The organism is Aeromonas sp. ASNIH2 (genome assembly GCF_002934795.1).
Taxonomy (GTDB): Bacteria; Pseudomonadota; Gammaproteobacteria; order Enterobacterales; family Aeromonadaceae; genus Aeromonas; species Aeromonas caviae.
On sequence record NZ_CP026406.1, the window covers coordinates 2870162 to 2920000 of the forward strand.

Annotated in this window: 47 protein-coding genes and 3 pseudogenes (2 of these 50 only partly in view); 36 read left to right on the plus strand and 14 right to left on the minus strand. The window is 59.8% G+C overall.

What is annotated here, in order from left to right; genetic code table 11:
- The 10 genes and pseudogenes from murJ to C3F36_RS13740 all read left to right on the plus strand — a co-directional run.
- Nucleotides 1-1326 carry the 3' portion of a murein biosynthesis integral membrane protein MurJ gene (murJ, locus tag C3F36_RS13695; RefSeq protein WP_104451887.1) on the plus strand. The gene continues 237 nt to the left of window position 1, outside the view, so the window shows 1326 of its 1563 coding nt (coding positions 238-1563); its start codon lies off the left edge, out of view; the stop codon is at nt 1324-1326.
- A gap of 210 nt (nt 1327-1536) precedes the next feature.
- Nucleotides 1537-2511, plus strand: a complete 975-nt coding sequence (gene ribF, locus C3F36_RS13700; RefSeq protein ID WP_010673098.1) for a bifunctional riboflavin kinase/FAD synthetase — start codon at nt 1537-1539, stop codon at nt 2509-2511.
- The gene (gene ileS / locus C3F36_RS13705; RefSeq protein WP_104455242.1) at nt 2511-5372 is read left to right on the plus strand and encodes an isoleucine--tRNA ligase; all 2862 of its coding nucleotides are present in this window, start codon (nt 2511-2513) and stop codon (nt 5370-5372) included. The genes ribF and ileS overlap by 1 nt, the downstream gene beginning before the upstream one ends.
- Nucleotides 5372-5875: a signal peptidase II gene (gene lspA / locus C3F36_RS13710; RefSeq protein ID WP_039039988.1), complete on the plus strand. Its 504-nt coding sequence runs from the start codon at nt 5372-5374 to the stop codon at nt 5873-5875. Before ileS ends, lspA begins: the two co-directional genes overlap by 1 nt.
- Nucleotides 5872-6324, plus strand: coding sequence for an FKBP-type peptidyl-prolyl cis-trans isomerase (gene fkpB / locus C3F36_RS13715; protein ID WP_041210958.1), 453 nt, complete (start codon nt 5872-5874; stop codon nt 6322-6324). Before lspA ends, fkpB begins: the two co-directional genes overlap by 4 nt.
- A complete protein-coding gene (gene ispH, locus C3F36_RS13720; protein ID WP_104455243.1) occupies nt 6324-7259 on the plus strand; it encodes a 4-hydroxy-3-methylbut-2-enyl diphosphate reductase in 936 nt (311 codons plus the stop codon). The genes fkpB and ispH overlap by 1 nt, the downstream gene beginning before the upstream one ends.
- A gap of 110 nt (nt 7260-7369) precedes the next feature.
- A complete protein-coding gene (gene tppA / locus C3F36_RS13725) occupies nt 7370-7777 on the plus strand; it encodes a type IVa pilus pseudopilin TppA (RefSeq protein ID WP_010673103.1) in 408 nt (135 codons plus the stop codon).
- A gap of 3 nt (nt 7778-7780) precedes the next feature.
- Nucleotides 7781-8344, plus strand: coding sequence for a type IV pilus modification protein PilV (pilV, locus tag C3F36_RS13730; RefSeq protein ID WP_029313786.1), 564 nt, complete (start codon nt 7781-7783; stop codon nt 8342-8344).
- Nucleotides 8341-9342, plus strand: a complete 1002-nt coding sequence (locus C3F36_RS13735; protein ID WP_104455244.1) for a PilW family protein — start codon at nt 8341-8343, stop codon at nt 9340-9342. Before pilV ends, C3F36_RS13735 begins: the two co-directional genes overlap by 4 nt.
- Nucleotides 9339-9692 (plus strand): annotated as a pseudogene (locus tag C3F36_RS13740) (pilus assembly PilX family protein); the annotation flags it as partial. The gene C3F36_RS13735 and the pseudogene C3F36_RS13740, both read left to right, overlap by 4 nt.
- Here C3F36_RS13740 and C3F36_RS13745 read toward each other — a convergent pair.
- A complete protein-coding gene (locus C3F36_RS13745; protein WP_043851557.1) occupies nt 9689-10639 on the minus strand; it encodes an IS1595-like element ISKpn3 family transposase in 951 nt (316 codons plus the stop codon). The pseudogene C3F36_RS13740 and the gene C3F36_RS13745 overlap by 4 nt on opposite strands.
- A gap of 68 nt (nt 10640-10707) precedes the next feature.
- On the opposite strand from C3F36_RS13745, the pseudogene C3F36_RS24175 reads away from it, so the two are divergent.
- From C3F36_RS24175 to C3F36_RS13755, 3 genes and pseudogenes are all read left to right on the plus strand, one after another.
- Nucleotides 10708-10821 (plus strand): annotated as a pseudogene (locus C3F36_RS24175) (type IVa pilus pseudopilin TppD); the annotation flags it as partial.
- A gap of 11 nt (nt 10822-10832) precedes the next feature.
- Nucleotides 10833-14408 (plus strand): pilus assembly protein, encoded by a 3576-nt coding sequence (locus C3F36_RS13750; protein WP_442778392.1) that lies wholly within the window; start codon nt 10833-10835, stop codon nt 14406-14408.
- Nucleotides 14405-14689: a TapY2 family type IVa secretion system protein gene (locus C3F36_RS13755; RefSeq protein ID WP_041210962.1), complete on the plus strand. Its 285-nt coding sequence runs from the start codon at nt 14405-14407 to the stop codon at nt 14687-14689. Before C3F36_RS13750 ends, C3F36_RS13755 begins: the two co-directional genes overlap by 4 nt.
- A 13-nt stretch (nt 14690-14702) precedes the next feature.
- Here the strand turns inward: C3F36_RS13755 and C3F36_RS13760 are convergent, their stop codons facing one another.
- A complete protein-coding gene (locus C3F36_RS13760; RefSeq protein WP_010673109.1) occupies nt 14703-15206 on the minus strand; it encodes a GspH/FimT family pseudopilin in 504 nt (167 codons plus the stop codon).
- Nucleotides 15207-15343: 137 nt separating this feature from the next.
- Here C3F36_RS13760 and C3F36_RS13765 point away from each other — a divergent pair, with 137 nt between their 5' ends.
- The 4 genes from C3F36_RS13765 to luxS are packed head-to-tail and all read left to right on the plus strand — an operon-like array spanning nt 15344 to nt 18491.
- Nucleotides 15344-16966 carry an NAD+ synthase gene (locus C3F36_RS13765; protein ID WP_104455246.1) on the plus strand — a complete coding sequence of 541 codons (1623 nt, stop codon included), beginning with the start codon at nt 15344-15346 and terminating at the stop codon, nt 16964-16966.
- Between the two features lie 9 nt (nt 16967-16975).
- On the plus strand, nt 16976-17314 hold the full coding sequence (gene glnB / locus C3F36_RS13770) for a nitrogen regulatory protein P-II (protein ID WP_005308848.1): 339 nt from the start codon (nt 16976-16978) through the stop codon (nt 17312-17314).
- 46 nt (nt 17315-17360) lie between these two features.
- Entirely contained in the window at nt 17361-17963 is a 603-nt protein-coding gene (locus tag C3F36_RS13775) for a transglycosylase SLT domain-containing protein (RefSeq protein ID WP_042014883.1), read from the plus strand.
- Between the two features lie 18 nt (nt 17964-17981).
- Entirely contained in the window at nt 17982-18491 is a 510-nt protein-coding gene (gene luxS / locus C3F36_RS13780; protein WP_010673112.1) for an S-ribosylhomocysteine lyase, read from the plus strand.
- Nucleotides 18492-18552: 61 nt separating this feature from the next.
- Here the strand turns inward: luxS and C3F36_RS13785 are convergent, their stop codons facing one another.
- On the minus strand, nt 18553-19575 hold the full coding sequence (locus C3F36_RS13785; protein ID WP_199769597.1) for a GGDEF domain-containing protein: 1023 nt from the start codon (nt 19573-19575) through the stop codon (nt 18553-18555).
- 133 nt (nt 19576-19708) lie between these two features.
- Here C3F36_RS13785 and rnr point away from each other — a divergent pair, with 133 nt between their 5' ends.
- The 4 genes from rnr to C3F36_RS13805 all read left to right on the plus strand — a co-directional run bounded on the left by rnr (nt 19709) and on the right by C3F36_RS13805 (nt 24032).
- On the plus strand, nt 19709-22102 hold the full coding sequence (gene rnr / locus C3F36_RS13790; protein ID WP_103260839.1) for a ribonuclease R: 2394 nt from the start codon (nt 19709-19711) through the stop codon (nt 22100-22102).
- Nucleotides 22099-22848, plus strand: coding sequence for a 23S rRNA (guanosine(2251)-2'-O)-methyltransferase RlmB (gene rlmB, locus C3F36_RS13795; RefSeq protein ID WP_041214488.1), 750 nt, complete (start codon nt 22099-22101; stop codon nt 22846-22848). Before rnr ends, rlmB begins: the two co-directional genes overlap by 4 nt.
- A gap of 7 nt (nt 22849-22855) precedes the next feature.
- A complete protein-coding gene (locus C3F36_RS13800) occupies nt 22856-23425 on the plus strand; it encodes a Crp/Fnr family transcriptional regulator (RefSeq protein ID WP_103260838.1) in 570 nt (189 codons plus the stop codon).
- Between the two features lie 151 nt (nt 23426-23576).
- Nucleotides 23577-24032 (plus strand): GNAT family N-acetyltransferase, encoded by a 456-nt coding sequence (locus C3F36_RS13805; RefSeq protein ID WP_049636452.1) that lies wholly within the window; start codon nt 23577-23579, stop codon nt 24030-24032.
- A gap of 187 nt (nt 24033-24219) precedes the next feature.
- On the opposite strand, the gene C3F36_RS13810 is transcribed toward C3F36_RS13805, so the two are convergent.
- Both C3F36_RS13810 and C3F36_RS13815 read right to left on the minus strand, forming a co-directional pair.
- Complete coding sequence (locus tag C3F36_RS13810; RefSeq protein ID WP_104455247.1) at nt 24220-25068, minus strand: hypothetical protein; 849 nt, start codon at nt 25066-25068, stop codon at nt 24220-24222.
- A gap of 100 nt (nt 25069-25168) precedes the next feature.
- Nucleotides 25169-26392, minus strand: a complete 1224-nt coding sequence (locus tag C3F36_RS13815; protein WP_104455248.1) for an Nramp family divalent metal transporter — start codon at nt 26390-26392, stop codon at nt 25169-25171.
- Between the two features lie 236 nt (nt 26393-26628).
- Between C3F36_RS13815 and rpsF the strand changes: the two genes are divergently transcribed.
- The 4 genes from rpsF (at nt 26629) to C3F36_RS13835 (ending at nt 28622) form a co-directional block, all read left to right on the plus strand.
- Nucleotides 26629-27015: a 30S ribosomal protein S6 gene (gene rpsF, locus C3F36_RS13820; RefSeq protein WP_005331771.1), complete on the plus strand. Its 387-nt coding sequence runs from the start codon at nt 26629-26631 to the stop codon at nt 27013-27015.
- A 32-nt stretch (nt 27016-27047) separates the two neighbouring features.
- Entirely contained in the window at nt 27048-27278 is a 231-nt protein-coding gene (rpsR, locus tag C3F36_RS13825) for a 30S ribosomal protein S18 (RefSeq protein ID WP_005313392.1), read from the plus strand.
- A 52-nt stretch (nt 27279-27330) separates the two neighbouring features.
- A complete protein-coding gene (rplI, locus tag C3F36_RS13830) occupies nt 27331-27777 on the plus strand; it encodes a 50S ribosomal protein L9 (RefSeq protein WP_010673120.1) in 447 nt (148 codons plus the stop codon).
- A gap of 101 nt (nt 27778-27878) precedes the next feature.
- Nucleotides 27879-28622, plus strand: coding sequence for a ferredoxin--NADP reductase (locus tag C3F36_RS13835; protein WP_104455249.1), 744 nt, complete (start codon nt 27879-27881; stop codon nt 28620-28622).
- A gap of 54 nt (nt 28623-28676) precedes the next feature.
- Here C3F36_RS13835 and C3F36_RS13840 read toward each other — a convergent pair whose 3' ends face one another.
- Both C3F36_RS13840 and C3F36_RS13845 read right to left on the minus strand, forming a co-directional pair.
- A complete protein-coding gene (locus C3F36_RS13840; protein WP_104455250.1) occupies nt 28677-29021 on the minus strand; it encodes a hypothetical protein in 345 nt (114 codons plus the stop codon).
- Nucleotides 29022-29046: 25 nt separating this feature from the next.
- On the minus strand, nt 29047-29325 hold the full coding sequence (locus C3F36_RS13845; protein ID WP_052814585.1) for a hypothetical protein: 279 nt from the start codon (nt 29323-29325) through the stop codon (nt 29047-29049).
- Between the two features lie 246 nt (nt 29326-29571).
- Between C3F36_RS13845 and C3F36_RS13850 the strand changes: the two genes are divergently transcribed.
- The gene (locus C3F36_RS13850; protein ID WP_049636447.1) at nt 29572-30567 is read left to right on the plus strand and encodes a hypothetical protein; all 996 of its coding nucleotides are present in this window, start codon (nt 29572-29574) and stop codon (nt 30565-30567) included.
- A 6-nt stretch (nt 30568-30573) separates the two neighbouring features.
- Here the strand turns inward: C3F36_RS13850 and fos are convergent, their stop codons facing one another.
- On the minus strand, nt 30574-30975 hold the full coding sequence (fos, locus tag C3F36_RS13855; RefSeq protein ID WP_039040005.1) for a fosfomycin resistance glutathione transferase: 402 nt from the start codon (nt 30973-30975) through the stop codon (nt 30574-30576).
- A gap of 29 nt (nt 30976-31004) precedes the next feature.
- Nucleotides 31005-31172, minus strand: a complete 168-nt coding sequence (locus tag C3F36_RS13860; RefSeq protein ID WP_005308905.1) for a hypothetical protein — start codon at nt 31170-31172, stop codon at nt 31005-31007.
- Nucleotides 31173-31228: 56 nt separating this feature from the next.
- Between C3F36_RS13860 and C3F36_RS13865 the strand changes: the two genes are divergently transcribed.
- From C3F36_RS13865 to gshA, 4 genes are read left to right on the plus strand one after another with little or no spacing between them, the layout of a single operon-like run.
- Nucleotides 31229-32203 (plus strand): NADP-dependent oxidoreductase, encoded by a 975-nt coding sequence (locus C3F36_RS13865; protein WP_191967193.1) that lies wholly within the window; start codon nt 31229-31231, stop codon nt 32201-32203.
- A complete protein-coding gene (locus tag C3F36_RS13870; protein ID WP_103858664.1) occupies nt 32200-32637 on the plus strand; it encodes a YqaA family protein in 438 nt (145 codons plus the stop codon). The genes C3F36_RS13865 and C3F36_RS13870 overlap by 4 nt, the downstream gene beginning before the upstream one ends.
- Nucleotides 32638-32662: 25 nt before the next feature.
- Complete coding sequence (locus C3F36_RS13875; RefSeq protein ID WP_104455252.1) at nt 32663-35476, plus strand: M16 family metallopeptidase; 2814 nt, start codon at nt 32663-32665, stop codon at nt 35474-35476.
- Nucleotides 35477-35534: 58 nt separating this feature from the next.
- A complete protein-coding gene (gene gshA / locus C3F36_RS13880) occupies nt 35535-37133 on the plus strand; it encodes a glutamate--cysteine ligase (RefSeq protein ID WP_039040008.1) in 1599 nt (532 codons plus the stop codon).
- A gap of 118 nt (nt 37134-37251) precedes the next feature.
- Here gshA and C3F36_RS13885 read toward each other — a convergent pair whose 3' ends face one another.
- Entirely contained in the window at nt 37252-38571 is a 1320-nt protein-coding gene (locus tag C3F36_RS13885; RefSeq protein ID WP_041210978.1) for an anaerobic C4-dicarboxylate transporter, read from the minus strand.
- Between the two features lie 130 nt (nt 38572-38701).
- The gene (gene aspA, locus C3F36_RS13890; RefSeq protein WP_010673133.1) at nt 38702-40144 is read right to left on the minus strand and encodes an aspartate ammonia-lyase; all 1443 of its coding nucleotides are present in this window, start codon (nt 40142-40144) and stop codon (nt 38702-38704) included.
- A 449-nt stretch (nt 40145-40593) separates the two neighbouring features.
- On the opposite strand from aspA, the pseudogene C3F36_RS13895 reads away from it, so the two are divergent.
- Nucleotides 40594-41073, plus strand: a pseudogene (locus C3F36_RS13895) (FxsA family protein).
- A gap of 22 nt (nt 41074-41095) precedes the next feature.
- On the opposite strand, the gene C3F36_RS13900 reads toward C3F36_RS13895, so the two are convergent.
- A complete protein-coding gene (locus C3F36_RS13900) occupies nt 41096-42430 on the minus strand; it encodes an MATE family efflux transporter (protein ID WP_233759754.1) in 1335 nt (444 codons plus the stop codon).
- A gap of 242 nt (nt 42431-42672) precedes the next feature.
- Here C3F36_RS13900 and C3F36_RS13905 point away from each other — a divergent pair, with 242 nt between their 5' ends.
- The 5 genes from C3F36_RS13905 to C3F36_RS13925 all read left to right on the plus strand — a co-directional run bounded on the left by C3F36_RS13905 (nt 42673) and on the right by C3F36_RS13925 (nt 47440).
- Complete coding sequence (locus C3F36_RS13905) at nt 42673-42966, plus strand: co-chaperone GroES (protein ID WP_005309514.1); 294 nt, start codon at nt 42673-42675, stop codon at nt 42964-42966.
- Between the two features lie 43 nt (nt 42967-43009).
- The gene (gene groL, locus C3F36_RS13910) at nt 43010-44644 is read left to right on the plus strand and encodes a chaperonin GroEL (protein WP_010673136.1); all 1635 of its coding nucleotides are present in this window, start codon (nt 43010-43012) and stop codon (nt 44642-44644) included.
- A 94-nt stretch (nt 44645-44738) separates the two neighbouring features.
- Nucleotides 44739-45236, plus strand: coding sequence for a molybdopterin-binding oxidoreductase (locus tag C3F36_RS13915; protein ID WP_029313815.1), 498 nt, complete (start codon nt 44739-44741; stop codon nt 45234-45236).
- A gap of 25 nt (nt 45237-45261) precedes the next feature.
- Nucleotides 45262-47193 (plus strand): putative bifunctional diguanylate cyclase/phosphodiesterase, encoded by a 1932-nt coding sequence (locus tag C3F36_RS13920; protein WP_039040011.1) that lies wholly within the window; start codon nt 45262-45264, stop codon nt 47191-47193.
- A gap of 58 nt (nt 47194-47251) precedes the next feature.
- Nucleotides 47252-47440 (plus strand): hypothetical protein, encoded by a 189-nt coding sequence (locus C3F36_RS13925; protein ID WP_010673139.1) that lies wholly within the window; start codon nt 47252-47254, stop codon nt 47438-47440.
- A 64-nt stretch (nt 47441-47504) separates the two neighbouring features.
- Here C3F36_RS13925 and rluA read toward each other — a convergent pair whose 3' ends face one another.
- The gene (gene rluA / locus C3F36_RS13930) at nt 47505-48161 is read right to left on the minus strand and encodes a bifunctional tRNA pseudouridine(32) synthase/23S rRNA pseudouridine(746) synthase RluA (protein WP_041214498.1); all 657 of its coding nucleotides are present in this window, start codon (nt 48159-48161) and stop codon (nt 47505-47507) included.
- Nucleotides 48162-48293: 132 nt separating this feature from the next.
- A protein-coding gene (rapA, locus tag C3F36_RS13935) for an RNA polymerase-associated protein RapA (RefSeq protein WP_104455254.1) crosses the window boundary here: on the minus strand, nt 48294-49839 show its 3' portion. The gene runs 1322 nt beyond the window's last position; only the last 1546 of its 2868 coding nucleotides appear in the window; the start codon falls outside the window, past its right edge; its stop codon occupies nt 48294-48296.

A 49839-nucleotide genomic window follows, 5' to 3' on the forward strand; every position in this document is an offset into this window, starting at 1 on the left:
CAGGCGGTTCGGGAGCTGCTGGCGGCGGTGGCGGGCACCCTGGGTGGCATCGTCACCGTGGTCACCCTGCTCGGGGTGCTGGGTTCCGGTGTCCTGACGGCTCTCTTTGGCTGGGGCTGGTTCTGGGATTGGCTGCATGGCGGACCGGCGGCGGAGAAGTTCGAGCTGGCCAGTCTGATGCTCAAGATCACCTTCCCCTACCTCTGGTTCATCACCTTCACCGCCATGGCGGGGGCCATTCTCAATACCTTTGGCCGTTTTGCCGTGTCCTCCTTCACGCCGGTATTCCTCAACATCACCATGATTGCGGCGGCCTGGTGGATCGCGCCCTTGATGGAGCGCCCCGAAATCTCCCTGGCGATCGGTGTCTTCCTCGGCGGTCTGGTCCAGTTTTTGTTCCAGTATCCTTTTCTGCGCCAGCTCAACATGCTGGTCTGGCCCAAGTGGGGTTGGCACCATCCCGGGGTGGTTAAGATCCGTACCCTGATGATCCCGGCCCTGTTCGGCGTCTCGGTCAGCCAGATCAACCTGCTGATCAACACCATGCTGGCGTCGTTCCTGGCTACCGGTGCCATCAGCTATCTCTATTACTCGGACAGGTTGCTGGAGTTTCCCCTCGGTCTCTTTGCGGTGGCCATCAGCACGGTGATCCTGCCTGCCCTGGCCAGAAAACACGTGGATGCGGATCCGGCTGATTTCTCTCGCACCATGGATTGGGGGGTACGCATGGTGATGCTGCTCGGCTTGCCAGCCATGGTCGGCATCGCCGTGCTGCGCGAGCCCATACTGCGGGTACTTTTCATGCGCGGTGAGTTCGGTCTGCACGAGGTGAGCATGTCCAGTGCGAGCCTGCTGGCCTCCACCACGGGGCTGCTCTCCTTGATGCTCATCAAGGTGCTGGCCCCCGGTTATTACGCCCGCCAGGATACCAGGACGCCGGTGCGTATCGGCATCATGGCCATGGTTGCCAACATGGTGTGCAACCTCATCTTCATCTATCCGCTCGGCTACGTGGGGCTGGCTCTCGCCACCGCCTGTTCCGGCACCCTGAACGCCGCACTGCTGTTCAAGGGGCTCTATCAGCAGGATGTCTATCGCCCTTCCCGCAACACCGGGCTGTTCTGCCTCAAGCTCTTGGCGGCAACGGTCTTGATGGGGGGGCTTCTGGCCTATTTGTCACCGGATCTCGCCCAGTGGGGCGCCTGGAGCATGGGCAAGGCCAGCCTGGAGTTGACCCTGCTGCTCTGCCTGGGCGGAGCACTGTATGGCATTGTCCTCTTGGCATTGGGGATCCGGCCACGGCACCTGAGAGCCGATCAGCAATAAGGAGCCAGCTGCAAGGGAGGGGGACAGTACAGGGGAGATGGGGGAGCGGTCTCAGGGGCTGTCGAGTTGGCCCGCCAACGAGGTGCGATGCTCCTGGCCGAGTCCTAGAAGTGGGCGGGATGGCTAAATCGGCTCAACGGCAGGGCTGACCCTGCCTGCTGCCTGATATATAATCCGCCGATTTCCATGGCAGCAACGCACAAGGCACTGATGGAGCTTATTCGCGGCATTCACAATATCAAGCCCCGTCACCGGGGCTGTGTACTGACCATAGGCAACTTCGATGGGGTTCATCAGGGGCACCACGCGGTGTTGGCCCGTTTGCAGGAGAAGGCCGCCCAACTTGGCCTGCCCGCCTGCGTCATGTTGTTCGAACCCCAGCCGCTGGAGCTGTTTGCGGGCAGTGCCGCGCCCGCCCGCCTCAGCCGTTGGCGGGAGAAGTACGAAGCCCTCAAGGGAATGCAGATCGATCGCATGCTCTGCGTGCGTTTCACCCATCGTTTTGCCGAGCAGGCGGCCAGCACCTTCATCGAGCAACTGCTGGTGGAGAAACTCGGTGTGCACTATCTGGTGGTCGGCGACGATTTTCGCTTCGGCAAGGGGCGGGAAGGGGACTTCCACCTGCTGGAGGAGGCCGGTCGGCGCTTCGGGTTCGAGGTGATCAGCACCCAGAGTTTCCAGCTTTCCCGCCAGCGGGTCAGCAGTACGCTGGTGCGCGAGGCCCTGAAAGCGGGCCGCATGGCGGAGGTGGAGTTGATGCTCGGTCGCCCCTATGCCATCAGCGGCCGGGTGGCCCATGGCGACAAGCTGGGGCGCACCATAGGTTTTCCCACCGCGAATCTGGCCCTCAAACGCCAGGTTGTCCCGGTCGGTGGCGTGTTTGCGGTGGAAGTGATATGTTCCGGCAAGACTTTCCCCGGTGTCGCCAATGTGGGTGTACGTCCGACCTTGAGCGGTACACAAGCCAGATTGGAAGTACATCTATTTGATTTTTCTGGTGATCTATATGGTCAGCAGGTCAAGGTGCTGCTTCGCCACAAGCTGCGCGAAGAGCAGAAATTTGACTCTTTCACCGCCTTGAAAGAGCAGATCGAACGAGATGCCCTGGCGGCCCGAGCCTGGTTCGGGCTGCCACAATTTCATTTACCCAGCACTCTTTTAGAAAAGAAGGGAACCCAGGACTGATGAGCGACTATAAACACACCCTGAATCTGCCGGAAACCGAGTTTCCGATGCGTGGCGATCTGGCCAAACGCGAACCCAACATGTTGAAACGTTGGTACGATCAGGATCTTTACGGCGCCATTCGCCGCGCCAAAGCGGGCAAGCCTTCTTTCATTCTGCACGATGGCCCCCCCTATGCGAACGGCAGCATTCACATCGGTCACTCGGTCAACAAGATCCTCAAAGACATCATCATCAAGTCCAAAGGCCTCTCTGGCTTCGATTCCCCCTATGTACCGGGCTGGGATTGCCACGGTCTGCCCATCGAGCTGAAAGTGGAAGGCATGGTCGGCAAGCCGGGCGAGAAGGTTTCCGCCGCCGAGTTCCGCGCCGAGTGCCGCAAATACGCCAAAACCCAGATCGAAGCGCAGAAGACCGACTTCATCCGTCTGGGTGTGCTGGGTGACTGGGAACACCCCTACCTGACCATGGATTTTGGGACCGAAGCCAACATCATCCGTTCCATGGCCAAGATCGTTGAAAACGGCCACCTGCACAAAGGCTCCAAGCCGGTGCACTGGTGTACCGATTGCGGCTCCGCGCTGGCTGAAGCGGAAGTGGAGTACTACGACAAGAACTCCCCCTCCATCGACGTGCGCTTCAAGGCCGTCGACGAGGCTGCCGTTGCCGCCAAGTTTGATTGCGCCGAAGGCCACACCGGCAAGGGCGCGCTCTCTGCCGTGATCTGGACGACCACTCCGTGGACCCTGCCGGCCAACCGCGCCATCGCCATGAATGCCGATCTCGACTACGCGCTGGTGCAGGTAGAGGGCGACAATCCCGAGCGTCTGATCCTGGCCGCTGAGCTGGTGAAGGACGTGATGGATCGCGCCGGCATCGAGCACTTCCACAACCTGGGCTATGCCAAGGGTGCCGCACTCGAGCTGCTGCGCTTCAACCACCCCTTCTACAGCTTCGACGTACCTGTGGTGCTGGGTGACCACGTGACCCTGGACGCCGGTACTGGCGCGGTCCACACCGCCCCTGGTCACGGTCAGGAAGACTTCGTGGTCGGTCAGAAGTATGGTCTGGAAGTGGCCAACCCGGTTGGCAGCAACGGCGTCTATCTGCCGGATACCGAACTGTTTGCCGGCCAGCATGTGTTCAAGGCCAATGCGGCCGTGGTCGAGGTGCTGACCGAGCGCGGTGCCCTGCTGCACCACAAGGTATTCAACCACTCTTACCCGCACTGCTGGCGTCACAAGACCCCGATCATCTTCCGTGCCACCCCCCAGTGGTTCATCAGCATGGAGCAGAAGGGTCTGCGCAAGCGTGCTCTGGAAGAGATCGAGCGTATCGAGACTCAGGGCATTGCCGAACACGGCCAGAGCGGCTGGGTCCCGGCCTGGGGCAAGAATCGCATCCAGGCGATGGTCGAGAACCGTCCCGACTGGTGTATCTCCCGTCAGCGTACCTGGGGCGTGCCCATCTCCCTGTTCGTTCACAAGGATACCCAGGCGCTGCACCCGGATTCCGTGCGCCTGATGGAAGAGGTGGCCAAGCGGGTCGAGCAGTCCGGCATCCAGGCCTGGTGGGATCTGGACAAGGCCGAGCTACTGGGCGTCGATGCCGACAACTACGAGAAGGTACCCGACACCCTGGACGTCTGGTTTGACTCCGGCTCTACCCATGCCTCCGTGGTCGATGCCCGTCCCGAGTTCAACGGCAAGCCGGCCGACATGTATCTGGAAGGCTCTGACCAGCACCGTGGCTGGTTCATGTCATCCTTGATGATCGGCGTGGCGATGAAAGACAAGGCTCCCTACAACCAGGTGCTGACTCACGGCTTCACCGTGGATGGTCAGGGCCGCAAGATGTCCAAGTCCATCGGCAACGTGGTAAGCCCTCAGGACGTGATGAACAAGCTGGGTGCCGACATCCTGCGTCTGTGGGTAGCGAGCACTGACTACACCGGTGAGATGACCGTCTCCGACGAGATCCTCAAGCGCTCCGCCGACGCCTATCGTCGTATCCGCAACACTGCCCGCTTCCTGCTGGCCAACCTGAACGGTTTCAATCCGGCGACCGACATGGTGGCGCCTGCCGACATGGTGGTGGTGGATCGCTGGGCAGTGGGCCGTGCCAAAGCGGTACAGGCCGAGATCGTGGCCGCGTTCGACGAGTACAACTTCCACGGCGTGACCCAGAAGCTGATGCAGTTCTGCTCCATCGAGATGGGTTCCTTCTATCTGGACGTCATCAAGGATCGTCAGTACACCGCCAAGGCCGACAGCCTGGCCCGTCGCTCCTGCCAGACCGCCCTCTATCACATTGCCGAAGCCATGGTGCGCTGGATGGCGCCCATCATGAGCTTCACCGCCGACGAGATCTGGGCCCTGCTGCCGGGTGAGCGCGGTGAGTTCGTGTTCACCGAGGAGTGGTACGACGGCCTGTTCGGGCTTGAAGCGGGCGAAGTGCTGAACGACGAGTTCTGGGCCGAGATCCTCACCGTGCGCGGTGAAGTGAACAAGGCGCTGGAAGTGGCCCGTGGCGAGAAGCGCATCGGCGGTTCTCTGCAGGCCGAGCTGACCCTGTTCGCCAAGCCTGAGTTGGCCGCGCGTCTGAACGCATTGGCCGATGAGCTGCGCTTCGTGCTGCTCACCTCCAAGGCCAAGGTCGTCAGCGTCGATGTCGCACCGGCAGAGGCCGTGGCGACCGAGTGCGATGACCTGTGGCTCTGCGTGGCCCAGTCTGCCGCCGCCAAGTGCGACCGCTGCTGGCACCATGTGGAAGACGTGGGCACCATTGCGGGTCATGAAGAGATCTGTGGCCGCTGCGTCACCAACGTCGAGGGTGACGGCGAAACGCGTCAATTTGCCTGATGAACATGACTCAACATAAAAGCGGCCTGCGTTGGCTGTGGCTGGCGGTGCTGGCCTTCGTACTGGACCAGGCGAGCAAGCTCGCCGTGGTCAAGCTGCTGCCGTTTGGCTACCCGGGGGTGGAGATCACCCCCTTCTTCAACCTGGTCCATGTCTACAACAAGGGAGCGGCTTTCAGCTTCCTGGCAGATCAGGGAGGCTGGCAGCGCTGGTTCTTTGCGGTGCTGGCGTTCGCCATCTGCGGCCTGCTGATCCACTGGCTGCGCAAGCAGTCGGTCACCCAGCGCTGGAGCGGTATCGCCTACAGCCTGATCATCGGCGGGGCGCTCGGCAACGTGTTTGACCGGCTGGTGCTGGGCCATGTGGTCGACTTCCTCGACTTTTACTGGCAGCGCGCCCACTGGCCGGCGTTCAATCTGGCTGACAGCTTCATCTTCATCGGTGCCGCCATGATCGTGCTGGACGGCTTCCGTGGTGAGAAAAAACAGGACGCGACCTTATGAGCCAGCTGATTGCTGCGGACAGCAGCGTGCTGTTCCATTTCTCTATCAAACTGGAAGATGGCTCGGTGGCGGACAGCACGGCGCTGCACGGCAAGCCTGCCCGTCTGCGGATGGGAGACGGCAGCCTGACGCCGAGCTTCGAGCAATGCCTGCTGGGGCTGCGCGAAGGGGAGAGCAAGAGCTTTACCCTGGCGCCGGAAGAGGCGTTCGGCCTTTCCAATCCCGACAACATCTACCATCTCGATCGCGCCAAGTTCGGTAACGAAGTTGAGCCCAAGGTGGGTACCATCATCCTGTTCGATCAGCCCAACGGCAGCGAACTGCCCGGGATCATCCGGGCGGTGGAAGGGATGTCGGTCACGGTCGATTTCAACCACCCCCTGGCCGGTCACACCGTCACCTTCGAGGTGGAGATCCTGGGGGTTGATGACGAGGAGAAGGTGCACTGATGGATATTCTGCTGGCTAACCCCCGTGGCTTCTGTGCCGGTGTCGACCGGGCCATCAGCATCGTCGAGAGCGCGCTGGAGAAGTTCGGTGCCCCCATCTATGTCCGTCACGAGGTGGTGCACAACCGCTACGTGGTGAACAAGCTCAAGGAGGCGGGTGCCGTTTTCGTCGAAGAGCTGGACGAGGTGCCGGATGACAGCATCGTCATCTTCTCTGCTCACGGTGTCGCCAAGGTCGTGCGCGAGATGGCCAAATCCCGCGCCCTCAAGGTGTTCGATGCCACCTGTCCGCTGGTGACCAAGGTGCACATGGAGGTCCATCGTGCCAGCCGCAAGGGTTCCGAAGCCGTGCTCATCGGCCATGCCGGCCACCCCGAGGTGATCGGCACCATGGGACAGTACGAGAACAGTGAGGGGGGCATGTATCTGGTGGAGACACAGGAAGACGTGGCCAGGCTCAAGGTGAAGAACCCGGATGACCTCTGCTTCGTTACCCAGACGACACTCAGCGTGGACGAGACCTCGGATGTCATCGATGCCTTGCGTGCGCACTTCCCCAAGATCCAGGGGCCGCGCAAGGATGACATCTGCTACGCCACCCAGAACCGCCAGGATGCGGTGCGGGAGATGGCCGGGCTGGTGGATGCCATGCTGGTGGTGGGATCGCGCAACTCTTCCAACTCCAACCGACTGCGGGAGCTGGCCGAGAAGGTGGGCGCCAAGGCCTACCTCATCGACGACGCCTCCATGATTGAGCCGCAATGGCTGGACGGAGTTGCCCGTATCGGGGTCACGGCGGGTGCGTCAGCCCCCGATGTGCTTGTTCAGAATGTCATTGCCCGTCTGCGCGAGCTGGGAGGCAAGATAGTGACCGAGCATCCTGGCCGGGAAGAGAATGTGGTGTTTGAAGTGCCGCCCGAGCTTAGAATTATTTAAATGTGGCCAGGATGGCCTGAGAATAAAGAGTTATGTTCCTGATGCCGGATTTGTCGTTGCGACCTATCCGGCATTAGACTATATGAACCGCCAGTCACCAAGGATGGGATATGATTGGGTTCTATCGAGGCTTTTCTCTCATTGAATTGATGATTGTCGTCGCAATCGTGGCGATTCTTGGCACTATTGCCTATCCCTCCTATCAGCGTTACCTGCTGTCCAGCCACCGAATTGATGCCAAAAAAATGCTGTTGGACGCCGCCAACAGACAAGAAACCTATTTTATGGATTTCAATCGGTATACCTCATCCGCAGCCGACTTAAATATCTCGGAGAACTCCGAATCCGGCTTCTATCACCTGGTCATCTCGGCCGGGGTCAATACATACATCTTGTTTGCCACGGCCTCTGGTGCGCAAGGGTCAGACAGCGACTGCATCATTTTCTCCATCAACCAGGATGGCACCCGGAGTGCCACCCGGCTCGGAGATACCGTCAACAATGCTTGCTGGGACTAGGCGATGAAACCACTGCACCATCGACACACGAGGGGATTCAGCCTGCTGGAGGTGATGATTGCGGCCGTGGTGCTCTCCTTCGGCTTGCTGGGATTGGTTGCCATGCAGGTCACCGCCAAGTTTTCCAGCTACGAAGCGCGTCAGCGCACCATCGCCAACTGGCTAGCCAATGATCTGGTCGAACGCGCCAGGATCAACAAAGACAGCTGGGCTGGTCAGGGAACGACAGTGGTATCCGGCAACGCGATCCTGGATATGCCGAGCTGTGCCAACAACAATGGCACCATGTCGGATTGCAGCAGGACAGAGCGGCAGGCACTGGACCTCTTCTACTGGCAGCAGTCCCTGCTGGGAACCGCAGTATCCGGTGCCGCGTCACCTCTGCAATCTCCGGTCGGCTGCGTGATCCGTGGCGCCAACAACAGTTTGACCATAGGGATCTTCTGGCAGGGGCGGGAGTCTTTGTCCGATGGTGCAGGTGCAGTGGCCGCGGTGCGCAACAGTTGTGGGTTGGGCAATGCGGCAGACAGACAGAGGCGTCAGTTCGTACTGACGACCACACTATGAATGCCCGCGGCTTCACCCTGATTGAATGGTTGATTGCCATGTTGATCGGCGTATTTCTGGTCGGTGGCGGCTTGAGCATCTTCGTGGCTTCCCGTGCCACAACGGAGGATGCTTTCGATCAGAGCGAGTTGCAGGAGAACGGGCGTATTGCGATGCGTCTGGTGACACAGGACCTGAAGTGGGCGGGCTTCTGGGGGGACTACACCGGTTCCCCCATGGCAACGGGGCAAGGCGTGACTCTCAGCAGCGGGTCTGCGGTGCTTTCGGCGAACGATTGTCTGGACAATTTGGGGCGTGGCAGCTTGCCGCCCAGCGTGGGAACAAATCGGGGGGTCTGGGTCGCGCGGGTGGACAACAACAGGGCGATTAACGGGGGGGCTTTTGCCTGTATTCCCGTGACGTCACGTGTTGCCAATACGGATGTCATCAGCATCAAGCGATTGATTGGGCAGCCCCTGGCCGATGCCGCAGCTACTGGCAATCGCTTCTATCTTGCTACTACGACGCAAGCGGCGCTGATGTTCAAAGGGGGAGAAACAGTGCCCACGATGACAGATATGCCGGCTCGTCAGCTCTGGGAATACCAGCACTTTATCTATTATCTCGCTCCCAATGCCTCAGGCAACCCGGAGCTGAGAAAGCGTTACCTGACTGCCAATGGGGGCTCGGTTCTGATCGGAGGCCCCATGGCGGAAGGGATTGAGCGCATGACGGTGCTGTTTGGTGTTGACGACACTCCTGTTGCCGATGGGGTCATTGATCGCTATGTCGCGTCTACAAACGTGACCGAGCAGGAATGGAGCGAAGGGCGTGTCGTTGCTGCCCGTGTCTTTATTCTGGTGCGGTCGTCGCAAGCATCCAGCAGCTATGTGAACAACAACATCTATCAGGTAGGCAGTACCAGCGTATCAGGCAATGGGGATGGATTTCGTCGTTTGCTGCTGGAGAGCAGCGTGTCGCTGCGCAACCCGGTGGTTATGACTGGAGGTGGTTCATGAGGTCTCAGCATGGCGTTGCCCTGATCGTCGCTCTGATCATCCTGGTACCTCTGACGCTGATCGCCGTGGTGGTGATGCAGTCCTCCGGGCAGGATCTCAAGATGGCAGGCTCTGCGGCCAATTTCAGGCAGGCAGAACACAGACTGGAAGGCATCATCGAAGCGGCGGTACAGAGCAATAACATATCGACGGTGATTGCAGGCATGGGGTCTGCTCTGGGGGCTAGTGCTGCCATCAGTGTCAATAGCAGCAATAATTCAGCCAGTGTGGCCCTCACCAATCGCACGGAAACTGTCTGCAAACGCAAGGTGGATGCCAGCAGCAGCAATGTGATTCCTGTACCTGATTACCCATGACCCTCAGCCAGCTTCAAGAGCCGATATGGCATCGGAGGGCTTGCCACGACTGCATGCCCCAATTCTACCAACATGCTATTGAGGTCAAAACGATGATTAAACCGGAAGCAGTATTCCGCAAGATGCCTTGGTAAATGCTTCGCTCCGAGCGTATGGCAACTGCCCCGCAGCGAGTTTTTCACATTTCCTATCATCGTGTTTACCCAGTTGAATGCCGGATGATCCAGCCAGTCCAGGTTGCCCCCGGTGACAACTCCCAGGTGCTCACAATTGGCCTCCTTGACCGCTTTGAAACAGGCCAATCCATCGGATATCACCGCGCTACCACTGGCAATATGCCGTTTTGCCCAATCAGCAACGGACTTGGTTTTGAAACCATCGACCACCGTCATCCGCATCTTGATTGGATGTCCTTCCTTGTTCAGGGCCACTGCTGCCACAAACGGCGTCTTGCCTGCCGCGCCCCGACCCCGTTTGCCACCACGGCGCTCGCCACCCCAGTAGACATCATCGAGCTGAATGATGCCGCTGATGGGCTGCTTGTCATCGGACTCTTTCATGGCTTGCAGCAGCTTGTGCTTGAGCATCCAGGCGGTGTCATATTTGACGCCCAACTGGCGCTTTAGCTCCATCGCTGACAAGCCTGTTTTGGTTTGTGACAACAGGTGCATTGCCAGAAACCACTTGGTCAGTGGGAGCTTGGTGTTTGCGAAAATCGTGTTTCCAGTCAATGACATCTGGTGACGGCAGTGATTGCATTGCCACACACGTGGCCGCCTTCTCAGGCGACAACAGGTCTTGTTGGCACATTCAGGGCAGACAAAGCCGTTAGGAAAACGCCAAGTGAACAGCGCGTTTTCGCACTGAGCCTCAGTGCCATAGTCCTTGAGAAACTCAAACAGGCTGTAGCCTTTCTGGAATTGGATTTTGCTTTTGGCCATGATCTCGCACCTCGATAACTGTACGTAAGATCAGTATAGTTCGTGGTAACTGACTGCTAATCATGGGTAATCAGGTTCCTGTATGCAAATATGTCGAGCTACAGGCCGGTGTCAATTATGGAAAATATTCTCGCCCGCTGACCTGGACTGCGGGTGTGGAACAGCCACTGCTCACAAAATAGGAGCGAAGGATATGTGGTTACAACGATTCGGTTCAATTTTATGCTGGTGCAGTCTTGTTTTTGGCATGACGTCAACACGAGCCGATGACACCGAGCTTTTTATATACGACTTTAATAAGGCTGGTGATTTCAGACCTAAAGTGCTGTTGATATTTGATAACTCCGGCAGTATGGCTGACACCATGGAACAGATAAAGGAAGCTTATAATCCAGCGACTGTCTATCCAGCCTTGAGCAATGATCCCGACACAAGCAATACTAAACGATATATCTATTTTTCAACCGATGGGAGCATTCCCGCTATTAATAGCAACAAGCGTTTCTCCGACAAACTGAACGCTTGTGCCACCTCCAAGGGACCTCTTGCAAGTATCGGTTATTTTCAGTCGCAAGTCTGGACTTATGAAGTGACAAGTGGCAACCCTCCCGGGAGAGGGAGGGGAAGCTGGTATTCAATTAGTGGTTATCAGGAAAACAACATCGACTTGGTCGATTGCAAGCAGGATGTGACCGCAGATAACCCTGCCAACCCATACACAGGTACTTGGAGTGTTGGCACCGGGTATCCGGTCAATAAAACCAGCAATAATCAAGGCTCATGGTTTTATACAGCGGCAACAAGAGACTCTGTTAATGCCAGCAATACGGCCGTGGTGCTTTATTCTGCCAACTATATCAGGTGGTATTACGGGCCTACGGGTTATTCTATAGAATCCCGGCTGCGTATTGCCAAAGATGCAGTCAAAGGATTGATATCATCTGCCCCCGGGGTTGATTTTGGTCTGGCTATTTTCAACAGGAATGACAGTAGCAGTACCAATGGCGGCAGAGTTGTCCGGGATATTCTGGGTAGCGAGATCACGTTGTCGAATGGCAAGACCGGAGAACAAGACCTGCTCGACAGGGTCGAAGGACTGACTGCCAGTACCAACACACCATTATGCGAGACGTTGAGTGAGGCGTATCGCTTCTTCGGGGGACGAAGCGTTGTTTATGGCTTGCAAGGAGGCACGAGAGATACGACCGCCGAAAGCCCAACAGGTACCTATCAAGCCCCCTATGACAACTGCTCAAACAACGGTTACGTCATATACATCACCGATGGAGAGCCGACTCAGGATGGGGATGCCAATACCTTTGTCCAGGGATTGATAAATACATTGTCCAGCGATGAAAAAGCGGCTTATGGCACTACCGTTACTTATGGGTCAGGGAACAGGTCCAGCAGCTATCTGGCCGCATTGGCGGGTTATATGAAACACAAGGATGTGAATGCCGTTTCCCCTGGTACCCAGACAGTCACGACCTTTACCGTCGGGTTTGGTGACGAGGCGATAAGCGGGGCCGGTAATTTGCTTGCTGAAACTGCCCGTCGTGGTGGCGGCGTTTATTATCCGGCAACCAACGCCTCTGCCTTGAGTGATGCGTTGAAGGCATCGCTGCTAGCGATCCTGCGGATCAATACCTCGCTGGTGTCCCCCGCCATTGCCAGCAACAACTTTGACCGGACACGCAGTCTCAACAACATCTATTACGCCATGTTTGAGCCGGATGATGGTCCCAGATGGCGGGGCAATCTGAAAAAACTGATCTTTTCTCCTGACGGTTATGTGGCTGACAGCCGGGGACTGCCTGCTATCAAGTTTGATGGCACCATCATCGACAGTGCCCAGACTTTCTGGTCATCCGGCCGTGACGGGAACGTTGTGGCCGAAGGTGGGGCGCAAGAGATGTTGGCGGGGAAAAGCAACCGCAGCCTCTATGTCATCAACAATGCCCAGAACCGTCTCGATCAGCTGACCAAGGCAAATCTGGTAACGCAGGCTGGCAGTGAAGCCGCGCTCATGACCTTCATGCAGGCAGTTACGACGACTGAACTCGATTCCCTGATCAACTGGACCAAGGGGTTGGATGTCGACGATGAGGACTTTGATACATCAACCCTGATCCGCGCCCATATCATGGGTGACCCCCTGCACTCCCGTCCCCTGGTGCTGAACTATGGCCCGCAATCCGGTAACCCGACGGATGCACCGGACTTGCGTATTCTGTTTGGGACCAATGCCGGTTTCCTGCATATGTTCAAGGACATGGGGAGCACCATAGACGAAAGCTGGGCGGCGATACCTTATGAGTTCATGGCCAATCAGAAGGCGCTGCGTCTCAATGCGGAATCAGCCGAACATATCTACGGTGTTGACTCTTCTCCGGTGGCCCTTATCAAAGATGCCAATCGCAACGGGGTGCTGAAATCCTCGGAGAGCGATTTTGTCTGGGTATTCACCGGCTTGAGGAGCGGCGGCAAAGCCTATTATGCATTCAACGTTTCCAGCCCGGATACGCCGACACTGAAATGGCGTCTGAACAGTCTGACGACTGGTTTTGGTGAGCTGGGGCTGACCTGGTCGGTGCCGGAAGTCGCGTTTGTGCCGGGAGTCAGTGATCCCGTGCTTTTTTTTGCTGGCGGTTATGACGTGAACAAGAGCGTGCTGGGATTGGGAACCAGTGACAGCATGGGCAGAGGTATCTACATCGTCAATGCCGATACAGGGGCGCTGATATTCAGTGCGACCCCAGCAGCGACTTCAACCAGCAACCTCAGGGTCACGGAGATGACCGACAGCATGCCCGGATCGGTAGCTACGCTTGACAGCGATGGTGATGGCAAAGTCGATCGCATCTATGTGGGTGATACGGGGGGCAATATCTGGCGCATGGATCTCCCTGGCACCAACAAATCTGACTGGCGCGTCTTCAAATTTGCCAGCCTGGGGTCGGATGTCACTCAAGCCGATGATCGCCGTTTCTTCACCCAGCCTATCGTGGTGCGTACCATCAACAAGCAGGTCACTCGCACCGTTGTGGGAGGGAATGTGGTCTATTCCTATCAGGATCGTCCCTTTGATGCAGTGCTGATTGGGAGTGGAGACCGCAATCGCCCCTCATCGGAAGCGACTGTCCGCAATGGCTATTTCATGTTGCGTGATTACGATGTCGTGCCGCGTGCCGCCAATGCGCTGGCGAGAAGCCCCATTTTGATTACTGACCTTTATGATGTGACCTCTGATCCTTTGTCTGCCCAGACAAACACGGATGGAATATTGGCGACCAAGGCGGGAATTACCACTGCCAAAGGGTGGGTCAATTGGTTGAACGAACCGGGTGAGAAATCCATGGGGGCCGGGGTCGTACTTCAGGGCAAGCTTTACTTCACCTCGTTCCTGCCGCAAGTGCAGTCGTTCCAGCAATGCACCATTCAATCCATCGGGGCTGCACGGCAATACATGGTAGACATGCATTATGGCAGTTCCTTCCGTTATGTGGTTGATCTTGAAGGCAACCAGACACCTGAGCGTTATGTCGAAGTACAGAACAAGGTTGCCGACGATTTGGTGGTGCATGCAGGAGACGATGCCAAGATCCGCATTATTGGAGGTGGTGTCGGGGAAGAGGTCATCCTGAAAGATGAAGGGGATGGCGAGCCAGAGCGTTGTACCGGAGCGGGAGAGTGCAACCAGGGGGCAGAGGAGGCTGAGATGGATATGTCGCCCAAGAAAATTTACCTCTACGAAGGAGAGGCGCAATGAAAACACGCAGCGGGGTGTTGGGTTTGTGTCTCTTGTTATCCGGGTCCGTCTTGGCAGATGACATAAAATGTTATGTCGAGCTGGTTAACGGCCAGAAGGTTGTTCTGCACGGTACTGTGGCAGACAACACGCCAAAGGCGGTGCAGGATAAATTCAAACAAAGAGGATACGAGGTGGATGGTGCGGTACAGCCTGTGAAGAAAATCCTGGAATGCCGCACTGCGGAGGAAAATTTCCAGTCAAAAGAGGGTCAGCAACAGGATGCCCGTCAACTGCGATAGCGAAGGACTTCATTCAGAGGCAGATATTTGCCTGGGTAGATTGGGTGGTGCGGCCGGAGGGAGAGATGACCAGATTTATCTGGGCATTTCCTGAACGACACAGCGTGATGGTGGCATTGGTACCCAGGCTGGTGCCATCAGGGCTGAAGGTAGTGGAAGTTCGATTGTTTGCAGCAGTCAGCGAGTCAGATAGCTGAGGGCTTCTTGCCAGGATCTGCTCACCGTTATTGAAAATGTCATTGCCATTACCGTCGACGAACACGAGGAATTGGGTCGGATTGGCGGTGACACAATTGTCACTGGCATTGGCAAGGCACACAGTGACAGATTGCTGGTTGTCGATGGCTTGGCTACGAGCAAAACGCAGATATTTCAAGAGTGTGCGAGATTCAAATTTCAAGGCATTCTCATTGAGCAGGCTCGACATGGCCGGTGCACCAATGCCAAGCAAGATGACCCCCAGACTGACGGCAATCATCAGTTCCAGCAGGGTGAATCCTTTCTCGTCCTTGATCATGGCAATATCTCCCTCGATTAGTTACATCTTATCTCCAGACAGCCAGAACACCAGCGCAAAGCCCAAGTGTTGAGCTGGCACAGCCAGCGCCTTTTCTTTATCATTCCCCATCATTTTCGAATTCAAGATGCATCGCCATGGCAAAAGCCCTCTCTCTGATGCTTGCCCAGTTAAATCTGACGGTAGGCGCCATCGAAGATAACTGTGACAAGGTACTGGCGGCAGCAGCCCATGCCGATCAGCAAGGGGCCGATCTGCTGGTTTGCTCCGAGCTGGCCCTGACAGGATACCCGCCTGAGGATCTGCTGCTGCGCGCCGACCTGATGGTCCGGGTCGAGGCCGCGCTGTCCCGCATCGCGGCATGGCAGGGCCAATGTGCCATTCTGGTGGGCCATCCCTGGCGCGAAGAGGGGGCGCTTTACAATACGGCGTCTCTCTATGAGCGCGGGCAACTGCGGGCACGTTATTTCAAACAGGACTTGCCCAACTACGGGGTGTTCGACGAGAAGCGCTACTTCACTGCGGCGACCGATACCTGTGTGGTGCCGTTCCGTGGCCATCAGCTGGGTTTGCTCATCTGCGAAGATCTCTGGCAGCCGGGTCCGGCGCTGGCCGCCAAGGCGGCGGGGGCCGAGCTGCTGCTCACCATCAATGCCTCTCCTTATGATCAGGAAAAACCCTGGATCCGCCGCGAGCTGATGGCGGAACGCTGCGATCAGACCGGCCTGCCGCTCATCTACCTCAACCAGGTATGCGGCCAGGACGAGCTGATCTTCGACGGCTGCTCCAAGGTGTTCAACAGCCAGGGCGAGCTGACCCACAAGCTTGCTCCATTTGCCGAAGAGCTGGCGCTGGTGCGCTTTGCCGATGGTCAGCCGGTAAAGGAGCGGGAACCCTCGGCGCCGCTGGAGCCGTTGGCCGAGACCTATCAGGCCCTGGTGCTGGCGGTGCGCGACTATGTCACCAAGAACGGTTTTCAGGGCGCCGTGCTGGGCCTCTCCGGTGGTATCGACTCGGCGCTGACCCTGGCCATTGCGGCCGATGCCATCGGGGCGGAAAAGGTGCAGGCGGTGATGATGCCGTTCCGCTACACCGCCCAGATGAGCGTGGAGGATGCCAAGGAGCAGGCCGAGCGGATGGGGGTGGAGTTCAACATCATCTCCATCGAACCCATGTTCGAAGGCTTCATGACCCAGCTGGCACCTCTGTTTGAAGGCTCCGCCCGCGACACCACCGAAGAGAACCTGCAGGCCCGCTGCCGCGGCGTGCTCTTGATGGCGCTGTCCAACAAGCGCCGCCGTATCGTGCTGACCACTGGCAACAAGAGCGAGATGGCCGTGGGATACGCCACGCTGTATGGCGACATGGCGGGTGGCTTTGATGTGCTCAAGGACGTCCCCAAGACCCTGGTCTTCAAGCTGTGCGAATATCGCAACAGCGTGGAGTACGTGATCCCGCAGCGGGTCATCGATCGTCCCCCGTCGGCCGAGCTGGCACCGGATCAGGTGGACCAGGATAGCCTGCCCCCCTATGACATCTTGGATGCCATCCTCAAGCGCTACGTGGAAGAGGATGCGTCTGTCGCCGACATGGTGGCGGAAGGTTTCGAAGAGGCGGTGGTACGCAAGGTGATCCGCTTGGTGGATCTCAACGAATACAAGCGCCGTCAGGCCGCCGTCGGCCCCCGCATCACGGCTCGCAACTTTGGTAAGGACCGCCGCTATCCCATCACATCCGGGTTCGGCAAACAGAACTGGTAAGGAGTCACCATGAAGAAGATTGAAGCCATCATCAAACCGTTCAAGCTGGACGATGTGCGCGAGGCCCTGGCCGAGATCGGCATCAACGGCATGACAGTGTCCGAGGTCAAGGGGTTCGGCCGCCAGAAGGGGCATACCGAGCTCTATCGCGGTGCCGAGTACATGGTCGACTTCCTGCCCAAGGTCAAGGTGGAGCTGGTGGTGCAGGACGAGGATCTCGATGCCTGCCTGGAAGCCATCCAGAACACAGCGCGTACCGGCAAGATCGGTGATGGCAAGATCTTCGTCTGCGAGGTGGAGCGCGTCATTCGTATTCGTACTGGTGAAGAGAACGAAGACGCGATCTGATGTGGTGGATGTGCCCTGTGATGAACAGCAAGAGTCTGTCGCTCTGATGTCGTTTTACCGTATCGGGGTCGTGGCGGCGTGCCTGATGGCGCTCACCGCGTGCAGTACCCGGCCGCCGGCCCAGCCGGAAAACCTGTGCCAGATCTTTCGGGAGAAACCCGAGTGGCACGAGGCGGCGCTCAAGATGAACGAGAAGTGGGGGACACCTGTCCAGGTAGTGATGGCCATGATGTACCAAGAATCTTCCTTCGTGCATGATGCCCAGCCGCCGATGCAGTATTTCCTCTTCATCCCCACCGGGCGGGCCAGTTCAGCCTACGGCTATGCCCAGGTGAAAGACGAAACCTGGGCCGACTATCAGCGGGAAACCGGCAACGGCTGGAGCGATCGCGACGACTTTGCCGACGCCATCGATTTCATGGGCTGGTACACTCACAAGGCACAGCGGCTCAACGGCACGTCCAAGTGGGATGCCTATGGCCAGTATCTCAATTATCACGAAGGCTGGGGGGGCTACCGACGTGGCAGCTACCGCAGCAAGGGATGGCTGATGAAGGTCTCCCGCAAGGTGGAGGCCCGTGCCCAGCGCTACGGTGCCCAGTATCGACAATGCAAGGATCAGCTCTCCAGCGGGGGCTGGTTCTGGTAACCAAATCAGGAGTCAGAAATGCCGTTATTGGACAGTTTTACCGTCGACCATACCCGCATGGCCGCCCCGGCAGTGCGGGTGGCTAAGACCATGCAGACCCCGAACAAGGACACCATCACCGTGTTTGACCTGCGTTTCTGCGTGCCGAACGAGGAGATCCTCTCCGAGCGCGGCATCCATACTCTGGAGCATCTGTTTGCCGGCTTCATGCGTGACCATCTCAATGGGAATGGGGTGGAGATCATCGACATCTCTCCCATGGGTTGCCGCACCGGCTTCTACATGAGCCTGATCGGTGCGCCGGATGAAGCCCGTGTTGGCGCTGCCTGGCAGGCCGCCATGAGCGACGTGCTGACCGTGCAGGATCAGGGCAAGATCCCCGAGCTGAACGAATACCAGTGCGGTACTTACAGCATGCATTCGCTGGAAGAGGCCCATGCCATCGCCCGCCATGTGCTGGAGCGCGGTATCGGTGTCAACCACAATGACGAGCTTGCCCTGCCGGAAGAGAAGCTGAAAAGCCTCTGATCCCGAGAAGGGAAGCATGAAAAAGGCCGGTCAATGACCGGCCTTTTTGCATCTGGTGGGATCAGGAGGGCAGTGGCATCACCCGATTGCGTCCCAGCTCCTTGGCCTTGTAGAGCAGCTTGTCGGTACGCTCGATCAGGGTGTCTGCCGTCTCCTGAGGGGTGTATTCCCCCACGCCGAACGAGGCGGTGATGTGATCGATGCGTCGCCCGGATTTGCGATCCAGAATCGACATCCGCTCGATGACGCGACGCAGGCTCTCGGCCATCTGGCGGGTCAGCGCCAGGGCGCGGTTTGGCACCAAGAGGGCAAACTCCTCACCCCCCAGGCGATAGGCGGTTATGCCCTCCTTGCTGGCCTCTCGCAGCCGCTTGCCGACGATGCGCAGCACCTGGTCCCCCAGCAGATGTCCGTATTCGTCGTTGAAGTTCTTGAAGCGATCGATATCGGTCAGGATCAGGGAGAAGGGCTGCTTGCTGCGAATGAGGCTGTCCATCTCGAGATCGAAGGCGCGTCGATTGAGCAGAGACGTGAGCGGGTCCTCGGTGGCCAGCTTCCTCGTCTCGTTCAGGGCCTGTTTCAGCTCCTTTATCTCTTTCTCGGCGCTGCTGAGCTGGTTGCGAAAGTGGAGGGTGGACATGCGTACGTCATGCGACTCGCGCACGAGATCCCGCAGGATCCCCATGGTGTCTTCCAGGCTGAGCCCCTCGTCGTCTATCTTGCTCAGCTTGTCGAAACTCTTGTCGAGCATCTCCTGAAACAGCCCGGTATCGGAGATGGCATCCTGCATCGAGTGACTCAGCTCGCTGGCCATGGCCGCCAGGTTGAGTTTCATCGCCTCGATCTGCTGCTCGTCCTGAGCCGCAAGGTGCTGGTGGTAGAGACGCTCACAGGTGGTCAGGGAGAAGGTCCCCTGTTGTTTTATCGCCTGATCGACGGCATGGTTGAGTTCGGGCATGTCGCCGGAGACATAGCTGTACCAAAGGTGATAGTTGTTCGGCGTGGTGGGAATTTGATACTTGATCATCAGGGGAACCGCCTGTTTCAAATAGGCGGCAGATTGGGCGAACGAGTCCTTGCTCATGAGTTCCGAGTCTCACATACCTGCAAACTGTGTCCAGTATGACAGAGAGAATGGCCAAAAGGCAGTCGATGGATGCCATTAGCTCCCCCCTCCGATATAATGTCTGCGTTATTACCTACCCTAAGGCCTGCTTATGTCTCAAAAAGATCCTTTCCTCCAACGCGAGGCCGAAAAATACGAAAACCCCATCGCCAGTCGCGAGATGCTGCTGGAGCTCATCAAGGGCCATGAGAAACCCATGTCCCGGGAAGAGCTGGCCAAGGTCCTCAAGCTGACCGATGAAGAGCCGTTGGAAGCCTTGCGACGTCGTCTGCGCGCCATGGAGCGCGACGGGCAGCTCGTGTTCACCCGCAACCAATGTTACGCCCTGCCGGATCGCCTGAATCTGGTCAAAGGCTATGTGCTTGGCCACAAAGATGGATTCGGTTTTCTGCGCCCCGAGGGTGGTGGAGCGGATCTCTTCCTGAACAACCGCGAGATGCAGCGCCTGATGCATGGCGACTATGCCCTGGTGCAGCCGACCGAGATCGATCGCAAGGGTCGTCAGGAAGCGCGTCTGGTGCGCCTGCTCAAATCCCGGGAGGCGGACATCGTCGGTCGTTACTTCGTCGAGAACGGCGTCGGTTTCGTGGTACCCGATGACAGCCGCATCGGCCAGGACATCATCATCCCGGAAGGGGAGAACAAGGGGGCTCGCCAGAGCCAGGTCGTAGTCGTGCGCATCAACCAGCGCGCCACTGCCCGCTTCAATGCGGTCGGTACCGTCTTGGAAGTCCTGGGTGAGAACATGGCGCCCGGTATGGAGATCGAGATCGCCCTGCGTACCCACGGCATTCCGCACACCTGGCCGGAAGAGGTGACCAAGGAGGTCGCCGGTCTCGGTGAGCAGGTGCCGGAGAAGGCCAAAGAGGGTCGCATCGACCTGCGCGCCCTGCCGCTGGTGACCATCGACGGGGAAGACGCCCGCGACTTCGATGACGCTGTCTTCTGTGAAGCCAAGCGCGGTGGCGGCTGGCGCCTGTGGGTCGCCATCGCCGACGTCTCCGCCTACGTGAAGCCGGGCACCGCCCTCGACACTGAAGCCTATCAGCGCGGCAACTCGGTCTACTTCCCCGAGTTCGTGGTGCCCATGCTGCCGGAGGTGCTCTCCAACGGTCTGTGTTCCCTGAACCCGCAGGTCGACCGGCTCTGCATGGTGTGCGAGATGACCATCTCCGCCGCCGGCCGCATGTCCGGCTACAAGTTCTACGAAGCGGTAATGAACTCCCACGCTCGCCTGACCTACACCAAGGTAGCGGCGATCCTGGACGGGGATCCCAAGCTGCGTCAGCAGTATGATCCGCTGGTGGGCCACATCGAGGAACTGAGCAACCTCTACAAGGCGCTCAAGCATGCCCGCCATCAACGCGGTGCGGTGGAGTTCGAAAGCGAGGAGACCCGCTTCATCTTCAACGCCCAGCGCAAGATCGACCGTATCGTACCGCTGGTGCGCAATGACGCCCACAAGATCATCGAAGAGTGCATGATCCAGGCGAACGTGGCGGCCGCCCGCTACATCGAGAAGAACGAGGCCGCCGCCCTGTTCCGGGTGCACGACCGCCCGGGCGAGGAGCGTCTCACCGGTTTCCGCGACTTCCTGGCCGAACTGGGTCTGGAGCTCAAGGGGGGCCTGGAGCCCGAGCCGAAGGACTTTGCCGACCTGGCCGCCAAATTCGAAGGGCGCCCGGATGCGGAACTGCTCTCCACCATGCTGCTGCGCTCCATGCGTCAGGCCATCTATCAGGCCGACAACATCGGTCACTTCGGTTTGGCCCTGAAGTCCTACGCGCACTTCACCTCGCCAATCCGTCGCTACCCGGATCTCATCCTGCACCGGGCGATCAAGTATCAGACCGCCAAGGAGCAGCAGGGCAACCTGCGCCACAAGTGGACCCCGAGCGGTGGCTACCACTACCAGCTGGAAGAAGTGGACCCGATGGGCGAGCACTGCTCCATGACGGAGCGCCGTGCTGATGACGCCACCCGCGACGTGGCAGACTGGCTCAAGTGCGAGTACATGCTGGATCACGTGGGTGACGAGTTTGACGGCGTCATCGCCAGCGTCACCGGCTTTGGCTTCTTCGTGCGTCTGGCGGAGATCCACATCGACGGTCTGGTGCACGTCAGCACCCTCACCAACGACTACTACCAGTTCGACCCCCTGCACCAGCAGCTGATCGGCGAGAACTTCCGCCGTCGCTATCGTCTGGGTGACAAGGTGCGGGTCAAGGTGATAGGCGTGAACCTGGACGATCGCAAGATCGACTTCGTGATGGTGGAAGAGCCCCTCAAGGCCACCGGCAAGAACGCCAAGGAGATGGCGCGCAAGCAGGCCGAGATCAAGAAAGAGAAGGCCAAGAGCGCCCAGCGCCACGAGAAACGCAAAGAGGGCAAGGAGAGCGGTAAATCCGACAAGGGTGGCCGTGCCAAGCCCAGCAACAGACGACCGAGCAAAAAGGCTCGCGACAAGGCCAAGAGCACTAAATGAGTACTGAACTGATCTACGGCATTCACGCCGTCTCCGCGCTGCTGGAGCGTACCCCCGAGCGCTTCATCGAGGTGTGGGCTCTCAAGGGCCGCGATGACGAGCGGCTGCATCCCCTGCTGGCCGAGCTGGAGTCCCTCGGTATCAGGGTGCAGAGCGTGAACCGCAAGACGCTGGATGACAAGGCGGAAGGCAACAATCACCAGGGCATCATGGCCAAGGTGATTGAAGCGCCCAAGCTGGCCGAGCATGACCTGGCCAGCCTACTGGACGGTCTGGCGGCGCAAGAGACAGCGCCCTTCCTGCTGGTACTGGACGGGGTGACCGATCCGCACAATCTCGGTGCCTGTCTGCGCAGTGCCGATGCGGCCGGGGTGCATGCGGTGATCGTGCCGCGGGACAAGGCCACCGGCCTCACGTCCGTGGTGCGCAAGGTCGCCTGTGGCGCCGCCGAAGTGGTGCCGCTCATCCAGGTCACCAACCTGGCCCGCAGCCTGCGCGAGCTGCAGGAGCGCGGCGTCTGGATCGTCGGCACCGCCGGCGAGGCGGATCACGATCTCTATCAGGCCAAACTCACCGGCCCCATGGCGCTGGTGATGGGGGCCGAAGGCAAGGGGATGCGCCGCCTGACCCGCGAGCACTGCGACGAGCTGGTGAGCATCCCGATGGCGGGGGCGGTATCCAGCCTCAACGTCTCGGTGGCGAGCGGTGTCTGCCTGTTCGAAGCCGTGCGCCAGCGCCGCGTCTGACAAGACGATGACCGACAGACCCCCCTTTGTCTGGGAACGGGTTGCAGATGAGCAGGAGGCCGAGCGCCTCCTCTCTTTTGTCCGCTCCCTGACCTTGCCCCCTCGCACCTGCCTCTGGCATGCCGGTGACAGTCCGGCGCTGCTGGTCAGGGTGGAGGAGGGGTTGCTGCGGGCCAAGGTGGTGCTGGCGGATGGCCGCGAGTACATCAAGGAGTTCTATTGGGAGGGGGACGAGTTTATCGACTTCCACCACCTGCTCAGTGGTGAGCCCGCCCGCTACAGCGTGGAGGCGCTGGAGCCTTGCCGACTGCAGCTTCTTCCGCTGGCGGATCTGCGCCGACTCCCTTGCTGGCCCGCCTGGTATCACCATCTCCTTGAAGTGCAACTGCGCATCAAGGAGGAGAAAGAGCTGTTGCGGCTGACCGGGGGCCCAGAGGCGCGCTATCAGCATTTTCTGCGAAGCTTCCCCGCGCTGGATGCCAGGGTCCCGGATCACCAGATTGCCGCCTATCTGGGGATCACCCCCATCAGCCTGAGCCGCATCCGCAGGCGGCTGAAAACGCGCGATCAGGGTTGAGCCAGAAGGGGTTGCCGATGAACCTGGGCAGAGATCGGCTCTTTGCCGGCCATGTCCGCATTGGATGAGAAGGGGGCCAACTTAACCAAGGTTAATGCCCCTCGTCGGGAGCAAGATTATGCTGTCAGACCCCATTAAACAGGAGTCATTCATGAACTGGAGTATGAAATCCTGGTCCGAGCTGACCACGGATGAATTGTATGAGCTGCTTGCCCTGCGCGCCGAGGTGTTCGTGGTGGAGCAGACCTGTCCCTTCCAGGATCTGGACGGGCTGGATCGCCGTGACGGCGTGTTGCATCTGCTCGGTCGTGAGGGGGATCACCTGGCGGCCTATGCCCGCATCATGGCACCCGGCATTGGTGATGACAGCGGCGCCGCCATCGGCCGCGTGGTCACCTCTCCCACGTCGCGGGGGGGCGGACTGGGTCACCGCCTGCTGGCGCAAGCGGTCAGAGAGTGCGAGGCACGCTGGCCTGCACACAGCATCTGGCTCGGTGCACAGGCCCACCTGCAAGGTTTTTACGGCCAGCATGGTTTCGTGGCCGAAGGGGAAGGGTATCTGGAAGATGACATCCCTCACATGGGGATGCGAAGGGAGCCTGCCTGACATCGTCAGGCGCCAGGAAAGGGGCAAGTGGCCCCTCATCCGTGGTGCATCGCATGGTTTTTTGCTACCCCGTGGTCATGTGGTCGTCAGTCCGGGGTGAGATATCGCCGCGCTGATCTGCCTGCGGTCTCTCTGTCGGGACACCGCCCCGGTCGGGGCGGTGCGGCATCAGGAGGGCTGGGGTGGTTCAGGGGGTGACCCGGGTGGTGAGGGTAAATCCCTCTTCACTGGAGGCCAGCGTCACCTGAACCTGGCCCAACTCGGTCAGACTGCCCACATGGGTGCCGCCACAGGGAATGGTGATCTCCCGACCGTCCACCATGCCATGCCAGTAGCGGGAATCGATGATGGCATCACCGGCCCGGCTGCGGCGGATCTCGCCTCCCTCTTTGAGCCAGCGCATCAGCTGCTCGTTGACCTGGAGCGCTATCCTGTCGAGGTCGGCCAGCAATGCCTCGCTGTTGATTCCCTTTTTCCGAAGGCTCTTGCCGATCCGGTACTGCTCCTTTGATCCTCTGGGCTCGACCCGGGAGTGCTGGATGGCGAGGCGGTCGAAATCCGGCTGCCCGAGAGCGTCCAGCTCGCTCGTCTCCTTTCGCCAATAGGGCGTGAGCGCCCGATTGAGGGCCAGTGCCACCAGGTGGCAGGCGCTGTGGCCCAGGCTCAGGGCATGGCGTGCCTCGGCATCCACTGTCAGTTCCACAGGCGAGCCAATGGCAAGGTGATGGGAACCGGCGAGGGGATGCACCACCACGAAAGCCCACCCATCCGCCCCCCGCTTGACCGGAATCTCCGTATCCACGAACAGCTCGCCCTCGGGACTGATGGCGCCCATGCGGCAGGGGCCCACGGCCGCTTCCCCCCCTTCCCAGCGCACAGTGCCCACGTCACCGGGTTGATCGGGCCAGAGGTGGCTCTGGGGATGAAAGGGGGTGAGGTCGGTGACCAGCAGGGTCGGATCCCCCTGTTTGCAACAGACGACGCTGGCCTGTTCCTGATGGTGGCCCAGTACGAAGCTGGCTCGGGTATGTTCCATGGCAGGGCTCCCGCAACGAGATGATGAGAAGGGAAAGAGGCAGCATACGCGAAAGTGCGAAGAGGCTTATCAACCCGGGTCAATGAGCCTCAAGATGGCGTTAGAGGGTGGTGACCAGCAGATAGGCATTGAGGCCGATCACCAGGGCGACGATGAGGCGCCCCACGGCCTGGGTGACGGGGTGATTGCGATGTGCCCCCATCAGGGCGCGATCACCGGTCAGGATCAGCAGCGGAATGAGAGCGAGGGCGATGCCGAAGCTCAGCACTACCTGGCTCAACACCAGGATTTCAGTGGTGTTGAGGCCCATGGCGATCACCACGAAGGCGGGGGCCATGGTGATGGCTCGGCGCAGCCAGAGCGGAATGGTGAAGCGCACGAAGCCCTGCATCACCACTTGTCCCGCCAGCGTCCCCACCACGGTGGAGGAGATACCGGAGGCGACCAGGGAGAGGCCGAACAGGGTGGCGGCTGCCGGGCCCAGCAGGGGCGTGAGGGTTTGGTAGGCCGATTCCAGCTCGGCCACCTGTTGGTTGCCGGAGCTGTGGAAGGCGGCAGCCGCCATGGCCATCATGGCCAGGTTGACGAAGCCGGCGATGGTCATGGCGATGGCCACGTCGACCCGGGTGCTGTGCAGTCGCTGGGTCACCGTGCCCTGCTCCTGGGTGTGCTGGGTCAGGGCCGAGTGGAGATAGATGACATGGGGCATCACGGTGGCACCAAGCACGCCGGCGGCAAGATAGACAGCATCACCATTGGGGAGGCCGGGGAAGAGTGCCCCTTCCAGCAGATTCGGCAGGTGGGGGCGCGAGAAGATCAGCTCGACGATGTAGGCGGCGGTCACGAACAGCAGCAGGCCCCCCACCACGAACTCCAGCGGCTTCTGGCCGCGGGATTGAAGCATCAGGATCCCCCAGGTGACCACGGCGGTGATGCAGGCCCCTTCCAGCAGGGTGATGCCGAGCAGCAGCTTGAAGCCGACCGCAGCGCCGATGAACTCGGCGAGATCGGTGGCCATGGCGATGATCTCGGCCTGCACCCAATAGGCCCAGACTGCGGGCCTGGGCAGACGATCACGAATGTGTTCCGCCAGGTTCTTGCCAGTGACGATACCGAGCTTGGCCGAGAGGGTCTGCACCAGCATGGCCATCAGGTTGGCCCACACCACTACCCACAGCAGTTGATAGCCGAAGGTGGAGCCGGCCTGGATATTGGTCGCAAAATTGCCCGGGTCGATATAACCGATGGCGGCGATGAAGGCGGGGCCGAGCAGGGTCAGCTTGAATTTGCGGGCCGGGATGGCCGTGGTGAGCGCAGGTTGCATACTGTCATCCTCCGTGGGGATATGAGGAGAGTATGGATCTAAATGATAATTGTTATCAATTAAAGTTTTGTATCGGGCTCATCGAGAAAAACATCTTGCTTCGCCAGTTGCAGTGGGAGAGGTGATTTCGTACAATACGCCGCCCTAGAAAGCAGCGTCTAAACATCACTATGTTCCTTGCCTCCGAGGTCTGGCTGCACCTGGGCGGAGGCTGAATTAATCCGTAAGGAGCTAAAATGCGTCATTACGAAATCGTCTTCATGGTTCATCCGGACCAGAGCGAGCAAGTACCTGGCATGATCGAGCGTTACACCGGCGCTATCACCACCGCTGGTGGTACCATTCATCGCCTGGAAGATTGGGGCCGTCGTCAACTGGCTTACCCGATCGACAAGCTGCACAAGGCTCACTACGTTCTGATGAACGTAGAAGCTGAACAGGCCGTTATCGATGAGCTGGAAACCAACTTCCGCTTCAACGATGCCGTTATCCGCAACATGATCATGCGCACCAAGCACGCCGTGACTGAAGTTTCTCCGATGGCCAAGGCCAAGGAAGAGCGCTTCACCCGTCGTGACGACGAGCGTCGCGAAGATGCTGTTGAAGCGTCTTCCGAAGAGTAATTCTTAGATCACCGCATTAGAGGATAAAGGCCATGGCACGTTATTTCCGTCGTCGTAAGTTCTGCCGCTTCACCGCCGAGAACGTTACCGAGATCGACTACAAAGATATCGTTACTCTGAAAAACTACGTCACTGAATCTGGCAAGATCGTACCGAGCCGTATCACCGGTACCCGCGCCAAGTATCAGCGTCAGCTGGCACGCGCCATCAAGCGTGCTCGTTACCTGGCTCTGCTGCCGTACACCGATCTGCACAACAAGTAAGAATCGGCCCGGCGCTTACGCCTAACTCAACGAAATTTATAGAGGAAAGGTAATGCAAGTTATCCTGCTCGATAAGATCGCCAAACTGGGCGGTCTGGGTGACCAAGTTTCCGTAAAAGCTGGTTATGCCCGTAACTACCTGATCCCGCAAGGCAAAGCTGTTATGGCCACCAAGGCCAACATCGAAGCCTTCGGTGCTCGTCGCGCTGAGCTGGAAGCCAAACTGGCTGCCAACAAGGCTGCTGCCGAAGAGCGCGCTGCCAAGCTGGGTGAGCTGGCTGCCGTTGTCATCGCCTCCAAGTCTGGCGACGAAGGCAAGCTGTTCGGTTCCATCGGCACCCGTGACGTGGCTGAAGCCATCACGGCTGCCGGCGTAGCCGTTGCCAAGAGCGAAGTCCGCATGGGCAACGTTCTGCGTAACACCGGTGAGTACGAAGTTGTTGTTCAGCTGCACGCTGACGTCAAAGCAACCGTACAAATCCAGGTTGTTGCTCTGTAATAGCGTTCCGCTCTTGCAGAAAAACCCGCGCACATGCGCGGGTTTTTTATTTTCAGATCAAGGGGTAAAGTGAAGGTCTGTTCCTCTGGAGGAGAACCTTTATGGCTGCCTGGGTTGAAGGTCGGGTCATCGAGCGCATCGAGTGGACACCCACCCTGCTCTCCCTGCGTGTGGAGGCGGAACTTGCCCCCTACAAGGCGGGTCAATTCACCAAGCTGGCCCTGGAGCAGGGCGAGCATCGCGTCCAGCGTGCCTATTCCTTCGTCAATCCTCCCGGCACGCCCTATCACGAATTCTATCTGGTGGAGATCCCCGGCGGTGAGCTGAGTCCCTCTCTCGGTTCCCTGCAGGTGGGCGACAGCCTGCTGGTGCAGTCCCAGGCCACCGGTTTCCTGACCCTGGATGAGATTCCCCCGGGACGGGATCTCTGGCTGCTCTCAACCGGCACCGCCATCGGCCCCTTCCTCGCCATGCTGGCCGAGGGACAGGTCTTCGACCGCTTCGAGCATCTGGTGCTGGTACACGGGGTGAGAAAAGGGGAAGAGCTCAGCTATCAGCCGCTTATCGCCAGTTTTGCCGAGCAGCATGGCGAGCGTTTTCGCTATGTTCCCTTCGTGAGTCGTGAGACCTGGCCGGGGGCGATGGCAGGGCGTATCCCGGCAGCCATCGTCGATGGCAGCTTGCAGTCGAGGGTGGGGCTGAACTTCTCCCCCGAGTTGAGCCAGGTGATGATCTGCGGCAACCCCGCCATGGTGAAAGAAACCCAGCAGACCCTGCTCGGGCTGGGGCTTGCCAAGAACCTGCGTCGCGCCCCCGGCAATATCAGCATGGAAAACTACTGGTAGGGGAGATGACTCCAGGGGCCACAGGCCCCTCAACCATGTCCATGGGCATGCTGGTCAGTGTTTTTGGTGGCCGTTGCCGCCGTGCTTGTTCTTGGGCTTGTCATGGCCCTGACCCGGGTTGTTGCCACTGTGAATGCTGCGGTTGTAATGGTCGCGGTATTTTCCATCCATGTTGTCGCAGTTGAGCTGGATGCGGCTGGTCCGGGTGCTGACATCCAGGCAGTTGTGTTGCCACCACTCGTACTCCTTGTCGTCCCAATCCAGGCTTACCCGGCCCCGGTCGGTGGAGATCCGGATGTCGTCATCGTGTTTGGAAGGGTGGGCAGCAAAGGCCATTCCCTGAACCAGAAGCAGGGAGAGCAGCAGTGCGCCGCAGGAAGTCATGGTCATGTGGGTCATCGTATCAAGGCTCCTGTCAGGGGGATCATTGATCCGGTTGCGTGCTGATCTGGTTGGTGCTGGGGGGCTGGTTGCGCTGCGTCTCGTCCTCCAGATTGAGGTTGGTCCTCTTGCAGTCGGCGGCGGCCGCGTCACCGCTCCCGAGATCGAAGCAGTTGCTCTGGGACCAGTCAAACTGCGTGTCATTCCAGTCCAGATTGAAGGTCAGCGCATCCACGGAGAAGGTCTGGCTCCCATCGTCCTGTGCCAGGGCGCTACCGGTGATCAGAAAAAGAGAGAGTAACAAAGCCGTCGTTCTGTTCATGATGTCCTCGAGTCGTGTTCGGTGGAAATGAGTGTAATGCGGCGGGCTTAACCCGAGCATAACCGCAGATGTCCTTCAGGTACGGGGTCGATTGTAGTGTTTTTCTGCTGTCGATTTGCACGTTTTGGTCGCACTCTGGGCAGCTGATCGTCCATGGGCGGGAATTCGGGGATTTGCCCTTCTCTCCGGGGGAGTGGCGACTATAATCGGTAGCCAACTTTTCCTTCAGATGTTTCCCGCTTCATCATGACTACACAGGCTTGCGCCGCATTGCGCTACCCCAAGGGATGGTTCGCCCTCACGACTGTCTACAGTTTTACCGGGCTGGCCATTCTGGCTTCCATCGTCTTCTCCCTGCTGCTGTTTCTCTCCATCGACGAAAACCCCCTGATGAAGTGGCTGTTCGGCGGGCTGGCCATCATCTTCGAGCTGGGCAAGTTCTACGTCTGGTACGAGTATGGCGAGTGCAAGGCGAGGCGGGATCTGGGCGGCGCCTTCTGGTCGCTGCTGTTCTACAGCGTGCTGGCCGCCATCTCCATCGGGGGCAGTATCGGCGGCATCAACAGCGCCACCAACACCATCCTGAGCCAGCAGGCGCGTCACGAGCGGGAGATAGCCCGTTTCGACGAGCAGATAGCCAGCATAGAGCGGCAGATCCAGCTCAACGAAGAGGCGGCCCGCAAATACATCGAGATGGCGCGTATCTCGAGCGGCGTCAGCGGTCTGCAGCAGGCCAACACCAAGCTCAGGCTGCGTCAGGACGAGCTGCGCCAGGAGCGTGATGCCAAGCCGCTGGGGGAGCAGTCCTCCATGCTGGGGCTGATGAGCAGTCTGGCGGACGGGGTGGGCATGAGCATCGGCCAGGTGCAGTTCCTGCTGGTCTGCTTCCTGTCTATCCTGCTCGATGCATTTGGTGCCTTTTTCGTCAGCCTGATCGGTGAGGAGAACCGCTTCCGCCGTCAATGGATGTGGCAACGGGAGAAGGCGCAAGCCGAGGCCCGGGTCGCAGTGCCGACCCCGGAGCCGCCAGCCATCAGCAGACCCATGCCCGAGCCAGCCGTGGTCGCCCAGGTGCGCGGCGCGCTGGAGAGCGGCGAGCTCAAATGCAGCAAACGCAAGGTGGCAGAGGCATTGTCACTGTCTCTGGAGGAGGTGGACCGGGTGTTCCAGCATCTGCTGGCGCAGGGCGTGCTGGGGCAGGGCAGCAATCGTCACTACCATCTTCGTGCCGAGCAGGGGTGATCCGGCTCAGTCGAACCAGATAAGACCCTCATAGGGTTGCTGTCTGAGAGAGGCGAGGCGGCTATCCAGGTTGCCTGCATGGATTTCCAGTCGGTGCCCGTCGGGATCCAGCAGATAGAGTGAATCCCCTTCGCTGCTGTTCTTCTTCCACTCCACGACGCCCGCCGCGCGCAGACGGGCGCAGAAGGCTGGAAACTGTTCAGGCGAGATGCCAAACGCGACATGGCTGTAATCTCTGGCCGGTTGGGGAGGATCGCAGGAGAGACAGAGCCAGAGATCGCCGAGGGTGAGATAGGCTCCCCGTGCCCATCTCACCCTGGGGCGACATCCCAGCAAGTCGACATAAAAGGCAACGCTGCTGTCGAGATCGCCGGTTGCCAGCGTGAGATGGTTCAGTCCATGCAGCATCTTCTCTTCTTCCCCCTTGTCCCCGAACCCTAGTGAGTGAGCACCATCATCAGGCTGAGGAAGGCGGCAAGCCCGCCGCCGATGCCGATGATCCAGTAAAAGCCCTTGGCCCCCTGTTTGAGCGGAATACGGAAGTAGAGCAGAAACGCCCACCACCCCAGGGCCAGCAACAGAGGAATAAGAAACATTCGAGCCATGGTGTCCTCGCTGTTATTCTGTTGACCCTTGATCAATCAACAGGATGGATTGTGCAATGACGCAGCTACAGATTACCGCATTCGGCGACCCCTCGGTACTCAGGCTCAACCCTTCCCTGGACAAGGTGCCCGCGGAGGGAGAGGTCCGGGTGCGCATCTGCTTTGCGGGGGTCAACCCCATCGATGCCAAGACCCGGGCCGGTCTCGGCTGGGCGGCCGCCCAGAACAAGGACAACCTGCCCTGGACGCCGGGTTATGACGTCTCCGGCGTGGTGGAAAAGGTGGGGCCCGGCGTGACCTCCCTGGCCGAGGGGGATCAGGTGTGCGGCATGGTGGGTTTCCCCCTCGCCGCCGGTGCATATGCCGAATCCGTGGTGGCCCGCGAGGAGGAGCTGGTCAAGCTCGATGGGGTGAGCCTCAGGCAGGGAGCGGCCCTGCCGCTGGCGGGTCTCACCGCCTGGCAGGGGCTGCTGGAGCACGGTGGCCTGCAGTCGGGGCAACGGGTACTGATCCTGGCCGGTGCCGGTGGCGTCGGCCACCTGGCGGTGCAGTTTGCCGCCGCCTATGGTGCCCACGTGGTTGCCACGGCAAGCGGCGACAATCACAGCTTCCTTCATAGTCTCGGGGCGAGCCGGATGGTGGATTACCACCAGGCCGGGTGGTGCACCGAAGCGATCACCGATGGTCCGTTCGATCTGGTGCTGGATCTGGTGGGGGGCGAGAGCGGCAAGGCGGCGCTGGCCTGCGTCAAGCCGGGCGGCCGTCTGGTGACGGTCCCCACCATCACGGCCCAGCAGATCAAGGACGCGGGGGCCGAGCTCGGCGTCGAGGTTGTCGGCATGCTGGTCCATCCCGATCGAACGCAGCTGACCCAGATGCTGACGCTGCTTCGCCAGGGGGAGGTGAAGATCACTGTCTCCGGTGAATACACGCTGGCAGAAGGGGCGCTGGCCCATCAGGCCATCGAGCAGGGCCATGTGCGCGGCAAGCTGTTGCTGCGCATGTCCGCCGCAGACGGCCAGCCCGGATGATAGACTTCACCGGGATGGGGCTGGGAGGGTTGTTTCTGAGCGCCTTCACCTCCGCCACCCTGTTGCCCGGCAGCTCGGAAGTGCTGCTGGGCGCCATGGCGGCCAAGGGGGAGTGGAGCATGACCAGCCTGCTTTTCTGGGCGACGCTGGGCAATACCCTGGGTTCTATGACCACCTGGTGGCTCGGCTGGCTCGCCACCCACAAGAAAAAACCGGAAGATTTTCAAGGCCGTGGGGAACAAAAAGCCCTTGGTTGGCTCAAACGTCATGGCCACTGGTGTCTACTGCTTGCCTGGACGCCTGTGGTCGGCGATGGTCTCTGTCTGCTGGCTGGTTGGCTGCGCCTCTCCTTCTGGCGCTCCCTCATCTTGATCGGGCTCGGCAAATTGCTTCGTTATGCCCTGGTGTTTCTGCTGGCCAGTCAGATCTTCTAGCCCTTTTGTCACTCACGAGGTACCCGTGAACAAACTCATTCCATTAAGCATGCTGCTGGGCTTCTCCCTTCCCGTGCTGGCGGCCCCGACCCTGGTGTCCGAGCAGGTCAAACAAGAGGGCAAACTCGGCATCCCCTACCAGATGTACAAGCTGGACAACGGTTTGACCGTGATCCTTGCCCCCGACCACTCCGATCCCCTGGTGCATCTGGATGTCACCTATCATGTCGGCTCCTCCCGGGAAACCGTGGGCAAGTCGGGCTTTGCCCACTTCTTCGAGCACATGATGTTCCAGGGCTCCAAGCACGTTGGTGATCAGGAACACATGCGGATCATCAACGAGGCGGGCGGTGACATGAACGGCACCACCAACAAGGACCGCACCAACTACTACGAAACCGTGCCGGCCAATCAGCTGGAGAAGGTGCTCTGGCTGGAGGCGGATCGCATGGGTTTCCTGCTCGATGCGGTGAGCCAGAAGAAGTTCGAGATCCAGCGCGCCACCGTCAAGAACGAACGGGCCCAGCGTATCGATAACCAGCCTTATGGCCTGGTGGGCGAGCGGGTGGGGGAGGCACTCTATCCGCGCACCCACCCCTACTCCTGGCAACCCATCGGTTATGTGGAGGATCTCGACCGGGTCGACGTCAACGACCTCAAGCAGTTCTTCCTGCGCTGGTACGGTCCCAACAACGCGACCCTGACCCTGGGCGGCGACTTTGATACCAAGCAGGCGCTGGCCTGGATTGAGCAGTACTTCGGTTCCATCCCGCGCGGTCCGGATGTGGCAGAACCGACGCCCCAGCCTGCCACCCTGCCGGCAACCCGCTACGTGACGCTGGAAGACAAGGTGCATCTGCCGCTCCTGTATATCAGCTACCCGACCGTCTCCCTGGGTGACCCGCAGGAGCCGGCGCTGGACATCTTTGCCGATGTGCTGGGGGGTTCTGCCAGCTCCATGCTCTACCAGTCCCTGGTGAAAACCGGCAAGGCCATCGAGGCGGGTGCCTCCCACTCCTGCGAAGAGCTTGCCTGTACCCTGACGGTCTATGCCTACCCCAATCCGGCGGCGGATGGCAGCCTCAAGACCCTCAAGGGCGAGGTGGACAAGGTGATCGGCGAGTTCGCCCAGCGCGGCATCAAGCCCGCGGATCTGGAGAAGGCCATCAGCAGCTATCGCGCGTCCGCCATCTGGGGACTCGACAGCATCGAGGGCAAGGTCAGCCAGCTTGCCATGGGGCAGGTGCTGGCCCGGGATCCCGACTATGTGTTCAAGAATCTGGATGCCATCGCCCGGGTCAAGGGGTCTGACGTCAAGGCTGCCTACGACAAGTTCATCCAGAACAAGCCTGCCGTGGTGCTGAGCGTGGTGCCCAAGGGCAAGAGCGACTGGCAGGCCGCGACCCCGAACTTCACTCCCGCCAAGCGGGAGCTGCCGGATTACAGCAAGCATGACAAGGTGCTGGCCGAGCGGCCGGTGAAAGATGACTTCGATCGCAGCGTGCAGCCTAAGGCGGCCGATGCGGTGAGTGTCAAGGTGCCCGCCATCTGGCGTGGCAAGCTCGACAAGGGGATCGAGATCATCGGCACCCACAGCGACGAGATCCCGGCCGTCTCCATCATGATCGCCCTGCCGGGTGGCATCCGGGCCGAAGGCAAGGGAGAACTGGGGCTGGCCAGCCTCACCGCCGCCATGCTGGAGCAGGGGACGACGCGCCTCTCCGAGGCCGAGCTGAGCGACGAGCTGCAAAAACTCGGCGCCAGCATCAGCATCTCCAGCGCCCAGTACAACAATCTCATCACCATCAGCAGTCTGGCGGACAAGCTGCCCGAAACCCTGGCGCTGGTGCGGGAAGTGCTGCTGCAACCCGGCCTGCGGGAAGCGGACTTCGAGCGGCTCAAGACCCAGATGCTGCAAGGCATGAAACAGAGCGAGCAGCAACCCGAGTGGCTGGCGGGTCAGGCGTTCCGCGAACTGGTCTATGGCAAGCAAAACCGCCTCGGCCAACCCTCTGACGGGGTGCTGGCGGACGTGGAGAAGCTGACCCTAGCGGATGTGAAGCGCTTCTATGAGGCCTATTACAATCCGACCAATGCCAAGGTGGTGGTGACAGGTGATGTGACCGCCCAGCAGGTGGAATCCGGTCTCGCCTTCCTGACCCAGTGGCAGGGAGCCGCCCCGACCCTGGGGGATCTCAAGCCCGGGGGAGAGCAGGCCAAGCCAGGCATCTATCTGGTGGACAAGCCGGGGGCCCCCCAGTCGGTGATCCGTATCGGCCGTCGCGCCATGCCGTTTGACACCACGGGAGACTATTTCATCGCCAACCTGATGAACTTCAACCTGGGTGGCAACTTCAACAGCCGCATCAACCTCAACCTGCGGGAAGACAAGGGCTACACCTATGGTGCCAGCTCGGGCTTCCAGGCCAACCGCGAGGCGGGTGTCTTCGCGACCGGCGCCAATGTGCGCACCGATGCGACCGTGGATGCCATCCGCCAGTTCCTCAAGGAGATGGACGGCTACCGCAAGAGCGGGCCGACCCCGGTGGAGCTGGCCTACATGCGCAGCGCCGTCTCCCAGCAGGATGCGCTCTCCTACGAGACCCTGGGGCAGAAGGCTGGCTTCCTGCTGCAGATGATCATGTACGACCTGAAGCCGGACTATGTGCAGGCCCAGAACAACCTGATCAAAACAGTGTCACCCGAGACGCTGAAGGCCAGTGCAGCCCGCTGGCTGGATCCGGCCGAGATGGTGATTGTGGTGGTGGGAGACAAGCAAAAGCTTGAAAAACCCCTGAGCGAGCTTCATCTTCCCATCTATCCACTGCAACTGCCCTGAGGGGCGTCGCAACAATAAGTGCCGCCCCGGGTGGGGCGGCCACACATGAGCCGTGAATATGACTACTACTAGCTTGTCGCTCACCGAGTTGCTGGCTGCGCTGGGCACCCCGGAACGGGTGACCGCCCTCAAGGGGATCCGGCGCGGGATCGAGCGCGAATGTCTGCGCATCACCCCCGAAGGGACCCTGGCCCAGACCGATCACCCCAGAAGCCTGGGGTCGGCCCTGACCCATGCCAACATCACCACCGATTACTCCGAGAGCCTGCTGGAGTTCATCACGCCGGCCACCGACTCCATCGAGAGCCTGATCGAGCAGCTCGGCGACATTCACCGCCACACCATTCATCATCTGGGAGAGGAGCGGATCTGGCCCCTCTCCATGCCCTGCTTCGTCGGTGACGAGGAGAGCATCCGCCTGGCCCAGTACGGCAGCTCCAACATCGGGCGGATGAAGACCCTCTATCGCCAGGGTCTGAAGAACCGCTACGGCAGCCTGATGCAGGTGATCGCCGGGGTGCACTTCAACTTCTCCATGCCGGACAGCTTCTGGTGCGAGTGGCAGGATCTGGTGGGAGAGGGCTGCTGCAGCCAGCGCTTCATCTCCGACAAGTACATGGGGCTTATTCGCAACGTCTACCGCTTCGGCTGGCTGGTGCCCTATCTGTTCGGCGCGTCTCCGGCCATCTGCGACTCCTTCCTCAAGGGGCGCAAGAGCAGCCTGCCGTTCCAGAAGACTGGCAAGGGCACCCTTTACCTGCCCTATGCCACGGCTCTGCGCCTGTCCGATCTCGGTTACACCAACAGCGCCCAGGCGGGGCTCAAGATCAGTCATGACAGCCTGCCCGCCTATGTGAGCAGCCTGCGCCGGGCCATCAATACCCATGATCCCGACTTCGCCAAGATAGGGGTCAAGGTGAACGGCGAGTACCGCCAGCTCAACGACAACGTGCTGCAGCTGGAGAACGAGCTCTACGCGCCGATCCGCCCCAAGCGTACTCCCCGCAGCGGCGAGAAGCCCTCGGATGCGCTGGAGCAGCGCGGTATCGAATACATCGAGCTGCGCACGGTGGACGTTAATCCTTTCACCCCGTTCGGTATCGAGGTGGATCAGATCCGCTTCTTCGATCTCTTCCTGGTCTGGTGCCTGTTGCGCCCGTCCCCCGTGCTCTCGGATGACGAGGTTGCCCGCAACCGCCGCAACCAGAACAAGGTAGTGCTGGAGGGGCGTCGCCCCGGCCTGACGCTTGAAGATGAGCAGGGCAATGCCATCGGCCTCAAGGAGTACGGCCTCAAGCTGTTCGACGAGCTGGCCGAGGTCGCAGCGCTGCTGGATCGCTGCTGCGGTCGCAACCGCTATCGCGAGACGCTGGCGATGCACCGTGAGAAGTTGCTCGACCCCGAGCAGACCTACTCCGCCCGCCTGCTCAAGCAGTTGCTTTCAAGCGGTCAGGACAACGGCTGCTTCGGCGATGCGCTGGCGAGCCGCTATCGGGAAGAGATGCTGGCCGGCGAGCTGCAATACTGGGACGAGGCCTACTTTGCCGGCGAGGCACGGGACTCCCTGGCCAAGCAGCGGGAGCGGGAACGCAGTGACAGTCTGTCGTTCGACGACTTCCTGGCTGACTATTTCGGTACCCGCCAGACCACGGTCTGAGGATGCCGCCAGGATGACGAAAGCCGCTCCCGGGAGCGGCTTTTTCATGGGAGCCCGGCGGTGGCCTGGCATAAAAAAACGGCCCGTTCGGGCCGTTTTGCATGGGGTGGTTCACCGGTCAGAGGATGAGACCACCGAAGAAGAAGCCGAGCGCCACAGCCATGGCGATGGTGGCCACACCCGGGATGAAGAAGGGGTGGTTGAACACGGCCTTGCCGATGCGGGTGGATCCAGTGTCGTCCATCTCGACCGCGGCCAGCAGGGTCGGGTAGGTCGGCAGCACGAACAGTGCGCTCACGGCGGCGAAGGAGGCGATGGCCGCCAGCGGGCTGACACCCAGTGCCAGGGCGGCAGGCATCAGGGCCTTGGTGGTGGCACCTTGCGAGTAGAGCAGCATGGAGGAGAAGAACAGCACCACGGCCAGCAGCCAGCTGTATTGGCTCAGCAGATCGCCGGCGAACGCCTGGATCTCGACCATGTTGCCCTTCACGAAGACGTTGCCCAGCCAGGCTACGCCCAGCACGCAGATACAGGCGGACATACCGGACTTGAAGGTCGGCATGTTGGTGATCTGGGCCGCGTCCAGTTTGCAGAACAGTACCATCAGGGTAGCGGCGGAGAGCATGATGCCCATGATGGCGCCATCGCGGGGGATCGGCGGGCTGCTGATGAGGCCGACGTTGCCGGAGATGGCGGTGGCATAGGCCATCACGGCCACGATGGAAGCGACGAAGATGCCGACGGAGAGCTTGGCATAAGGCTTGATCTCAACCTGGCTGGTACCGCGCAGCTTGATGAGTCCCTTGGCTTTGCGCTCCAGATAGACTTCGTCCTGATCCAGCGGCTTGCCCAGCAGGTTGGCGATGAAGGCCCCCAGCAGACAGGCGATGAAGCTGGACGGGATGCAGATGGCCAGCAGGGTCAGGTAGTCGACGCCAAGCGGCTCCAGCATGCCGGAGAAAGCGACCACGGCTGCCGAGATGGGGGAGGCGGTGATGGCAATCTGGGAGGCAACGACCGCGATGGAGAGCGGACGAGAGGGGCGAATGCCCTGCTCCTTGGCCACTTCGGCGATCACCGGCAGGGTGGAGAAGGCGGTGTGACCGGTACCGGCCAGCATGGTCATCAGGTAGGTGACGACCGGCGCGGCGAAGGTGATGTGCTTGGGATTCTTGCGCAGGGCTTTTTCTGCCAGGTGCACCAGATAATCCATCCCGCCGGCCAGCTGCATACAGGCGATGGCGCAGATGACGGACGCGATGATCATGATCACGTCCCACGGGAGATAGGTCACCAGCTGATCGCTCGGGATGGGCATGCCCAGCCCCCAGGTCAGCACCAGTACCCCCAGACCACCGGCAAAGCCGATACCTATGCTGCCTATCCGGGCCCCCAGATAGATAGCGGCGAGCACCACAAGTAACTCGATTCCAATCATAGCGAACACTCCATTTTCCAGTTTTTTTAGGTTTTATTAGGCTGAAAAGCCAATTCCCGATGGGGCTGTGGGGAGACCGCTCGGGAATTGACTTTAAATGGGCCGGGATCACCCCGGCCCATCTGCTCGCTTATACGGTGGCTTCGCGGGTGTAACGCTTGGCTTTGTATTGCGGGTTCATCAGGTTCTCGATGGAGAGGATCTCGTCCAGCTGTTCGGCGGTCAGCAGGCCGCGTTCCAGCACGACTTCGCGGACGTTCTTGCCGGTTTGGGCACAGATCTTGCCGACGATGTCGCCTTCATGGTGACCGATGAAGGGGTTCAGGTAGGTCACGATGCCGATGGAGTTCAGCACGTGGTTCATGCAGATGTCCGGGTTGGCGGTGATGCCTTCCACGCACTTCTCGCGCAGGGAGATGCAGGCTTTTTCCATCAGGCTCAGGGATTCGAACATGGCCTGACCAATCACCGGCTCCATGACGTTCAGCTGCAGCTGACCGGCCTCGGCGGCGAAGGTGATGGTGACGTCGTTGCCGAATACCTTGAAGCAGGACTGGTTGACCACTTCCGGAATGACCGGGTTGACCTTGGCGGGCATGATGGAGGAGCCAGCCTGCATTTCCGGCAGGTTGATCTCTTTGAGCGCGGTGCGCGGGCCGGAGGAGAGCAGACGCAGGTCATTACAGATCTTGGAGAGCTTCATGGCCAGACGCTTGACCGCACCGTGCAGCATCACATAGGCGCCGCAGTCGGAGGTCGCTTCGATGAGGTCCTCTGCCGGCACGTAGGCACGACCGGTGATCTCGGCCAGACGCTTGATGGCAAGACCGGAGTACTCGGGCGGGGTGTTCAGACCGGTACCGATGGCGGTGGCGCCCAGGTTCACTTCCAGCAGCAGCTCCTGGCAACGCTTGATGGATTTGATCTCTTCACGCAGGGTGACGGCGAAGGCGTGGAACTCCTGACCCAGGGTCATGGGCACGGCGTCCTGCAACTGGGTACGGCCCATTTTCAGGATATGTTTGAATTCCTTGGCTTTGACATCGAAGGCCGCGATGAGGGCTTCCAGAGCGTGCAGGGTGGTGTCGGTGCTGTTGACCACGGCCACGCGGAAACCGGTGGGGTAGGCATCGTTGGTGGACTGGCACTTGTTGACGTGATCGTTGGGGTTGATGACGTCGTAGCGACCCTTTTCAAGTCCCATCAGCTCGAGGGCGATGTTGGCCAGCACTTCGTTGGTGTTCATGTTGACGGAGGTACCGGCGCCGCCCTGATAGACATCGACCGGGAACTGGTCGAAGCACTTGCCGGTGTTCAGCATCAGGTCGCAGGCTTCGACAATCTTGTCTGCGATCTCGGGACGGATGGTGCCCAGCTCACCGTTGGCCAGTGCAGCTGCCTTCTTGGTCAGGACCATGCCACGAACAAACTCGGGAACGTCAGAAATCTTCTGAGTGCTGATCTTGAAGTTTTCAACAGCGCGCAGGGTGTGCACGCCGTAGTAGAGGTCGTTGGAAACTTCTTTGGTGCCCAGCAGGTCTTCTTCAATGCGGACGTTCTTGATGTCGCTCATTGTTATGCCTCAGAAATCAAATAAATGGAAACGATCCTCACCGAGTGGTCGCGATTTCCCTACGCACATTTCATCCTGAAGCACCACACATCGGGTGGGGCAGTTGGGAGCCAGTTGCTCCCTGTGCAATGACTGGTGTTGATGTTACCCCAATTGAGGTATCCGGTATTAGACCTGGATCACTAAATTTGAGGCAACCTCAAATTTCTTGTGGTCATTAAACAGATATTGCAATCGGGCGATTAACTTTGACAGAACAACCACCTCAATCCCAGTTGGGCGGACAAATATTTATCCGTATTCCGGGGCCTGCGGCAGGAGAGGCTTGAAAAATGATCAACCAGCCCCATTTTAATGTCAGAAGACCTGAACCCGGCGCGCCAGCATCCGCGATGTGCGGCTGCCGACCGGACACCCCGGGTCCATTCATTCATCGCTCCGAGGTTGCTATGGGCAAGTTGTTACTGTTGTTGGTCGGGCTGGTATTGCTGGAGCTCACCGTCATGATCAAGGTGGGCTCCGTGATCGGGGCCTTGCCGACCGTTGGCTTGCTGGTGCTGACCGCCGTGCTGGGATCGTCGCTGGTGCGCAGCGAGGGGATCAAGACCCTGCTCACTGCCCAGCAGAAGATGCAGCTGGGGGAGATGCCCGGCCGCGAGGTGATGGGTGGCATGATGCTGGCGCTGGCGGGCTTGCTGCTGATTATCCCGGGATTTGTGAGCGATATTGTCGGCATCCTGCTGCTGCAGCCCTGGCTGCGCAACATGCTGGCCGACAAGCTGATTGGCAGCAATCAGTTCAGGATGTAGATGGGGGGCTTCCAGGCTCGCCAGCAGCCGTTCGAGCCGGGTCCCGGCGATGACAGGCCCGGACAATCCCCGCGAGCGGGTGGCAACACCATCGAAGGGGAGTTCGAACGCAAAGAGTAATCGCGAGCCTCGGGCTGTGCCGTCAGGATCTCCCCTGATGGCACAGCCGCTCGAATCTGTGGCGGGCATACCCCCATGCCAGCAATCCGGCGGCCAGGTTCGCCAGCAGCATCCCCAGATAGATCCCCTGTTCTCCCCCCAGTTTTGCCCCCAGCCAGGCCCCTGGCAGCAAGAAGCCAAACAGTCTGATGCCGTTTATCAGCAGTGACACCGTCGATGCCCTGACGCCGTTGAGGGCCGATGCCAGCAGCATCACCATGCCCTGAAAGCCGTAGCCGATGGGGACCAGATGCAGATAGAGCACGATGAGTCGCACCACTTGCGGATGATCGCTGAACAGATCGGCGATGAAGGGTGCGAGAAGCCAGATCAGCGCGTAGACCCCAAGCTGGAACAGCAGGGCGAAGCGCATGCAGAGCAGCAGGGCGGCCTTGGCTCGGGCCGGATTCCCGGCGCCGCAGTTCTGCGAGATGAAGGGGGCCAGCACGGAAGAGAGCGCCATCATCACGATGAGCAGCAAGGCCTCGACCCGGGATGCCGCGCCGTAGGCGGCGACCACCTCGGTTCCGAGCCCGGCGAAAATGATCATCAACACGGCGTTGGCCAGTGGGTTGAGCATGTTGGTAAACGATGCGGGCACCGCCACATGGAGCAGGGCGCGCCAGTGGGCCAGCAACTGCGGGCGCGGGGAGAGGCGCCAGCGCAGCAGGCCCTCGCGGTGGCGCAATATATAGAGGCTGACCAGCATGGCCATCAGCCAGGAGAGGGAAGTGGCGATGGCGGCTCCCCGAATGCCCCACTCGGGGAAGGGGCCCGGCCCGAAGATGAGCAGAGGATCCAGCACGCCGTTGACCAGACCGGCGACCCCCATCACCAGACTGGGGGTTTTGGTATCCCCCGTGGTCCGGATGGCCGCATTGCCGACCATGGGCACGACCAGCATGGGGACGGTCAGATACCAGATGAGCATGTAGTCGTGGATGAGGGAGATGAGCTCGGGGCTGGCCCCCAGCAGGGTGAACAGGGGGGTAATGGTCAATGCCCCCAGCCCGGCGAGCAGACTCACCAGGATGACGGCGAGGAACAGACAGTCTGTGGTGATGCGGGCTGCCTCGTCATGGCGACCCTGCCCCAGGGCATGACCGAGCAGGGCGCACAGGCCCGCCCCCAGCCCCATGGTCAGGGAGGTGACGACAAAGGTGACCGGGAAGGTGAAGCTGATGGCGGCCAGCGCCTGGGTACCCAGCATGCCGATGAAGTAGGTATCGACTAGGTTGAAGGCCAGGATGGCGATGATGCCCAGGATCATGGGACCCGTCATGCGCAGCAGCATGGGCGTCATGGGAGCGGTCAGCATGGGATTGGGTCGGCTCAAGGCAGAGTCTCTAGGTGCTTTGGGCCTGAATGCTGGCCGTCTCCATCCGCCTTCCTGATTGGGGATGGGTGATCCATCGAAGGTGTTCATAGTACGTGAAAATATTTTTTTTGTATTTGCCCTTGAAGGGCTAGCCCTGTTGCCCCAGATCAGGGGCATGACAAATTTGGCCGATTGCGGCCATTCCTCAAGCAACACAGAGACTCATTTTGGGAGAGTTATCGATGAAAATTCGTCCACTGCACGACCGCGTCATCATCAAGCGCATCGAAGCTGAAGCCAAATCCGCTGGCGGCATCGTCTTGACTGGCACTGCGGCCCAGAAGTCCACCCGTGGTGAAGTTCTTGCCGTGGGGACTGGTCGAATTCTGGACAATGGGGATGTCAAAGCACTGGCCGTCAAGGTGGGTGATAAGGTGATCTTCAACGAAGGCTACGGCGTGAAGACCGAAAAGCTGGATGGCCAGGACGTACTGATCCTGTCCGAGACCGACATCCTGGCGATTGTCGAAGAGTAATCACCCTCCCTCTTTTCCCGAATTGATTTAAGGATTGAAGAACATGGCAGCTAAAGAAGTTAAGTTTGGCAACGAAGCTCGCATCAAAATGCTGGAAGGCGTCAACATCCTGGCCGATGCCGTCAAGGTGACCCTGGGCCCGAAAGGCCGCAACGTGGTGCTGGACAAGTCCTTCGGCGCCCCGACCATCACCAAGGATGGCGTCTCCGTTGCCCGTGAAATCGAACTGGAAGACAAGTTCCAGAACATGGGTGCCCAGATGGTCAAGGAAGTCGCTTCCAAGGCCAATGACGCCGCCGGTGACGGTACCACCACTGCCACCGTACTGGCTCAAGCCATCGTCAACGAAGGCCTGAAGGCCGTTGCCGCCGGCATGAATCCCATGGATCTGAAGCGTGGTATCGACAAGGCCGTTGTGGCAGCCGTTGCCGAGCTGCAAGCACTGTCCACTCCCTGTGCCGACAACAATGCCATCGCCCAGGTAGGCACCATCTCCGCCAACTCCGACGAGAAGGTCGGCAAGCTGATTGCCGAAGCCATGGACAAGGTCGGCCGTGACGGCGTCATCACCGTGGAAGACGGTCAGGGCCTGGACGACGAGCTGGCGGTGGTAGAAGGCATGCAGTTCGACCGCGGCTACCTCTCCCCTTACTTCGTGAACAAGCCGGAAACCGGCTCCGTCGAACTGGATGACCCCTTCATCCTGCTGGTGGACAAGAAAGTCTCCAACATCCGCGAAATGCTGCCGGTGCTGGAAGGTGTGGCCAAGGCGGGCAAACCGCTGATCATCGTGGCCGAAGACGTGGAAGGCGAAGCACTGGCGACCCTGGTGGTCAACACCATGCGTGGCATCGTGAAAGTGGCCGCCGTCAAGGCGCCGGGCTTCGGTGATCGCCGCAAGGCCATGCTGCAGGATATCGCCATCCTGACCGGTGGTACCGTGATCTCCGAAGAAGTGGGCATGGAGCTGGAAAAAGCGACCCTGGAAGATCTGGGCCGTGCCAAGCGCATCGTCATCACCAAAGAGAACACCACCATCATCGATGGCGTGGGCGATGCTGCCCTGATCGAAAGCCGCGTGGCCCAGATCCGTCAGCAGATCGAAGAGACCTCTTCCGATTACGACCGTGAGAAGCTGCAAGAGCGCGTGGCCAAGCTGGCCGGCGGTGTTGCCGTGATCAAGGTGGGTGCTGCCACTGAAGTTGAAATGAAAGAGAAGAAAGCCCGTGTTGACGATGCCCTGCACGCCACTCGCGCAGCCGTGGAAGAAGGCGTGGTTGCCGGTGGTGGTGTAGCGCTGGTGCGCGTTGCTGCCAAGCTGGCCTCCCTGCGTGGTGACAACGAAGACCAGAACGTCGGCATCAAGGTTGCCCTGCGCGCCATGGAAGCCCCGCTGCGTCAAATCGTCATCAACGCCGGCGAAGAAGCCTCCGTTATCGCCAATGCCGTGAAGAACGGTGAAGGCAACTACGGTTACAACGCCTACACCGAACAGTACGGAGACATGCTGGCCATGGGTATCCTGGATCCGACCAAGGTAACCCGTTCTGCCCTGCAGTTCGCCTCGTCCGTCGCCGGCCTGATGATCACCACAGAGTGCATGATCTCCGAGCTGCCGAAGAAAGATGCACCTGCCATGCCTGATATGGGTGGCATGGGCGGTATGGGTATGATGTAATCCCGTCAAGTCATCAAACGGCTCGCTTTTGCGGGCCGTTTTTTTTAGTGCTACTAAGCTGAAGTTGTTGATAGTGAAATGATCTGAGGTGAACATGCGATACTTAGGGCTTCTCCCGTTACTCCTTTCCCTGGCCTTGCCGGGCATGGCGCAGGCGACACCACAAGGGCCGGTCATTCTCAAGGTGACGGGGAATCTGGACCCTGCCGATCCGGCAGATGGAGAGGTGCTGTTCGATATGGCCATGATCCAGGCACTGCCGCAGCATGAGGTGGTGACGAGCAATCCCTGGGTGGACAAACCGCACAAGTACGTGGGGCCGAAACTGGCGGACGTGCTGACTGAGGTGAAGGCCAACGGCAAGAGCATCACGCTCACCGCCCTGAACAGTTTCCAGATCCGGATCAACTGGGATAAGGTCAAGCAATACGATCCTATCCTGGCCTGGCAGGATGACGGGATGACCATGCGGGTACGTGACAAGGGGCCGCTCTGGTTTATCCTGCCACTGGATCAGCATCCCGAACTCAGGCGTTCCGAGTTCACCGACATGATGATCTGGCAACTGAGTGCGATCGACATTCAGCAGTAAAAACGGTGGTTTACGGGAGTACTGGGTGAAAGCGAAGACCAGGGCCTGGCCCTTACTCGGCGTTCTTTATCTATCCATTCTGTTGTTCACGGGTAGCACCCTCTATTGCCTGGTGCAGATACAAAATGCGACCCGGGTGATGGAGAAGTACACCTATGACGTCTCTTGGGCATTGATGCAGTTGCAGCTCGAGCTGGGCCGCTTTCTCAATGCCGTCGAGATTTACCACTATGGTGGCATAGACCAGGAAGCTCTGCTGCTCCGCTATGACATTCTCTGGAGTCGTACCCCCATCCTCCTGAGCGGCCAACTGAGAAAAAGCCTCGCGGACAATCCGAAGACGCTGCGGCTGGTGAAACTGACCGAAAGCAGCATTCGCAAGCTGGAGCCTGATTTGGTCAAGCTCAAACCGGGGACGCCGGATTACCAGCAAGTCATGATGACACTTGCGCCCTTGCAGGAACCCCTCTCTTACTCTCTTGCTTCCGTCATGCAGAACAATATCAACGTCTATACGGGCAACGACGCGCGTTTTGGCCAGTTGCGCAATGCCCTGCTGTTCATGGTGTCGGGGCTGGTGGTGTCCGTCATTCTGCTCAGCGGCCTGCTGGTGCGAGAAGCCAGGCGCCATTTCAGGACCGCTAGGATCGATCCCCTCACCGGGCTCGCCAACCGGCTGGCGCTGCTGGAAAAGATGGATGCCTATGTCACCCGTGACACCTCCTTCGGACTGGTGCTGGTCGACATCAACGACTTTCGTGATATCAACAGCAAGTTTGGCTACAACACAGGGGACCTCCTGCTGCAGGAGGTGGCAAAGCGGCTGCGCGCCCTGTGCGAAAACGGGGAGTGGGTGGCGCGTTTGGGGGGAGATCAGCTTGCCATGCTGCAACGGGAGGGGAGCGATCTTCGTCAGGTCAGGGAGCTCGTGGCCAGAGTGCTCCACTCCATCAAGCAAGACATCATCATCGACAACTACCCTTTCCGGCTTGAGGTCGGTATTGGTATCGCCTTCTTCCCGACCGACAGCAACCAGACCCAGGAGTTGCTCAGCCGGGCGGAGCAGGCCCTCTCTCACAGCCGCAAGACCCATGTTCCCTATGTCATCTATGACAGTTCCCTGCTCAACGAGACGGCCAGGCGCAAGCATCTTGCGTCTGACATGGTGATGGCGCTGGAGCACAATGCGCTCGAGCTCTATTACCAGCCCATCGTCAATCTGGAAAGTGGCCGCTGTGAAGCCGTGGAGGCGCTGCTGCGCTGGCGCCATCCCGAGCTTGGCTTTATTCCCCCCAACGAGGTGATCCAGGTGGCGGAAGAGTTCCAGCTGGCCGAGAAACTGGGTGGCTGGGTATTGAATACCGCATGTGAACAACTGCATCAGTGGCAGCACCTGGGTTTGGTGGACTTGCAGATGTGCGTGAATATCTCCCCGGGCATGTACCAGCGCAACCTGTTGAAGCTGGTGGCCAGAGCGCTGATGGAGCACCATATCCCTGCGTCCAGCCTGGTGCTGGAGGTGACGGAAGACACCACCATGCGCGAGGTCAAGAACTCGCTGCAGTTGATGCAGGATCTCAGCCAGCAGGGGGTACATCTGGCCCTTGACGACTTCGGCACCGGCTACTCCTCCCTCAGCTACCTGCAGAAGCTGCCGGTGAGCAAGGTGAAGATAGACAGGTCCTTCATCCAGGGTATCGACACCTCCATTGAGGCGGCCGAACTGGTCGCCAACATCTGCCGTATGGGCTCCATGCTTGGCAAGAAACTGGTATGTGAAGGGATCGAGACCCAGGGGCAGCTCGATGTGCTGCGCTCATTGACCGACATACATCTGTATGGGCAGGGATATCTGTTCAGTCGCCCGGAGCATGCTGAAAAGGCCTATCAGACATTGCTGGAGATGGAAGAGCGCTGGTTGGCCCGGCGCTCGCCGGACAAGGCATATCTGCGTTGAACGATATGGCTCATGTCTCACCGGTCCCGGCCGATAGTCTCTTGGCAGGAGGTACACAATGGATATTTCTAGTTCTGCAAATGCGTCGTTCGGTTCTGCACTGATGGTGGCCAGCCTGGCCAAAAAGCAGCAGACCCAGGAAGGCGAATCCGCACTGAAACTGCTGGAAACAGCAGCGCAATCCGCTCCGGCAGCGCCGACATCGGCCAGCGCTTCCCTCGGAAGCAAGATCGATATCCGCGTCTGAGCGATAAAAAAGCCCCCATCTCTCGATGGGGGCTTTCTTTTTATTGGGCTGTTACCTGTCAGGCTCAGACCGGGAAAGGGGCCGGTGCCTCGAAGGTCATCCGCTCGCCGCTGCGGGGGTGGCTGATGGTCAGGCTGGCAGCATGAAGATAAAGGTGCGGTGCAGCCGCCAGCGCATCCGGGTTGGCGTAGAGGTTGTCGCCGAGGATGGGGTGACCCAGCTCCAGCATGTGTACCCGCAACTGATGGGAGCGACCGGTAATCGGGGTCAGCTTGATCAGGCTGTTGCCGTTCTCCACCTTCAGTTTTTGCCACAGGGTCAGGGCATGACGCCCCTCCTCAAAATCCACCTTCTGCTTCGGCCGGTTGGGCCAGTCGACGCAGAGCGGCAGATCCACTTCACCCGCATCCAGCGCCGGTTCACCCCACACCCAGGCGAGGTAGTGCTTCTCGGTCTCCCGCTCTCGGAATTGCCGGCTCAGCTCCCGGTGGGAGTTGGGGGTGAGCGGGATCACCAGCACGCCGGTGGTCGCCATGTCGAGGCGATGGGCAGCCGCCGCCTTGGGGTGCTGCTGCTTGACCCGATGGAGCACGCTGTCTTCATTCTCGGGGCCGCGCCCGGGGACGCTCAGCAGGCCAGTGGGCTTGTTGACCACCATGATGTCCTTGTCCTTGAACAGGATATCGAGCCAGGGTTCCAGGGGCGGGGAGTATACAAACATAGCGTCTCGCATCTTGAGTCAAAGCGGGGGGCAAGCCCCCATCAGTTATGGGTAACCACGATAAAAAGTGCATGGCATCCAGCCTGAGTTGGGTCTGGTCGTTAGCAACCAGATGATGCCTGCACCGTTTTATCAGTTATGGGTAACCACAATAAAGCGGATGGCATCCAGCTTGAGTTGGGTCTGGTCGATCAGGTGGTGCAATTCTGCCTGCAGATTGCGCAGATAATCCAGTTCGCTGTCGCGCACATTCGGGTTGACCGCCTTGAGTGCCTCCAGCCTGTCCAGATCCTGTTGCAGGGTCTGCGCCATCTGGGCACGGGCCTTGTCGACAATCCCGGCTTTCAGTTCGTTGGCAATGACCTCGCCCTTGCCAATCAGTCCGTGGATCACCGGCTGGGATGCGGTAACCAGCTTGCTGCCAAGGTGGCGGTTGACCGGTGTCAGCTGGCGGTTGAAGGCATCAAACGCCACTTTCTCGCCCAGATTCTGGCCGTTCTTGTCCATCAGCAGACGGATCGGCGTCGGCGGCATGAAACGGTAGAGCTGGGGATGAGCCGCGGACTCGGCAACGAAGATCAGCTCAAGCAAGATGGAGCCGACCGGCAGCGCCTTGTTCTTGAGCAGTGCCACCGAGGTGGCACCGATCTCGGAACCCAGGATCAGGTCGATACCGCCGCGCATCATGGGGTGATCCCAGGAGAGCAGCGCCATGTCATCCCGCGACAGGGCGGTGTTGCGATCGAAGGTGATGGTCATGCCGTCTTGCGGCAGGCCCGGGAAGCTCGGCACCAGCATGTGATCCCCGGGAGTCAGCACCAGCGCATTTTCACCACGATCATCCTGGTTGACGCCGATCTCGTCGAACATCTTGAGGGCGAAGGAGATCATGCCGGTGTCGTCATCTTCGGCGGCGAGCTTCTCGACCAGCTGCTGGGCGGTGGTGCCACCGCTGGAGTGGATTTCCAGCAGGCGATCGCGACCCTGTTCCAGCCGGGCCTTGAGTGGCTCGTGCAGTTCGCGGGTCTTGACCAGCAGGGCGTCGAGGGGGCCCTGCTCGCCGGTGTTGGCAGCCAGCAGCTCGAACAGCTCGTCACGTACCGCTTCGAACACCGGGCGGGCGGTCGGGCAGGTCTGCTCGAATGCATCCAGACCATCGTGATACCAGAGCTGTAGGGCGCGCTGGGCAGTCCCTTCCAGATAGGGGACGTGGATCTCGACGGTATTCTGCTGACCGATACGGTCCAGTCGGCCGATACGCTGTTCCAGCAGATCCGGGTTGAGTGGCAGATCGAACAGCACCAGATGGCTGGCAAACTGGAAGTTGCGACCTTCTGAGCCGATCTCGGAGCAGAGCAGCACCTGAGCTCCCCCCTCAGCTTGAGCGAAATAGGCGGAGGCCTTGTCCCGCTCGAGGATCGACATCCCTTCGTGGAATACGGCGCCACGGATCCCTTCACGGGTGCGCAGCGCCTCCTCCAGCGCGATGGCGGTGGCTGCTTCGGAGCAGATCACCAGCACCTTCTGCTGACGGGCTGAGAGCAGCAGTTCCAGCAACCATTCGACGCGCGGGTCGAACTGGGTCCAGGTAGCGTTGTCGCCTTCGAACTGCTGGAAGATCTTCTCGGGATAGAGGTAGCGCAGGGCACGGGTCTGCAGATCGCCGCCATTGCCACCC

What these genes read in the sequence shown, in the direction of transcription:
- ribF (WP_010673098.1), top strand. Translation starts at nt 1,537, where the DNA reads ATGGAGCTTATTCGCGGCATTCACAATATCAAGCCCCGTCACCGGGGC.
- ileS (WP_104455242.1), top strand. Translation starts at nt 2,511, where the DNA reads ATGAGCGACTATAAACACACCCTGAATCTGCCGGAAACCGAGTTTCCG.
- lspA (WP_039039988.1), top strand. Translation starts at nt 5,372, where the DNA reads ATGAACATGACTCAACATAAAAGCGGCCTGCGTTGGCTGTGGCTGGCG.
- fkpB (WP_041210958.1), top strand. Translation starts at nt 5,872, where the DNA reads ATGAGCCAGCTGATTGCTGCGGACAGCAGCGTGCTGTTCCATTTCTCT.
- ispH (WP_104455243.1), top strand. Translation starts at nt 6,324, where the DNA reads ATGGATATTCTGCTGGCTAACCCCCGTGGCTTCTGTGCCGGTGTCGAC.
- tppA (WP_010673103.1), top strand. Translation starts at nt 7,370, where the DNA reads ATGATTGGGTTCTATCGAGGCTTTTCTCTCATTGAATTGATGATTGTC.
- pilV (WP_029313786.1), top strand. Translation starts at nt 7,781, where the DNA reads ATGAAACCACTGCACCATCGACACACGAGGGGATTCAGCCTGCTGGAG.
- C3F36_RS13735 (WP_104455244.1), top strand. Translation starts at nt 8,341, where the DNA reads ATGAATGCCCGCGGCTTCACCCTGATTGAATGGTTGATTGCCATGTTG.
- C3F36_RS13745 (WP_043851557.1), bottom strand. Translation starts at nt 10,639, where the DNA reads ATGGCCAAAAGCAAAATCCAATTCCAGAAAGGCTACAGCCTGTTTGAG.
- C3F36_RS13750 (WP_442778392.1), top strand. Translation starts at nt 10,833, where the DNA reads ATGTGGTTACAACGATTCGGTTCAATTTTATGCTGGTGCAGTCTTGTT.
- C3F36_RS13755 (WP_041210962.1), top strand. Translation starts at nt 14,405, where the DNA reads ATGAAAACACGCAGCGGGGTGTTGGGTTTGTGTCTCTTGTTATCCGGG.
- C3F36_RS13760 (WP_010673109.1), bottom strand. Translation starts at nt 15,206, where the DNA reads ATGATCAAGGACGAGAAAGGATTCACCCTGCTGGAACTGATGATTGCC.
- C3F36_RS13765 (WP_104455246.1), top strand. Translation starts at nt 15,344, where the DNA reads ATGGCAAAAGCCCTCTCTCTGATGCTTGCCCAGTTAAATCTGACGGTA.
- glnB (WP_005308848.1), top strand. Translation starts at nt 16,976, where the DNA reads ATGAAGAAGATTGAAGCCATCATCAAACCGTTCAAGCTGGACGATGTG.
- C3F36_RS13775 (WP_042014883.1), top strand. Translation starts at nt 17,361, where the DNA reads ATGTCGTTTTACCGTATCGGGGTCGTGGCGGCGTGCCTGATGGCGCTC.
- luxS (WP_010673112.1), top strand. Translation starts at nt 17,982, where the DNA reads ATGCCGTTATTGGACAGTTTTACCGTCGACCATACCCGCATGGCCGCC.
- C3F36_RS13785 (WP_199769597.1), bottom strand. Translation starts at nt 19,575, where the DNA reads ATGAGCAAGGACTCGTTCGCCCAATCTGCCGCCTATTTGAAACAGGCG.
- rnr (WP_103260839.1), top strand. Translation starts at nt 19,709, where the DNA reads ATGTCTCAAAAAGATCCTTTCCTCCAACGCGAGGCCGAAAAATACGAA.
- rlmB (WP_041214488.1), top strand. Translation starts at nt 22,099, where the DNA reads ATGAGTACTGAACTGATCTACGGCATTCACGCCGTCTCCGCGCTGCTG.
- C3F36_RS13800 (WP_103260838.1), top strand. Translation starts at nt 22,856, where the DNA reads ATGACCGACAGACCCCCCTTTGTCTGGGAACGGGTTGCAGATGAGCAG.
- C3F36_RS13805 (WP_049636452.1), top strand. Translation starts at nt 23,577, where the DNA reads ATGAACTGGAGTATGAAATCCTGGTCCGAGCTGACCACGGATGAATTG.
- C3F36_RS13810 (WP_104455247.1), bottom strand. Translation starts at nt 25,068, where the DNA reads ATGGAACATACCCGAGCCAGCTTCGTACTGGGCCACCATCAGGAACAG.
- C3F36_RS13815 (WP_104455248.1), bottom strand. Translation starts at nt 26,392, where the DNA reads ATGCAACCTGCGCTCACCACGGCCATCCCGGCCCGCAAATTCAAGCTG.
- rpsF (WP_005331771.1), top strand. Translation starts at nt 26,629, where the DNA reads ATGCGTCATTACGAAATCGTCTTCATGGTTCATCCGGACCAGAGCGAG.
- rpsR (WP_005313392.1), top strand. Translation starts at nt 27,048, where the DNA reads ATGGCACGTTATTTCCGTCGTCGTAAGTTCTGCCGCTTCACCGCCGAG.
- rplI (WP_010673120.1), top strand. Translation starts at nt 27,331, where the DNA reads ATGCAAGTTATCCTGCTCGATAAGATCGCCAAACTGGGCGGTCTGGGT.
- C3F36_RS13835 (WP_104455249.1), top strand. Translation starts at nt 27,879, where the DNA reads ATGGCTGCCTGGGTTGAAGGTCGGGTCATCGAGCGCATCGAGTGGACA.
- C3F36_RS13840 (WP_104455250.1), bottom strand. Translation starts at nt 29,021, where the DNA reads ATGACCCACATGACCATGACTTCCTGCGGCGCACTGCTGCTCTCCCTG.
- C3F36_RS13845 (WP_052814585.1), bottom strand. Translation starts at nt 29,325, where the DNA reads ATGAACAGAACGACGGCTTTGTTACTCTCTCTTTTTCTGATCACCGGT.
- C3F36_RS13850 (WP_049636447.1), top strand. Translation starts at nt 29,572, where the DNA reads ATGACTACACAGGCTTGCGCCGCATTGCGCTACCCCAAGGGATGGTTC.
- fos (WP_039040005.1), bottom strand. Translation starts at nt 30,975, where the DNA reads ATGCTGCATGGACTGAACCATCTCACGCTGGCAACCGGCGATCTCGAC.
- C3F36_RS13860 (WP_005308905.1), bottom strand. Translation starts at nt 31,172, where the DNA reads ATGGCTCGAATGTTTCTTATTCCTCTGTTGCTGGCCCTGGGGTGGTGG.
- C3F36_RS13865 (WP_191967193.1), top strand. Translation starts at nt 31,229, where the DNA reads ATGACGCAGCTACAGATTACCGCATTCGGCGACCCCTCGGTACTCAGG.
- C3F36_RS13870 (WP_103858664.1), top strand. Translation starts at nt 32,200, where the DNA reads ATGATAGACTTCACCGGGATGGGGCTGGGAGGGTTGTTTCTGAGCGCC.
- gshA (WP_039040008.1), top strand. Translation starts at nt 35,535, where the DNA reads ATGACTACTACTAGCTTGTCGCTCACCGAGTTGCTGGCTGCGCTGGGC.
- C3F36_RS13885 (WP_041210978.1), bottom strand. Translation starts at nt 38,571, where the DNA reads ATGATTGGAATCGAGTTACTTGTGGTGCTCGCCGCTATCTATCTGGGG.
- aspA (WP_010673133.1), bottom strand. Translation starts at nt 40,144, where the DNA reads ATGAGCGACATCAAGAACGTCCGCATTGAAGAAGACCTGCTGGGCACC.
- C3F36_RS13900 (WP_233759754.1), bottom strand. Translation starts at nt 42,430, where the DNA reads ATGCTGACCGCTCCCATGACGCCCATGCTGCTGCGCATGACGGGTCCC.
- C3F36_RS13905 (WP_005309514.1), top strand. Translation starts at nt 42,673, where the DNA reads ATGAAAATTCGTCCACTGCACGACCGCGTCATCATCAAGCGCATCGAA.
- groL (WP_010673136.1), top strand. Translation starts at nt 43,010, where the DNA reads ATGGCAGCTAAAGAAGTTAAGTTTGGCAACGAAGCTCGCATCAAAATG.
- C3F36_RS13915 (WP_029313815.1), top strand. Translation starts at nt 44,739, where the DNA reads ATGCGATACTTAGGGCTTCTCCCGTTACTCCTTTCCCTGGCCTTGCCG.
- C3F36_RS13925 (WP_010673139.1), top strand. Translation starts at nt 47,252, where the DNA reads ATGGATATTTCTAGTTCTGCAAATGCGTCGTTCGGTTCTGCACTGATG.
- rluA (WP_041214498.1), bottom strand. Translation starts at nt 48,161, where the DNA reads ATGTTTGTATACTCCCCGCCCCTGGAACCCTGGCTCGATATCCTGTTC.